This window comes from Brachybacterium subflavum, assembly GCF_009299795.1.
GTDB lineage: Bacteria > Actinomycetota > Actinomycetes > Actinomycetales > Dermabacteraceae > Brachybacterium > Brachybacterium subflavum.
Window position 1 is genome coordinate 113116 of record NZ_VIGP01000007.1, and the last position, 55595, is coordinate 168710.

General features: G+C 72.6%; 53 protein-coding genes and 3 tRNA genes (2 of these 56 only partly in view). 16 read left to right on the forward strand and 40 right to left on the reverse strand.

The features are described 5' to 3' along the window. The 11 genes from FHG10_RS16245 to FHG10_RS16295 all read right to left on the reverse strand — a co-directional run. On the reverse strand, positions 1–1387 hold the 5' portion of the coding sequence (locus FHG10_RS16245) for a DUF6541 family protein (protein WP_152354405.1). Its footprint begins 614 nt before the window's first position; 1387 of the gene's 2001 nt are visible here — the first part of the coding sequence; its start codon is at positions 1385–1387; its stop codon lies off the left edge, out of view. Continuing rightward, complete coding sequence (locus FHG10_RS16250) at positions 1384–2964, reverse strand: glycosyltransferase (RefSeq protein ID WP_152354406.1); 1581 nt, start codon at positions 2962–2964, stop codon at positions 1384–1386. The genes FHG10_RS16245 and FHG10_RS16250 overlap by 4 nt, the downstream gene beginning before the upstream one ends. A 14-nt stretch (positions 2965–2978) precedes the next feature. Next, a complete protein-coding gene (locus FHG10_RS16255) occupies positions 2979–3998 on the reverse strand; it encodes a Gfo/Idh/MocA family protein (RefSeq protein WP_152354407.1) in 1020 nt (339 codons plus the stop codon). Continuing rightward, on the reverse strand, positions 3995–5110 hold the full coding sequence (locus FHG10_RS16260) for a DegT/DnrJ/EryC1/StrS family aminotransferase (RefSeq protein ID WP_152354408.1): 1116 nt from the start codon (positions 5108–5110) through the stop codon (positions 3995–3997). Before FHG10_RS16260 ends, FHG10_RS16255 begins: the two co-directional genes overlap by 4 nt. Next, complete coding sequence (locus FHG10_RS16265) at positions 5107–5829, reverse strand: acyltransferase (protein WP_152354409.1); 723 nt, start codon at positions 5827–5829, stop codon at positions 5107–5109. Before FHG10_RS16265 ends, FHG10_RS16260 begins: the two co-directional genes overlap by 4 nt. Before the next feature lie 27 nt (positions 5830–5856). Beyond that, entirely contained in the window at positions 5857–6378 is a 522-nt protein-coding gene (purE, locus tag FHG10_RS16270) for a 5-(carboxyamino)imidazole ribonucleotide mutase (protein ID WP_152354410.1), read from the reverse strand. Then, positions 6375–7484: a 5-(carboxyamino)imidazole ribonucleotide synthase gene (locus FHG10_RS16275; RefSeq protein WP_264674033.1), complete on the reverse strand. Its 1110-nt coding sequence runs from the start codon at positions 7482–7484 to the stop codon at positions 6375–6377. The genes purE and FHG10_RS16275 overlap by 4 nt, the downstream gene beginning before the upstream one ends. A 102-nt stretch (positions 7485–7586) precedes the next feature. Next, positions 7587–9011: an ATP-binding protein gene (locus FHG10_RS16280; protein WP_152354411.1), complete on the reverse strand. Its 1425-nt coding sequence runs from the start codon at positions 9009–9011 to the stop codon at positions 7587–7589. 3 nt (positions 9012–9014) lie between these two features. Next, entirely contained in the window at positions 9015–9719 is a 705-nt protein-coding gene (locus tag FHG10_RS16285) for a response regulator transcription factor (RefSeq protein WP_214651225.1), read from the reverse strand. 64 nt (positions 9720–9783) lie between these two features. Then, positions 9784–11016, reverse strand: a complete 1233-nt coding sequence (locus tag FHG10_RS16290; protein ID WP_227488329.1) for an adenylate/guanylate cyclase domain-containing protein — start codon at positions 11014–11016, stop codon at positions 9784–9786. Continuing rightward, positions 11013–11969 (reverse strand): biotin--[acetyl-CoA-carboxylase] ligase, encoded by a 957-nt coding sequence (locus FHG10_RS16295; protein WP_193636361.1) that lies wholly within the window; start codon positions 11967–11969, stop codon positions 11013–11015. Before FHG10_RS16295 ends, FHG10_RS16290 begins: the two co-directional genes overlap by 4 nt. A gap of 144 nt (positions 11970–12113) precedes the next feature. Between FHG10_RS16295 and FHG10_RS16300 the strand changes: the two genes are divergently transcribed. The 5 genes from FHG10_RS16300 (at position 12114) to FHG10_RS16320 (ending at position 18289) form a co-directional block, all read left to right on the forward strand. Next, positions 12114–13703, forward strand: coding sequence for an acyl-CoA carboxylase subunit beta (locus tag FHG10_RS16300; RefSeq protein ID WP_152354414.1), 1590 nt, complete (start codon positions 12114–12116; stop codon positions 13701–13703). Next, positions 13700–14005, forward strand: coding sequence for a hypothetical protein (locus FHG10_RS16305; protein ID WP_227488330.1), 306 nt, complete (start codon positions 13700–13702; stop codon positions 14003–14005). The genes FHG10_RS16300 and FHG10_RS16305 overlap by 4 nt, the downstream gene beginning before the upstream one ends. 48 nt (positions 14006–14053) lie before the next feature. Then, positions 14054–15742: a DUF885 domain-containing protein gene (locus FHG10_RS16310; protein WP_152354415.1), complete on the forward strand. Its 1689-nt coding sequence runs from the start codon at positions 14054–14056 to the stop codon at positions 15740–15742. After that, entirely contained in the window at positions 15739–16386 is a 648-nt protein-coding gene (locus FHG10_RS16315; RefSeq protein WP_152354416.1) for a Maf family protein, read from the forward strand. Before FHG10_RS16310 ends, FHG10_RS16315 begins: the two co-directional genes overlap by 4 nt. A gap of 124 nt (positions 16387–16510) precedes the next feature. Continuing rightward, a complete protein-coding gene (locus FHG10_RS16320) occupies positions 16511–18289 on the forward strand; it encodes an acetyl/propionyl/methylcrotonyl-CoA carboxylase subunit alpha (RefSeq protein ID WP_152354417.1) in 1779 nt (592 codons plus the stop codon). A 31-nt stretch (positions 18290–18320) separates the two neighbouring features. Here the strand turns inward: FHG10_RS16320 and FHG10_RS16325 are convergent, their stop codons facing one another. Further along, positions 18321–19808 (reverse strand): NAD(P)H-quinone dehydrogenase, encoded by a 1488-nt coding sequence (locus FHG10_RS16325; protein WP_152354418.1) that lies wholly within the window; start codon positions 19806–19808, stop codon positions 18321–18323. A 40-nt stretch (positions 19809–19848) separates the two neighbouring features. Between FHG10_RS16325 and FHG10_RS16330 the strand changes: the two genes are divergently transcribed. From FHG10_RS16330 to FHG10_RS16345, 4 genes are read left to right on the forward strand one after another with little or no spacing between them, the layout of a single operon-like run. Continuing rightward, the gene (locus FHG10_RS16330) at positions 19849–20673 is read left to right on the forward strand and encodes a purine-nucleoside phosphorylase (RefSeq protein ID WP_152354419.1); all 825 of its coding nucleotides are present in this window, start codon (positions 19849–19851) and stop codon (positions 20671–20673) included. Then, positions 20673–22406 carry a phospho-sugar mutase gene (locus FHG10_RS16335; protein ID WP_152354420.1) on the forward strand — a complete coding sequence of 578 codons (1734 nt, stop codon included), beginning with the start codon at positions 20673–20675 and terminating at the stop codon, positions 22404–22406. The genes FHG10_RS16330 and FHG10_RS16335 overlap by 1 nt, the downstream gene beginning before the upstream one ends. Further along, positions 22403–22975 carry a P-loop NTPase family protein gene (locus tag FHG10_RS16340; RefSeq protein WP_227488331.1) on the forward strand — a complete coding sequence of 191 codons (573 nt, stop codon included), beginning with the start codon at positions 22403–22405 and terminating at the stop codon, positions 22973–22975. Before FHG10_RS16335 ends, FHG10_RS16340 begins: the two co-directional genes overlap by 4 nt. Next, entirely contained in the window at positions 22975–23904 is a 930-nt protein-coding gene (locus FHG10_RS16345) for an alpha/beta fold hydrolase (protein WP_152354421.1), read from the forward strand. The genes FHG10_RS16340 and FHG10_RS16345 overlap by 1 nt, the downstream gene beginning before the upstream one ends. Positions 23905–23976: 72 nt before the next feature. On the opposite strand, the gene FHG10_RS16350 is transcribed toward FHG10_RS16345, so the two are convergent. Continuing rightward, entirely contained in the window at positions 23977–24657 is a 681-nt protein-coding gene (locus FHG10_RS16350; protein WP_152354422.1) for a dihydrofolate reductase family protein, read from the reverse strand. A 133-nt stretch (positions 24658–24790) separates the two neighbouring features. On the opposite strand from FHG10_RS16350, the gene FHG10_RS16355 reads away from it, so the two are divergent. Then, the gene (locus tag FHG10_RS16355) at positions 24791–25531 is read left to right on the forward strand and encodes a VOC family protein (protein WP_152354423.1); all 741 of its coding nucleotides are present in this window, start codon (positions 24791–24793) and stop codon (positions 25529–25531) included. Between the two features lie 25 nt (positions 25532–25556). Here the strand turns inward: FHG10_RS16355 and FHG10_RS16360 are convergent, their stop codons facing one another. Then, complete coding sequence (locus tag FHG10_RS16360; protein WP_152354424.1) at positions 25557–26321, reverse strand: SDR family NAD(P)-dependent oxidoreductase; 765 nt, start codon at positions 26319–26321, stop codon at positions 25557–25559. 23 nt (positions 26322–26344) lie between these two features. Beyond that, positions 26345–27013 (reverse strand): deoxyribose-phosphate aldolase, encoded by a 669-nt coding sequence (gene deoC, locus FHG10_RS16365; protein ID WP_152354425.1) that lies wholly within the window; start codon positions 27011–27013, stop codon positions 26345–26347. 72 nt (positions 27014–27085) lie between these two features. Between deoC and FHG10_RS16370 the strand changes: the two genes are divergently transcribed. Further along, positions 27086–28249, forward strand: a complete 1164-nt coding sequence (locus FHG10_RS16370; protein WP_152354426.1) for an NUDIX domain-containing protein — start codon at positions 27086–27088, stop codon at positions 28247–28249. A gap of 93 nt (positions 28250–28342) precedes the next feature. Here the strand turns inward: FHG10_RS16370 and FHG10_RS16375 are convergent, their stop codons facing one another. From FHG10_RS16375 to FHG10_RS16410, 8 genes are all read right to left on the reverse strand, one after another. Then, on the reverse strand, positions 28343–29629 hold the full coding sequence (locus tag FHG10_RS16375; protein ID WP_152354427.1) for a thymidine phosphorylase: 1287 nt from the start codon (positions 29627–29629) through the stop codon (positions 28343–28345). A 115-nt stretch (positions 29630–29744) separates the two neighbouring features. Further along, positions 29745–30209: a cytidine deaminase gene (locus tag FHG10_RS16380; RefSeq protein WP_152354428.1), complete on the reverse strand. Its 465-nt coding sequence runs from the start codon at positions 30207–30209 to the stop codon at positions 29745–29747. Positions 30210–30213: 4 nt separating this feature from the next. Then, complete coding sequence (locus FHG10_RS16385) at positions 30214–31557, reverse strand: ABC transporter permease (protein WP_152354429.1); 1344 nt, start codon at positions 31555–31557, stop codon at positions 30214–30216. Next, the gene (locus FHG10_RS18395; RefSeq protein WP_152354430.1) at positions 31554–33158 is read right to left on the reverse strand and encodes an ABC transporter permease; all 1605 of its coding nucleotides are present in this window, start codon (positions 33156–33158) and stop codon (positions 31554–31556) included. Before FHG10_RS18395 ends, FHG10_RS16385 begins: the two co-directional genes overlap by 4 nt. Further along, the gene (locus FHG10_RS16395) at positions 33155–34726 is read right to left on the reverse strand and encodes an ABC transporter ATP-binding protein (protein ID WP_152354431.1); all 1572 of its coding nucleotides are present in this window, start codon (positions 34724–34726) and stop codon (positions 33155–33157) included. The genes FHG10_RS18395 and FHG10_RS16395 overlap by 4 nt, the downstream gene beginning before the upstream one ends. Before the next feature lie 208 nt (positions 34727–34934). Beyond that, positions 34935–36050, reverse strand: a complete 1116-nt coding sequence (locus FHG10_RS16400) for a BMP family lipoprotein (protein WP_152354432.1) — start codon at positions 36048–36050, stop codon at positions 34935–34937. 353 nt (positions 36051–36403) lie between these two features. After that, on the reverse strand, positions 36404–37642 hold the full coding sequence (locus FHG10_RS16405) for an amidohydrolase (protein WP_227488332.1): 1239 nt from the start codon (positions 37640–37642) through the stop codon (positions 36404–36406). 43 nt (positions 37643–37685) lie between these two features. Continuing rightward, positions 37686–38939: a mannose-1-phosphate guanylyltransferase gene (locus tag FHG10_RS16410; protein ID WP_227488333.1), complete on the reverse strand. Its 1254-nt coding sequence runs from the start codon at positions 38937–38939 to the stop codon at positions 37686–37688. Between the two features lie 252 nt (positions 38940–39191). Between FHG10_RS16410 and sdhC the strand changes: the two genes are divergently transcribed. Genes sdhC through FHG10_RS16430 form a run of 4 tightly spaced genes read left to right on the forward strand, consistent with a single transcriptional unit; the run spans position 39192 to position 42584 of the window. After that, a complete protein-coding gene (gene sdhC / locus FHG10_RS16415; protein WP_152354434.1) occupies positions 39192–39572 on the forward strand; it encodes a succinate dehydrogenase, cytochrome b556 subunit in 381 nt (126 codons plus the stop codon). Between the two features lie 4 nt (positions 39573–39576). Further along, on the forward strand, positions 39577–40026 hold the full coding sequence (locus FHG10_RS16420; RefSeq protein WP_152354435.1) for a succinate dehydrogenase hydrophobic membrane anchor subunit: 450 nt from the start codon (positions 39577–39579) through the stop codon (positions 40024–40026). 18 nt (positions 40027–40044) lie between these two features. After that, complete coding sequence (gene sdhA / locus FHG10_RS16425) at positions 40045–41817, forward strand: succinate dehydrogenase flavoprotein subunit (protein WP_152354436.1); 1773 nt, start codon at positions 40045–40047, stop codon at positions 41815–41817. After that, a complete protein-coding gene (locus FHG10_RS16430) occupies positions 41817–42584 on the forward strand; it encodes a succinate dehydrogenase iron-sulfur subunit (RefSeq protein ID WP_152354437.1) in 768 nt (255 codons plus the stop codon). Before sdhA ends, FHG10_RS16430 begins: the two co-directional genes overlap by 1 nt. 222 nt (positions 42585–42806) lie before the next feature. On the opposite strand, the gene FHG10_RS16435 is transcribed toward FHG10_RS16430, so the two are convergent. From FHG10_RS16435 to FHG10_RS16490, 12 genes are all read right to left on the reverse strand, one after another. Next, a complete protein-coding gene (locus FHG10_RS16435; RefSeq protein WP_152354438.1) occupies positions 42807–43673 on the reverse strand; it encodes an exodeoxyribonuclease III in 867 nt (288 codons plus the stop codon). 125 nt (positions 43674–43798) lie between these two features. Next, on the reverse strand, positions 43799–45340 hold the full coding sequence (locus tag FHG10_RS16440) for a WXG100 family type VII secretion target (protein ID WP_152354439.1): 1542 nt from the start codon (positions 45338–45340) through the stop codon (positions 43799–43801). Further along, on the reverse strand, positions 45337–46137 hold the full coding sequence (locus tag FHG10_RS16445; RefSeq protein ID WP_152354440.1) for a hypothetical protein: 801 nt from the start codon (positions 46135–46137) through the stop codon (positions 45337–45339). Before FHG10_RS16445 ends, FHG10_RS16440 begins: the two co-directional genes overlap by 4 nt. A gap of 137 nt (positions 46138–46274) precedes the next feature. Beyond that, complete coding sequence (locus FHG10_RS16450; RefSeq protein ID WP_152354441.1) at positions 46275–47174, reverse strand: bifunctional methylenetetrahydrofolate dehydrogenase/methenyltetrahydrofolate cyclohydrolase; 900 nt, start codon at positions 47172–47174, stop codon at positions 46275–46277. Between the two features lie 109 nt (positions 47175–47283). Further along, positions 47284–48552 (reverse strand): serine hydroxymethyltransferase, encoded by a 1269-nt coding sequence (gene glyA, locus FHG10_RS16455; protein ID WP_152354442.1) that lies wholly within the window; start codon positions 48550–48552, stop codon positions 47284–47286. A 170-nt stretch (positions 48553–48722) separates the two neighbouring features. Further along, a complete protein-coding gene (locus FHG10_RS16460) occupies positions 48723–49850 on the reverse strand; it encodes a UDP-N-acetylmuramate dehydrogenase (protein ID WP_152354443.1) in 1128 nt (375 codons plus the stop codon). Further along, a complete protein-coding gene (locus FHG10_RS16465; RefSeq protein WP_319803218.1) occupies positions 49847–50413 on the reverse strand; it encodes a MaoC/PaaZ C-terminal domain-containing protein in 567 nt (188 codons plus the stop codon). Before FHG10_RS16465 ends, FHG10_RS16460 begins: the two co-directional genes overlap by 4 nt. A gap of 17 nt (positions 50414–50430) precedes the next feature. Then, on the reverse strand, positions 50431–50880 hold the full coding sequence (locus FHG10_RS16470) for an FAS1-like dehydratase domain-containing protein (RefSeq protein WP_152354445.1): 450 nt from the start codon (positions 50878–50880) through the stop codon (positions 50431–50433). A gap of 167 nt (positions 50881–51047) precedes the next feature. Then, positions 51048–51218 carry a 50S ribosomal protein L33 gene (rpmG, locus tag FHG10_RS16475; RefSeq protein WP_017823818.1) on the reverse strand — a complete coding sequence of 57 codons (171 nt, stop codon included), beginning with the start codon at positions 51216–51218 and terminating at the stop codon, positions 51048–51050. An 87-nt stretch (positions 51219–51305) separates the two neighbouring features. Beyond that, a tRNA-Met gene (locus FHG10_RS16480) sits at positions 51306–51382 on the reverse strand. A gap of 53 nt (positions 51383–51435) precedes the next feature. Then, positions 51436–51508 (reverse strand) — tRNA-Thr (locus FHG10_RS16485). A 90-nt stretch (positions 51509–51598) separates the two neighbouring features. Beyond that, a tRNA-Tyr gene (locus FHG10_RS16490) sits at positions 51599–51680 on the reverse strand. Positions 51681–51852: 172 nt separating this feature from the next. Between FHG10_RS16490 and FHG10_RS16495 the strand changes: the two genes are divergently transcribed. Further along, complete coding sequence (locus tag FHG10_RS16495) at positions 51853–52341, forward strand: YajQ family cyclic di-GMP-binding protein (protein WP_152354446.1); 489 nt, start codon at positions 51853–51855, stop codon at positions 52339–52341. Between the two features lie 187 nt (positions 52342–52528). On the opposite strand, the gene FHG10_RS16500 is transcribed toward FHG10_RS16495, so the two are convergent. From FHG10_RS16500 to FHG10_RS16520, 5 genes are all read right to left on the reverse strand, one after another. Then, complete coding sequence (locus FHG10_RS16500) at positions 52529–52801, reverse strand: WXG100 family type VII secretion target (protein ID WP_152354447.1); 273 nt, start codon at positions 52799–52801, stop codon at positions 52529–52531. A 105-nt stretch (positions 52802–52906) separates the two neighbouring features. After that, on the reverse strand, positions 52907–53173 hold the full coding sequence (locus tag FHG10_RS16505; RefSeq protein ID WP_152354448.1) for a WXG100 family type VII secretion target: 267 nt from the start codon (positions 53171–53173) through the stop codon (positions 52907–52909). Positions 53174–53455: 282 nt separating this feature from the next. Continuing rightward, positions 53456–53935, reverse strand: coding sequence for a hypothetical protein (locus FHG10_RS16510; RefSeq protein ID WP_152354449.1), 480 nt, complete (start codon positions 53933–53935; stop codon positions 53456–53458). A gap of 211 nt (positions 53936–54146) precedes the next feature. Continuing rightward, positions 54147–54413 (reverse strand): WXG100 family type VII secretion target, encoded by a 267-nt coding sequence (locus FHG10_RS16515; RefSeq protein WP_227488334.1) that lies wholly within the window; start codon positions 54411–54413, stop codon positions 54147–54149. 191 nt (positions 54414–54604) lie between these two features. After that, on the reverse strand, positions 54605–55595 hold the 3' end of the coding sequence (locus tag FHG10_RS16520) for an FtsK/SpoIIIE domain-containing protein (protein ID WP_152354450.1). The gene runs 3476 nt beyond the window's last position; 991 of the gene's 4467 nt are visible here — the last part of the coding sequence; the start codon falls outside the window, past its right edge; the stop codon is at positions 54605–54607.

Sequence of the window (55595 nt, forward strand, 5' to 3'; positions counted from 1 at the left end):
GCGGGGCGATGCGCTCGCGCGCTCCGTACCAGGGATTGACCCACGTGCGCGCCCAGATGGAGTCGAGGTTCGTGAGGATGCTCAGGCCGAGCGCGAGGGCCAGCAGCACGATGACCGTGGCGCCCAGACGTCGGCGTTCGCGCACCGCCTGCATCGCGCCGAGCAGCGCCAGGGCCCACACGGCGAGGATCGGCCATTGGAGGCTGCCGAGCGCGGAGACGCGGGGCCGGTCGGTGACCAGGGAGGCGAGGAATGCCGTCCACGGCCACGGGCGGGCGGTGGTGAGGTCCATCGAGGCGAGCAGCAGGTGCGAGGTGATCCCGTAGGCCAGGAGCACGATCGCGATCGCCGCGAGCTCGAGGATCCCGCGGCGACGGGTGCGGGCGCGCGCCGCGTCGAGGACGCCCTGGGCGAGGATCCCCGCGAGGAGGGCGACGGCGAGCGAGAAGAGCGTCGAGGGATGGGCCGCGACCGCCCCGACGAGGAGCAGGGCGCAGGGCCAGAGCTCGGCGGCGCGGCGCTCACCGCTGCGCACGGCGCGGTGGATCGCCCAGAGGGCGCCGAGTGCGGGCGGCAGGCACAGCGACCCCAGGGCCGAGGGCCACAGTCCCATCACCAGAATCGTCACCGGCAGGGACAGGAACATCGGGGCGCACAGCGCGGCCAGCAGCGGCAGCGCCCGGACCTCGCGCAGCGTGCCCCTGCCGCCCTGGAGCAGCGCGACCATGGCGCCGAGGGCCCCCGGGATCGCGGCGACCATCGCGAGGGCCATGGCGTTGGCTGCGGTGATCGCGTCGCCGGGGAGCAGGGCGGCCAGCACGTCCCAGCCGGCGGGATAGAACGTGGTCTCGTGGTAGATGCCCTGCAGGGCGGTGAACAGGAAGGCGTCGCGGTCCGCGCGCACGAAGGCGATCGCGGCGATGTGGAAGGACGCGTCGTAGCTGCCGTTGAGGGTGTCGATGCCGCCCATGTGGCGGGCGGCGGAGCCGGCCATCAGCAGGCCCAGGGCGAGGGAGACCGCTCCCGGGGCGAGGGCGAGGACCAGCGTCCGCGGGCGCCGGCGCCGGCGCCGGCACGACGGTTCGGCGCCTCCCTCGTCGGCCCCTCGGTCACGCCCCCGCGCCCGCGCCCGCCCGATGATCAGCAGGCGCGCACCGAGCACGAGGACGAGCACCACGAGCAGCTGCACGCCGGCGGTGCCCGGCGTCCACGGGAGGCCGAGCAGGTGGTCGAGGGCGCCGAGGACCACCGCGAGCAGCACGGTGATCGCGGGGGCGGCTCCCCAGCGCCACCCGATGCGGGCCCCGCCCGCGATGAGCAGCAGCGCGCCGGGGGCGCACAGCAGCGCCCACGCCCCCACCACGGGGACGAGCCAGCCCCAGGTCATCGGGGCGTCGATCCGGTCGGCTCCTCGCCGGCCGGCGGCTCCTGCGGGGAGAGCGCCTGGGCATACCGGCGGGTCACGGTCGCGGCGGTCCGGCGCTCGACGACCCACGCCCGCGCCTCGGCGGAGACGTCGGCGAGAGCGCCCTCGCGCTCGATGCGCAGCACGCGATCCACGGCCTCCTCGAGGTCCTCGACCACCCAGCGGTCGGGATAGATCACCCCGGCGCCGCCGAAGGGGCGGGCGTCGGGCCAGTTCCTGATGAGCGGGACGCAGCCGGCGGCGATGCCCTCCATGACGGCCTCGTGGACGCCCTCGTGCAGCGAGGAGGAGATGATCCAGCCGGCCATCGCGAGCAGATCGGGCACGTCCGAGCGGGCGCCCAGCACCTGCACGGCGCCCGTGGGGAACTGCGCGATCCGTCGGCGCACGCTCGCCTGGAACGCGGTGTCCTGCGCGGGGTCCTCGGGCAGCCCGGGACCGATCAGCTGCAGGCGATGGCGCGGGTCCTCGGCGCGCACGCGCTCCAGCAGGTCCAGGGTGAACAGCACGTCCTTGACAGGACGCAGCCATCCCACCTGGGCGAGCAGATGCGGGTCCCGGTCCCCGCGCGGCTCCGGGCCCAGTCCGTAGGCGAGGAAGTTGTCGACGCCGATGATCTCGCCTGCGCGCTCGAGGTTCGGCGTGAGGTGCTGGATGAGGGTGCGCACGTGCGGGGAGACGAACAGCACCCGGTCGACGACGTCGAAGACCGTCAGCAGCGGGAAGGGCGTGTAGGCCTCGAAGCGGTGGATGCGCGCGGCGGTGAGGCGCGGCATGTCCGCGAGCAGGGAGACCCAGGTGAGCACGTGGTGGCCCCATTCCACGAGCACCACGTCGGCCCAGTCGAACGGCTCGGCCAGGGCCGCGGGCGTGGGCAGGCGCCGGCCCGTGCGGGCGAGCTCCATGCGTGCGCGCAGCACGCGCTCACGGGTGGGCCGCTCGGCGGGCGGGAGGTCGTCGACCTCGAAGCGCCGCACCTCGAAGCCGTCCTCCTCGAGGGCGTCGATGACGGGGTTCACGAAGGTCCAGTTGCGCTGGGCGATCACGAGCAGGCGCACGGGGGCGGTCTCCTCCGCACCGTGCGCTCCCCGCGAGGCCGCGAGGTCCCGGGGGTCGGGGCGGGAGGGCCCCTCGTCGTGCGCGGGCGGGGAGAGCAGGAGGCGACCCACCGCGCTGGGCCGCACGGGTGCGAGGAACCGCTGCGGATCGGTGATCAGCGGCGAGTCCGCGAGGCCGTAGTGGAGGGAGGCGTGGTAGGCCACGCGCAGGGCCTTGTCGAACCACTCGACGGCGCCGTCGTCGTCGCCGCGCGCGAGCAGCGCGTCGGCCCTCCGCAGCTGGGCGAGCATCTCCTCGCGCCAGGCGTCGGGGACCTCACCGCGGTCCATGCGCCGGGTCAGGCGCAGGTAGCGCGCCCGCGCGCCGACGCCGCCGGGGAGCACCGAGGCGGCCCGGATGCCCGCGCCCAGGGCGCGGCGCCGCAGCCTCGCGAGGCCGGACTGCAGCGTCGTCGGGGACGCCGTGCGCTGAGCGCTCATGCCCTCCCCCGCTCTCACGGGGCGACGTCGTCGGGGCGGACGATCCGGCCCTCGCGGGCCGAGCGCAGCACGGCCTCGACGGCGCGCACGGTCTGCAGGCCCTCGCGCATGGTGACGATGTTCGAGGGGTCGCCGGCGACGGCGTCGCGGAAGGCCTCGTGCTCGGTGCGCAGCGGCTCGGTGCGGCGCAGGGAGTAGCGGACCATATCGCCCTCGCTGACCCCGCGGAAGGAGGCCATGGAGTCCCAGAGGTTCGTGGCGCTCTCGCCGTTGGCGTGGAAGGTGAGGTCGGCGTTGACGGTGTCCGCGACCAGGGCCCCGTTCTCGCCGGTCACCACGGTCACGCGCTCCTTGAAGGGGGAGAGCCAGTTGACCAGGTGGCTGGTGATGGTGCCGCTGGCGAGCTGACCGGAGACCGAGACCATGTCCTCGTCCTCGCGGCCGGAGCGGCGCGTGGAGAACGCTGCGACCTGCGCGAAATCGCTGCCGGCGACCCAGGCGGTGAGGTCGAGGTCGTGCGTGGCGAGGTCCTTCACGACGCCCACGTCGGAGATGCGGGCGGGGAAGCCGCCCTGGCGGCGGGTGGAGATCTGGAAGATCTCCCCGAGCTGGCCGTCGGCCAGGCGCCGGCGCATCTCCTGCAGGGCCGGGTTGAAGCGCTCGATGTAGCCGACGGCTCCGACGAGGCCCGCCTGCTCGTAGGCGGCGGCGATCTCCTCGGCCTCGGCGACGTCGAAGGCCAGCGGCTTCTCGACGAGGCAGTGCACGCCCGCCTCGGCGAAGGTGAGGGCCACGTCGCGGTGGAACTGGGTGGGCACGGCGATGACGGCGTAGTCGATGCCCGCGTCGACCAGGGCGCGCGCGTCGGGCAGCACGTCGTAGCCGGGGGCCGCGCCGTGCGGGTCGCCCTGCGGATCGGCGACGGCGACGAGCTCGACGCCCTCGAGGGCGCGCAGGTTGCGGGCGTGGTGGCGTCCCATCATGCCCAGGCCGATGAGCCCGGCGCGCAGGGGCCGACGATTCTCCGTGCTCATGCGGCACCCCCGGCGGCGACGGCGGCGACCGCGGCGACGATGCGCTCGAGGTCGTTCTCGGTGAGGCTCGGGTGGACGGGCAGGGACAGCACCTCGCGGGCGGCCCGCTCGGTGACCGGGAGGTCGAGGTCGAGGCCGAAGGAGGGCAGGCGGTGCACGGGCGTCGGGTAGTAGACGCCGCAGCCCACCCGGTGCTCCTCGCGCAGGGCGGTCGCGAAGGCGTCGCGCTCGGCGGCGCTCGCGCCCTCGAGGCGGATCGTGTACTGGTGGTAGACGTGCTCGGCACCCTCGCGCACGACGGGCGCGACGACCCCGGCGACGCCCGCGAGACCCTCGTCGAGGGCGGCGGCGTTCGCCCGGCGCTGCGCGGTCCACCCGGCGAGCCTGGTGAGTTGGACACGGCCGATGGCCGCGTGAAGGTCGGTCATGCGGTTGTTGAAGCCGGCGACCTCGTTGGCGTACTGGACCTCCATGCCCTGGTTGCGCAGCAGGCGCACGGCACGGGCGAGCTCCTCGTCCTCGCAGGCGACCATGCCGCCCTCGCCGCTGGTCATGTTCTTCGTGGGGTACAGGGAGAACATGCCGAAGCGGCCGAAGGTGCCGACCTGTCCGCCCTTCCAGGTGGCGCCGTGCGCCTGGGCCGCGTCCTCGGCGACCCAGAGGCCGTGGCGGCCGGCGATCTCGACGATCGTGTCGATCTCGGCGGGGTGGCCGTAGAGGTGCACGGGCTGGATGCCCACGGTGCGCTCGGTGATCGCGCCCTCGATCGCGGAGGGGTCGATGCAGAAGGTGTCCAGGTCGATGTCGACGAAGACGGGGGTCGCGCCGGTCACGGCGACGGAGTTCGCGGTCGCGGCGAAGGTGAAGGAGGGCACGATGACCTCGTCGCCCGGGCCGAGGCCCAGGGCGAGCATGCCCAGATGCTGCCCGGAGGTGCCGGAGTTCACGGCGACCGTGGGGCGGGAAGCGGCGAGCTCGGCGGCGAACTCCTCCTCGAAGGCCGCCACCTCGGGCCCCTGCGCGACCATGCCGCTCTTCAGCACCCGGTCCACGGCCTCGCGCTCCTCGTCCCCGATGAGGGGGCGGGCGGCGGGGATCATCTGCTCGCTCATGCGTGCTCTCCGTCCGTCGTCTCGTCCTGCTTCTCGGCCCCGGCGTCGGCGGCGAGGGTGAGCCCGCCCGTCGTCTCGTCGGCCACGTACCACTCGCCCGTCGTCGGGCACACCCAGGCGTCGGTCCCGTCGGAGGCCGGCTCGAGCTTCTCCCCCGAGCGGCCCACCCAGGCGATGCGGCGGGCGGGGGCCCCAGCGACCAGGGCGTGGGGCACGACGTCGCGGGTGACGGTCGATCCCGCGGCCACCATCGACCAGGCGCCGATCGTGACGGGGGCGACGCAGACGGCACGGGCGCCGATCGAGGCGCCCGCCTCGCAGGTGACGCCCACCGGCTCCCAGTCCGCAGCGGACTTCGGGGAGAGGTCGGGGTTGACCGCGCGCGGCCGATGATCGTTGGTGAAGACCGCCGCGGGGCCCACGAAGACCCCTTCGGCGAGCGCAGCGGGCTCGTAGACGAGCGCGTAGTTCTGCACCTTGCAGCCGTCGCCCATGCGCACGCCGGTGCCGATGTAGGCGCCGCGGCCCACGATGCAGTCGCGTCCCAGCCGGGCGTCCTCGCGCACCTGGGCGAGGTGCCAGATCGCGCTGCCCTCGCCGATGCGGGCGGTCTCGGCGACGTCGGCGGAATCGACGACGCGCACGCCCTCGCGCGAGGCGGCCGGACGGTCGGCGGGTCCGTCGGGCGACCCGCTGGACGACTCGGAGGTCTCGTTCATACCCCCGAAGATATCGGAGGGCGCCTGTCAGGACAGGGACGAGCGCAGCGACTCGCCCTTGGCGTGCGCAAGGTCGCGCAGCTCGCCCTGGAACTCGCGCATGCGCTCGCGCACGCGCTCTCCCTCGGCGTCGTCGGCCGCCCCGAGGATGCGGGCGGCGAGCAGCCCGGCGTTGCGGGCGCCGCCGATCGACATGGTCGCGACGGGCACGCCGGCGGGCATCTGCACGATCGAGAGCAGGGAGTCCATGCCGTCCAGGTGCGCGAGCGGCACGGGCACGCCGATCACGGGCAGCGGGGTGAGGGCGGCGAGCATGCCGGGCAGGTGGGCGGCGCCGCCGGCGCCCGCGATGATCACGCGCAGGCCGCGGTCCGCCGCGGTGCGCCCGAACTCGACCATGTCCTCGGGCATGCGGTGCGCGGAGACCACGTCCACGTGCGCCTCCAGACCGAACTCGGCGAGGGCGTCGCGGGCGGGGCCGAGCGTGGGCCAGTCGGAGTCCGAGCCCATCACGATCGCGACACGGGGGGCGGGCTGGGGGATGGTCATGCGTTCTGCTCCTCGTGCACGGCGTCGATGATCAGTCGCTCGGCGCGGTGGGCGCGCTCGAGCAGGTCCGCGGGATCGCTCCCGGCGAGGGTCACGTGGCCCACCTTGCGGCCGGGCCGCACGGTCTTGCCGTAGAGGTGGACCTTGAGGTCGGGGTCCCGCTCCATCGCCTCGCGGGCGCCCGCGGCGAGGTCCTCGCGGGCCCCGCCCAGCAGGTTCACCATCACCGCGTGCGGGGCGCGGGGCGTGCTCGCGCCGAGCGGGAGATCGGCGACGGCCCGCAGGTGCTGCTCGAACTGGCCGGTGACGGCGCCGTCCATGGACCAGTGGCCCGTGTTGTGGGGGCGCATGGCGAGCTCGTTGACGAGCACCTCGCCGCTCTCGGTCTCGAACAGCTCGACGGCGAGCATGCCGGTGACGCCCAGGTCCTCGGCGATCCGCAGGGCGAGGTGCTGGATGCGCTCCTGGTCCGCGGGATCGAGGTCCGGGGCGGGGGCGAGCACCTCGAAGCACACGCCGTCCTTCTGCGTCGAGCGCACCACCGGGTAGGCGAGCATCTCGCCGCCCGGCCGGCGGGCAACCTGCGCGGAGAGCTCGCGGGTGAAGGGCACGAGCTCCTCGACGAGCAGCTCCTCGTGGTCCTCGAACCAGTCGGCGACGTCGCTGCCGGCGGAGACGACGCGCACGCCGTGGCCGTCGTAGCCGCCGCGCGGGGTCTTCACCACGGCGCGGGCGGCGGTGCCGAGCTCGGCGAGGGCGGCGTCGACGTCGGCCGCGGAGGCGGCGCGCCACCAGCGCGGGCAGGGGTGCCCGAGCGCGCCGAGGCGCTCGCGCATGCGCAGCTTGTCCTGGGCATGGACGAGGGCGGCCGGCCCGGGCCGCACGGCGGCGAGCCCGTCGCGCTCGATGCCCTCGAGGATGCGGGGCGGCACGTGCTCGTGGTCGAAGGTGAGGACGTCGACCTCGGCGGCGAGCGCGCGCACGGCGTCCTCGTCGTCGTGACGGCCGATCCGCACGCGGGCCGCGCCGTGCGCGGCGGATTCCGCGGGGTCGGTGGCGAGCACGGTGAGCGGCAGCCCCAGCTCGATCGCGGGGCCCAGCATCATCCGCGCGAGCTGCCCGCCGCCGATGACGCCGATGCGCGGCGCCGCGGGGGCGCTGGTGGGGACGGGGTCGTTCTCAGGGATGTCGGGGAGCACGCCCCCATCCTAGGAGCGGCTGCGGTCCTCGGGCGCCGCCGTCCGGGCCGACGCACGGGCGCGGTGGCCGTGTCCGTGCCCGCCGCTCCCCCGTCGGCGGCGCGGCAGCACCGCGCCCTGCGGGAGGGATCCCAGCTCGTCGGTCGACTCGGCGCCGAGCACCGTGTCCTCCTCGCCCGCGGTGTCCTCGTCGGGAGCGGAGATGAGGAAGACGCCGAAGGTCGCAGGCTGCTCGCTGAGCAGCTCGAGGCGTCCGCCGTCGTCCTCCACGAGGGTGCGGGCGAGGGCGAGGCCGACGCCCGTGCCGGAGGTGCGCCCCGAGACCGAGCGCTCGAAGACGCGCTTGCCGAGCGCCGGGTCGATGCCGGGCCCCTCGTCGGAGATCTCGACGACGGTGGACTTCTCGTTGCGTCGCACCTTGACCAGGGTGCGCCCCCCGCCGTGGGTGAGGGAGTTCTCCACGAGGGTCGCGACGACCTGCGTGAGCGGTCCCGTGGACCCCCAGACTGCGGCGGCGCGCGGCACCTGGATGCGCAGCTCCCGGCCCGCGGCGCGGTACGCCGGGGACCACTCCTCGCTCTGCTGGGTGAGCACGGTGCGCAGCTCGACCACGCCGGGGGTGCGGCGCTGGGAGGAGCGGGGCGCGTTGATGAGGTCGTGGACGACCTCGGTGAGGCGGTCGATCTGCTCGAGGGAGATCCGGGCCTCGTCGCGCACCCACTCCTCGGAGCTCGTGGCGAGGATCTCGTCCAGGCGCATGGAGAGCGCGGTGAGCGGTGTGCGCAGCTGGTGCGAGGCGTCGGAGGCGAGTCGGCTCTCCGCCTCGAGGCGCTCGGTGAGCTGGGCGCCGGAGTTCGCGAGCTCCTCGGCGACGGTGTCGATCTCGGTGATGCCGCTGGGCCGCCAGGGTCCGCGGGCGCGGCCCGAGCCCATCTCCTCGGCCCGCCGGGTGAGGCGGGCGAGCGGGGCGGAGATCCGCTGGGCCTGCCAGAGGGCGACGGACACGCCGATGGAGATCGCGGCCAGCCCCGCCACGATGATGAGCACGGCGGCGCTCGCGGTGTGGGCGCGCACGTCGGCCTTGGTGATGGTGACGGTGACGTTCACGCCCGAGGTGCCGGGCGTCGAGATCACCTTCGTGCTGTTGCCCGGATCCGGGCCGGCCTCGATCGTGCGGCCCTCATAGGTCACCGTGATGTGCACGGCCAGATCGGGCTGGGAATCGGCGATCTGCTGGAGCATCGCCCTGTCGATGGGCCGGTCGTCGCTGATGCGCTTCTCGGCGTTGGTGCGGACCTCGTTGGCGATGGAGGTGGCGCGCGCGGTGAGGTTCTGGTCGGTCAGCTGAAGCCACGAGTACGCCAGCGGGATGCCCAGCAGCAGGACCGTGAGGATGACCGTGATGACCGTCGCCTGCAGCACTCGCGTGCGCACGCGTCAGCTCCCGTCGCCGGTCTCGAAACGGAAGCCGACGCCGCGGACGGTGGTGATCCTGCGGGGATTGGTCGCGTCATCGCCCAGCTTCCGACGGAGCCAGGAGATGTGCATGTCGAGGGTCTTGGTCGAGCCCCACCACTCGGCGCCCCAGACCTCGCGCATGAGGTCGTCGCGGGTGACCACGCTGCCGGCCTCGCGCACGAGCACCGTGAGCAGGTCGTACTCCTTGGCGGAGAGGCTGAGCTCCTCGCCATCGACGTAGGCGCGGCGGGCGGAGACGTCCAGGGACACGCCGTTGACGTCGAAGGCGCTCGTGGACTCCTCGACGGTCTGGGCGCGTCGCAGCAGGGCGCGGATGCGCGCCTGCAGCTCGCCCAGCCGGAAGGGCTTGGTGACGTAGTCGTCCGCGCCGGCGTCGAGGCCGACGACGGCGTCGACCTCGTCGGCGCGGGCGGTGAGGATGAGGATCGGGGATTCCAGGCCGCCCTTGCGCAGGCGCCGAGCGACCTCGAGGCCGTCGAGGTCCGGGAGCCCCAGATCCAGGATGACCAGGTCGATCGGGTCCCCGGCGGCGGCGATGCCGAGGGCATCCATACCGCGCGAGGCGCGCGAGACCGTGTAGCCCTCGCGGTCGAGCGCGCGGGACAGCGGTTCGGCGATCGCGGAATCGTCTTCGACGAGCAGCAGTCGTGTCACAGGAGGCATCCTACGTCCCGACCTGTGCGCCTGCTCCGAGGCGCGAGCGCGGACCCGCTCCCGGGCTCCCTCATCACAGGCCCATGTCCAGCGGCTCGGAGGTGCCGCGGGTGAGCGCGACGGCCTCGACCGTGCCGATGCCGTGGAGTTCGGTGGGACGGATCTCGGAGGCCCGGAACCCGCCGGGCAGCGCGCGCTCGACGGCCTCGGCCGTGGCGAGGTCGACGAGCACCCCGCCCGGGTCGGCGACGCTCTCCAGGCGCGCCGAGAGGTTGACCGTCGGCCCGAAGACGTCGCCGTAGCGGGAGAACATCGATCCCCAGCACATGCCCACGCGGGCCGAGGGCAGATCGGGATCGTCGCGGATCGCCTCGGCGATCGACACCGCGATCTGGGCGCCGTCCTCGGGCGCGTCGGCCAGGAACATGATCTCGTCGCCCACGGTCTTGACCACGCGGCCGCCGCCCACGGAGATGATGTCGCGGCAGGTGACCTCGAACTGGGTGACGACATCCGCCAGCTCCGCCCCGCCGAGGGAGCGCGAGAGGCGCGTGAACTGCACGAGGTCGGCGAAGCCCACCGCGCGGTTCAGGGGGAACACCTCGTCGTGGGTGCCGTTCTCGCTGGCCTGCAGCACCTCGGAGCCCGCCCGCGCGGAGTACGCGGCGAGCTGACGGCGGAAGGTGAACAGCACCTGGGTCTCGAGGGTCTCGATGAGCTGCGGGACGGTCTCGAGCATCTGCTCGCGCGCCTCGCCGTCGTCCTTCCCGTCGCGGGTCTTGGCCTCCTCGACGAGTGCCTCGGTGATCCACATGGCCAGGCGGCCCATGTGGTAGCCGAGCCCGCGGGAGATCGAGGTGAACGCCCGCTCGGAGATCGCGCCGTCGTCGACCATGGCGACCAGGTCTCCGATCGCGAAGGCGTCCTCGTCGGTGAAGACCACGGTGTCCTCGTCGACGGGGCCGAAGCCGAGGGAGCGCCAGTAGGTGGAGATCAGGCGCTCGGGGATGCCCTGCTGCTCGGCGAGGTCCCGGCGCGAGTGCTCGCGCGGGCCCTGCAGGAGCACGCGCTCGAGGGCGCCCACGCTGCGGCGCACCGACTGGAACCGTCGGTTGAGGGTTGCCATCTCCTCCGGGGAGATCTCGGCCTCGCGCAGGTTCTCGGAGCCCTCGAGGTCGTCGAGCGCGGCGAGGGCGTCGTGCGGGACGCGCTCACCGGGCGCGGCGTCCTCGGGCTCCGCGTCGAGGTCGGCGTCGCGGGCGTCGGGCTCGAGGTCCGAGGCGAGGTCCGGGTTCTCGTCGGTCACGGATGGGTCTCCTGGATGTCGTCGGGGGAAGCTGGGGCGGAGGGCACGACGGTCGCTCCGGGCGGCGCCGACGGCGGGTCGCCGTCGAGGGTGCGCAGATGCCGCACGTCGCCGGCGGAGACGACCCGCTCCGCGCCCTCGGGCAGGCCCAGCACGAGCCGGCCGTCGGCGTCCAGGCGCAGTGCCCGGGCCGTCGCACCGCCGCCCGGCACGTGCGCGCCGGGTGCGTGCGGACCGGGGACCGACGTCGCGGAGAGGTCGTCGAAACACACCTCGCGCCCAAGTGTGAGGCACGCCATACCATAGCGTTCCCGCTGGCCGCTCGCCATCGCGTCCCCGTCGTGGGCGTCCAGCAGGGTGAGCTCGCGCTCGACGCCGTCGGCGATCGCCGAGGCGAGGGCGCGCGCCGCGGCGTCCCGCGCGGACGCGACGGCCCCCGGGTCCGTGGGGGCGATCCCGTGCTCGCCCCAGAGCCAGGCAGGGGGCAGCGCCGACGTGTCGGCGAGTTCGACGGGACCGGCGAGGTTGACCCCGATGCCCACCAGCACGTGATCGGGTCCCTCCCCCTCGAGGAGGATGCCGCCGAGCTTGCGCGCGTCGGAGGTGAGCAGGTCGTTGGGCCACTTGAGTCCGATGCCGTCGCCCGCGCCGGTCGCCCTGCGCAGGGCCTCGAGCGCGCCGAGGCCCGTCACCAGCGGGTACCAGGAGCGTGCTGCGGGACCGATCCTGCTCGCACGGACCAGCGTGAGCGCCAGCCCTCCGCCCGGGGGCGTGCTCCACGACCGCCCGAGGCGCCCGCGTCCGCTGCGCTGGTCGCGCGTGAGGACCGCCAACGGGGGCTCGGCCCCGGAGCGGAGCAGATCACGGGCGGCGTCCTGAGTGGACGACGTGTGTGCGAGGACATGCAGAGGGGGTGCGCGCCCTCCCCGCGTCGTCGGCTCGCTGCTGGCCATGCCCGTTCCCGTCCTCCCGCTCGTCCTGGATCGCGCGCGCCCCCAGGGTGCCGCGACCTGCCCGCACCGCCCCTGATGCGGGGGCGGAGCGCCTGGGTAGCGTAGTATCCCCGTGTTTCCCCGACGGTCCGCACAGGAGGTTCCGTGACCGACGCCCCCCGGCCTCTGAACACGGCCGAACGACTCGCCGACCTGCAGAAACGCGAGGACCGAGTCGTCCACGCAGCTGACGAGGTCGCGGTCGAGAAGCAGCATGCGCGCGGCAAGAAGACCGCCCGCGAGCGCATCACCGACCTCCTGGACGACGGCTCGTTCGTCGAGACCGATCGTTTCGTGACGCATCAGTCGCATGCCTTCGGACTCGAGAGGCGCCGTCCCGACGGCGACGGCATCGTCACCGGCTACGGCACGATCGACGGCCGCCAGGTGTGCGTCTACTCCCAGGACTTCACGGTCTTCGGCGGCTCGCTCGGCGAGGCCCACGGCCGCAAGATCCAGAAGGTGCAGGATCTCGCGCTGTCCACGGGCGTGCCGATCATCGGCATCCTCGACGGCGGCGGCGCGCGCATCCAGGAGGGCGTCGCCTCGCTCGCGATGTTCGCGGGCATCATGCGCCGCAACACGCGCGCCTCGGGCGTGATCCCGCAGATCTCGCTGGTGATGGGCCCGGCCGCGGGCGGCGCCGTCTACTCCCCGGCGCTCACCGACATCATCGTGATGGTCGAGAAGACCTCGCACATGTTCATCACCGGGCCCGACGTGATCCGCACCGTCACCGGCGAGGACGTCGGCTTCGAGGAGCTCGGCGGCGCCCGCACCCATTCGACGCGCTCGGGCGTGGCCCACTACATGGCGCCCGACGAGGACGACGCGATCGAGTACGTCAAGGACGTGCTGAGCTACCTGCCCTCGAACACGCTGAGCCCCGCCCCGTCGTTCCCCACTCCGTTCGACGAGCAGACCACCGCCGAGGACCGGACGCTGGACCAGCTGATCCCGGACTCCCCCAATCAGCCCTACGACATGCTGCGGGTGCTGCAGACCGTGCTGGACGAGGGGGAGTTCCTCGAGGTCCAGCCCAGCTTCGCGCAGAACATCATGGTGGGCTTCGGCCGCATCGAGGGCGGCAGCGTCGGCATCATCGCCAACCAGCCCTCGCACTTCGCGGGCACCCTGGACATCGACGCCTCCGAGAAGGCGGCGCGCTTCGTGCGCCTGTGCGACGCGAACAACATCCCCGTGCTGACCTTCGTGGACACCCCCGGCTTCCTTCCCGGCACCGACCAGGAGTTCAGCGGCATCATCCGCCGCGGCGCGAAGCTGCTGTACGCGTACGCGGAGGCGACCGTCCCGCTGGTCACCGTGATCACCCGCAAGGCCTACGGCGGCGCCTACATCGTCATGGGCTCGAAGGACCTCGGGGCCGACGTGAACCTCGCCTGGCCCACCGCGCAGATCGCCGTGATGGGCGCACAGGGCGCCGTGAACATCCTGCACCGCCAGAACCTCAAGAAGGTCGCGGAGGAGGGCGGCGACGTCGAGGCCGAGCGCGCGAAGCTGCAGACGGAGTACGAGGAGGAGTTCGCGACGCCGTATGCCGCCGCCGAGCGCGGCTGGATCGACAGCGTCATCGAGCCCTCTGCCACGCGCGTGCAGATCGCCCGCGCGCTGCGCATGCTGAGCACGAAGCGCCAGTCGCTGCCCACCAAGAAGCACGGGAACATCCCGCTGTGAGCGCGGGCAGCGCGCCCAAGGCCGCGGGAGAGCCGGATCTGCGCGGCGGCCAGGCCGTCGCCGTCGCCGGCGGGGACGTGCGGCTGGTCGCCGGGCGTCTGGCCGACGACGAGCTCGCCGCGATCGCGGTCGCGGTCTCGGCGATGAGCGTCGCGAGCCGCATCGAGGCGGGCGAGCGCGCACTGGCCGACGAGCACCGCGGGGCGGCGGGAGCCTGGTCCGACGCCTCGCACAGCTTCCCGCGCTCCCATGCCCTGCGCGGCTTCCCCTCCGAGTCGGCCTGGATGTTCTCGGACCGCTGACCCGCGCGTGCGGCCGAGACGCCGGGGCTCCTCGCCTAAGCTGGCGCCATGACCTCCGACGCTCCCTTGCAGTCCCCCTCGCAGCGCACGCGCACGGCTCTGGACGCCGTCGCCGACGAGCACGTCGAGCGCTCCATCGCCTCCGACCCGTTCCTCGCGACCTCCCTGGGAGTCCCCGGGCACGAGGCCGAGGTCACCGACTTCTCCCCCGCGGCGATCGCCGCGCGCACCGACCAGGCCCGTCGGACCCTTGAGCGCATCGAGCGCACCCCCGACGAGGACGCCGTGGACGCGGTCACCCGTGCCGCCATGCGCGAGCGCCTGGGCCTCGAGATCGAGCTCGCGGACCGCCGCCTCGACGTCGCGAGCGTCAACAATCTCGCCTCGACCCTGCAGATCCGCGACGTGTTCGACCAGATGTCGACCGGGACCGCAGAGGATTGGGAGCTGATCGCCGAGCGCCTCGCGAAGATCCCCGACGCGCTGGAGGGCTGGGCACAGTCCCTGCGCGAGGCCGCCGCCGCGGGGGTCGTCTCCGCCCGTCGGCAGCTGGACCTGGGCGCCGCCCAGGCGCGCGGCTTCGCCGAGGACTTCTTCCCCGCCTTCGCCCGCGAGGCCAAGGGCGGCGACGCCCAGCGCGAGCACGTGGCCGCCGCCGCGCAGGAGGCAGCCCGCGGATACCGCGGGATCGCCGATGTCCTCGAGTCGCTGCGCGAGCAGGCCCCGGAGGCGGACGCCGTCGGGCGCGACCACTACCAGCTGGCCTCCCGCGTGTTCCTCGGCGAGGTGGTCGACCTCGAAGAGACCTACGCGTGGGGCATCGACCAGCTCCACGAGATCATCGCGGAGCAGGAGCAGGTGGCGGGCCGCCTGAACGCCCACTACGGCAACGACGGCGGATCCTCGATCGAGGCCGCCCGCGCCTCCCTCGACGCGGATCCCGCGCGGATCCTCCACGGCACCGAGGCGCTGCGCGACTGGATGCAGGAGAAGTCCGACACCGCGCTGCGCGAGCTCACCGGCACCCGCTTCGACATCCCCGAGCAGCTCCAGCACCTGGAGTGCATGATCGCCCGCACGGGCTCGGGCGGCATCTACTACACCGGCCCCAGCGAGGACTTCACCCGGCCCGGCCGCATGTGGTGGGACGTGCCGCCGGAGAACACCGAGTTCCGCACCTGGACGGAGACCACGACCGTCTACCACGAGGGCGTTCCCGGCCACCACCTGCAGGTCGGCACCCAGACCCTCCAGGCGGCGACCCTGAACCGCTGGCGCGCCCTGATGTGCTGGGTCTCCGGGCACGGCGAGGGCTGGGCGCTGTACGCCGAGAAGCTCATGGACTCCCTGGGGTACCTCGAGGACGACGGCGACCGCCTCGGCATGCTCGACTCCCAGCGCATGCGCGCGGGACGCGTGGTCCTGGACATCGGCCTGCACCTGCAGCTGCCGATGCCCACGGGCCTGCCGGGGGCCGACGGCGGCGCCTGGACCTTCGATGCCGCCTGGGACTTCATGGCGCCGAACTGGGGCGCGAGCGAGGCCGAGCGTCGCTTCGAGCTGAACCGCTACACGGGCTGGCCGGGCCAGGCCCCGTCCTACGCGGTCGGCCGCCGCGCCTGGGAGCAGCTGCGCGCCCAGCACGTCCCCGCGGGCGGCGACCCGCGCGACTTCCACCGCCGCGCCCTCGAGCTCGGCAGCCTTCCCCTCTCCGTCCTCAAGGAGGCCCTGGCATGAGCGTCGTCGACGAGTCCCTTCCCCTGCTCCTGCTCGCCTCCGCCTCGCAGGGCCGACGCTCGACGCTCGAGCGGGCGGGCATCGAGTTCGACGCGATGGCGGCCGATCTCGACGAGGACGCCCTGCTCGCGGCCGCGGGCGATCTCGAGCCCGCCGAGGCGGTGCTGCTGCTCGCCCGGGAGAAGGCCCACGCGGTCGTCGAGGCGTCCGAGGGCGGGTACGTCGTCCTGGGCTGCGACTCGATGCTCGAGGTCGACGGCGAGGTCATCGGCAAGCCGCACACCCCGGAGCGGGCGACGGAGCGCTGGCGGGAGCTGCGCGGCCGCACCGCCGTGCTCCACAGCGGGCACTGGCTCGTGGACGACCGGGACGTCGAGGACGAGGGCACGGGCGCCACGATCGGGGCGACGGCGAGCGCCGAGGTCTCCTTCGCCGATCTCTCCGATGAGGAGATCGAGGCCTACGTCGCGACCGGCGAGCCGCTCGGCGTCGCGGGCGGCTTCACGATCGACGGGCTCGGCGGGCCCTTCATCACCTCCGTGACGGGCGATCCGCACGCCGTCGTCGGCCTGAGCCTCCCGCTGCTGCGCGATCTGCTCGCCCAGATCGGCATCGGCGTCCACGAGCTCTGGCGCGAGGGCTGAGACCGCGGCTGCAGAGTCGCGCGGTCGCAGAGTGAGGTGCGCGGCGCGCCGCGCGGGAGGATTCGACGCGCGCGTCCGCTGAACTAGACTCGACCCGATCATCTCCCCCGGAAGGACCCGCCCCATGGCATCTCGCAGCTCCCAGCACCGCCCGTTCGGATCGGTGCTCATCGCCAATCGCGGGGAGATCGCGGTGCGTGTGGCCAGGGCCTGCAGGGACGCGGGACTGCGCTCGATCGCCGTCTACGCGGACCCCGACCGCAACGCGCTGCACACCACGGTGGCCGACGAGGCATACGCGCTGGGCGGCGAGACCGCCGCGAACTCGTACCTGGTCGTGGACAAGCTCCTGGACATCGCCGAGCGCTCGGGCGCCGAGGCCGTCCACCCCGGCTACGGCTTCCTCTCGGAGAACGCCGAGTTCGCGCAGGCCGTGATCGATGCGGGTCTGGTGTGGATCGGCCCGCCCCCGTCTGCCATCGAGTCGCTCGGCGACAAGGTCTCCGCCCGGCATATCGCCGAGAGGGCCGGCGCACCGCTCGTCGCGGGCACCAAGGACCCGGTCGAGGGCAGCGACGAGGTCGTCGCGTTCGCCCGTGAGCACGGGCTGCCGATCGCGATCAAGGCCGCCTTCGGCGGAGGCGGCCGCGGCCTCAAGGTCGCCCGCGAGGAGTCCGAGGTCCGCGAGCTGTTCGACTCCGCGGTGCGCGAGGCGATCGCCGCCTTCGGCCGCGGCGAGTGCTTCGTCGAGAAGTACCTCGACGCGCCGCGGCACGTGGAGACGCAGTGCCTCGCCGATTCCCACGGCAACATCCAGGTCGTCTCGACCCGCGACTGCTCCCTGCAGCGCCGCCATCAGAAGCTCGTCGAGGAGGCGCCCGCGCCGTTCCTCAGCCGCGAGCAGAACGCCGAGCTCGTGGCCGCCTCGAAGTCGATCCTGGCCGAGGCGGGCTACGTGGGCGCCGGCACCTGCGAGTTCCTCGTGGGCACGGACGGCACCATCTCCTTCCTCGAGGTCAACACGCGCCTCCAGGTCGAGCACCCGGTCTCCGAGGAGGTCGCCGGCGTGGACCTGGTGCGCGAGCAGTTCCGCATCGCCTCCGGCGAGAAGATCTCCTCGACCGATCCGATCGCGCGCGGGCACTCCTTCGAGTTCCGCCTCAACGGCGAGGACGCGGGCCGCGGCTTCCTGCCCTCGCCCGGCGTCGTCAAGCTCTTCTCCCCGCCGTCGGGCCCCGGCGTGCGCGTGGACTCCGGCGTGCGCGAGGGCGACGAGGTCTCGGGGGCCTTCGACTCGATGCTCGGCAAGCTCATCATCACCGGCGCCACCCGTCAGGAGGCGCTCGAGCGCTCCCGCCGCGCGCTCGAGGAGTTCCGCATCGAGGGCATGCCCACGGTGCTCCCCTTCCATCGGAAGGTCGTGAGCGACCCGGCGTTCGCCCCGTCGGATGCGAAGACGCCGTTCTCCGTCCACACCCGCTGGATCGAGACCGAGTTCCACAACGACATCCCGCAGGCGCCGCTGCCCGCGCAGCCCGAGGAGCCCGAGGGCCGCGAGTCCGTGGTCGTCGAGGTCGACGGCAGGCGCGTCGAGGTCAGCCTGCCCGCCTCGCTGCGCGCCCCGCAGCAGCCCGTGCGCCAGCGCCGCCGCGTCGGCAAGCGCCAGGCGGAGGCCGGCTCCGCGGGCGGCGCCGCCGTCACCGCGCCGATGCAGGGCACGATCGTGAAGATCATGGTCGAGAACGGGCAGAGCGTCGCCGACGGCGACCTCGTGCTCGTCCTCGAGGCCATGAAGATGGAGCAGCCCATCACCGCGCACCGCTCCGGCAGGATCACGGGCCTGGACGCGGAGGTCGGCGCGACCGTCTCCGCGGGCGCCGTGCTCTGCAGCATCGAGGACTGAGAGCGCTCGCCCCTCGCGCCCGTGGAGCGGGCTACTCCCCCGCTGGCCGTCGCGCCGCCTCGGCGATCGAGCCCGTCAGCGAGGGGTAGACCGTGAAGGCGGAGGCGAGTTCGTCGGCCGTCATCCTCTGCGCCACGGCGAGGGTGATGGGGTGGATGAGCTCGCTCGCCCGCGGGGCCACGACCACCCCGCCCATCACGGTCCCCGAACCGGGGCGCACGACGAGCTTCACGAAGCCGGCCGTGAGCCCCTGCATCTTCGCGCGCGGATTCGTCGCGAGCGGGAGCACGTGCACCTCGCCGTCGGCCCCGTCGACGAGCTCGCGGGCGCCGAGTCCGACCATGGCGATCTCGGGGCTCGTGAACACGGCCGAGGACACCTGCTGATGGATGAGCGGTCCCACCGCCTCGCCGAGCGCGTGGTGCATGGCGATGCGCCCCTGCATGGCGGCGACGGAGGCGAGCGGGTGGACGCCCGTGCAGTCCCCCGCCGCGTAGACCCCGCGCACGGAGGTGCGGGAGACCCGGTCGGTGTCGACGTGGCCGCTGGGCCGCAGGCGCACGCCCGCCTCCTCGAGCCCCAGCCCGGCGGTCGCGGGGACCGCGCCGAGGGCCATCAGCACATGGCTGCCGCGGATCTCGCGGCCGTCCTCGAGGGTGACGACGACTCCTTCCCCGCTTCCTTCCCCGCCGTCGTCGTCGGCCCGTTCGCGCCGCGCGGAGGCGGCGCGGGAGCGGGAGCACAGCGTGACGCCGCGGCGGGTGAAGGCCTCCTCGAGCACGGCGGCGGCGTCCTCGTCGCCTCCCGGGAGCACCTGGTCGCGCGAGGAGACCAGCGTGACCTCGCTGCCGAGCGCGCGGTAGGCGCTCGCGAACTCGGCGCCCGTGACCCCGGAGCCGACGACGATCAGGTGCGAGGGCAGCTCGTCGAGGTCGTAGAGCTGGGTCCAGGAGAGGATCCGCTCGCCGTCCGGCCGCCCCTCGGGCAGCTCGCGGGGACGCGCGCCGACGGACACCAGGACCACGTCGGCCGGGAGCACCTCGACGACTTCGCCGTCCGCTGACAGCACCGCCGCGTGCTCGGCGTCCTCGAGGCGTCCGCGCCCCTCGTGCACGACGACGCCGGCGGCTGCGAGCGAGGCCGCGATGTCCTCCGACTGGGCGCGGGCGAGGGCGCGCAGCCGCTCGTTCACGCGGGCGAGATCCACCGTGAGGGATCCGGCGACGGGCTCCCCGGCGTCCTCGGCGTCGCGGATGCCGAGCCCGGCCGAGGCGCCGACGAGGTCGAGGACGTCGGCCGTGGCGACGAGGCTCTTGGAGGGGACCACGTCGGTGAGCACCGCCGCGCCGCCGATGCCGCGCTCCTCGATGAGGGTGACCCGGGCGCCGGTGCGCGCGGCCGTCAGGGCCGCCTCGTACCCGCCGGGGCCTCCGCCGATGATCACGACCCGCGGCGCGGCGTCGCCGTCGGCGCCGGTGCGGTCGGGGTCCGGGGGCAGTGCAGTGCTCGGATCGGCCATCTGCTCATTGTGGCCCACGAGCCGCCGTAGGCTGGGGCGCATGAGCGAACTCGACGTCGATCCCCAGGCCGCGGCCCGCGAGGCGGCCGCCCGCATCGCCGATCTCAGCGGCGTTCCCCGTCACGACATCGCCCTGGTGCTGGGCTCCGGCTGGGGCGGCGCGGCCGACCTGCTGGGAGAGACCGTCTGGGAGGCACCGGCGACCCAGGTCCCCGGTTTCCGTGCTCCCGCCCTCGCGGGTCACGTGGGGACGCTGCGCTCGATCGCGATCGAGGGCACCGACGCCCACGCGCTCGTGATCGGCGCCCGCACCCACTACTACGAGGGCGCGGGGGTCGAGGCCGTGGTCCACGGCGTGCGCACCGCCGCGGCGACCGGCGCCGGCACCATGGTGCTGACCAACGGGTGCGGCGGGATCGACGAGTCCTGGGCGCCCGGCACCCCGGTGCTGATCTCCGACCAGATCAACTTCACGGGCGCGAGCCCGCTGCGCGGCGCGACGTTCGTGGACGTCACCGACCTGTACACCCCGCGCCTGCGGGACGTGGCCCACGAGGTCGACCCCTCGCTCGCCGAGGGCGTCTACATGCAGTTCCGCGGCCCCAGCTACGAGACCCCGGCCGAGGTCCGCATGGCCCGCACCATGGGCGCGACCCTCGTGGGCATGTCCACGGCGCTCGAGGCCATCGCCGCCCGCGAGGCCGGCATGGACATCCTGGGTATCTCGCTGGTGACGAACCTGGCGGCGGGCATCAGCCCCACCCCTCTGAGTCACGAGGAGGTCGTCGAGGCGGGCCGCGAGGCCGGTCCGCGCATCGCCGACCTGCTCGCGCGCGTGGTCCGCAGGATCGCCGAGGCGGCGTGATGATCGACGCGCAGCTGCGCTCACGCGCACAGGAGTGGATGGACGACGATCCCGATCCGACGACGCGGGCCGCGCTGCGGGGCCTGCTCGACCAGGCGGCGGGCGCGGGCGAGGAGGCCGATGCCGCGGCCGAGGAGCTCGCCGACGCCTTCGACGGCACCCTCGCCTTCGGCACCGCCGGACTGCGCGGGCGCATGGGCCCGGGCTCGAACCGCATGAACCTCTCCGTGGTCTCCCGAGCGGCCCGCGGCCTGGCCGACCACCTGGTCGGCGAGCTCGGCGGCGCCGGCACGGACGCGGCGCCGCTCGTGGTGATCGGCCATGACGCCCGGCACCACTCCGAGGCCTTCGCGCGGGAGTCCGCGGCGATCATGACAGCCGCCGGCTGCCGGGTGATCCTCTCGGACGGGCACTGCCCGACCCCGCTGGTGGCCTTCGCGACCCGGCACCTGGACGCCGACGCCGGGGTCGTCGTCACCGCCTCCCACAATCCTCCGGCCGACAACGGCTACAAGGTGTATCTGGGCGGACGCGCGAGCGACGACGACGGGCGCGGCGTGCAGATCGTCCCGCCCTCGGATGCGCAGATCGCCGCGCGCATCGCGGCCGTCGGCCCCGTGAGGGAGGTCCCGCGAGCTGCGGGCGGCTGGGAGGTCATGGATCCCGCCGTGCCCGAGGCCTACCTCGAGGCGATCTCCACGATCCTGCAGCCGGAGACGCCGCGCGAGGTGCGGATCGTGCACACCTCCATGCACGGCGTGGGCGGGGCGACCGCGATCGCGGCCCTGCACCGGAACGGTTTCACGGATGTGCACTCGGTCGCCAAGCAGGCCGACCCGGACCCGGACTTCCCGACCGTCGCGTTCCCGAATCCCGAGGAGAAGGGCGCGATCGACCTCGCACTCGAGCTGGCGCGGACCGTCGAGGCCGACGTGGTGATCGCGAACGACCCCGATGCCGACCGCTGCGCCGCCGCCGTCGTGGATCCGCACCTGGGCGGCTGGCGGATGCTCACGGGCGACGAGCTGGGCGTGCTGCTGGGGGCGCGCCTCATGCGCGTGCACGGCACGCGCGGCGTGTTCGCGAACTCCGTGGTCTCCTCGCGCTGGCTCTCGCAGATCGCCGAGGCCGAGGGCCGCGGGTCGGCGACCACGCTGACCGGCTTCAAGTGGATCGCGCGCACCCCGGGCATCGTCTTCGGCTACGAGGAGGCGATCGGCTACTGCGTCCTGCCGGACGTGGTGCGCGACAAGGACGGCCTGTCGACGGCGCTGCTGGTCGCGGAGGCTGCGGCCGACGCGCGCTCGCGCGGACGCAGCCTCGTGGAGGACCTCGACGACCTCGCGCGGACCACGGGACTCTTCGCGACCTCGCAGCTCTCGATCCGCGTCACCGAGCTCTCCGAGCGGGACGTGATGATGGCGCGTCTGCGCGAGCAGCCGCCCCGCTCGCTCGCGGACAGCGACGTCACCGAGGTGCAGGACCTCGCCGAGGGCTCCGTGGCGACGACGGGCCTGCCCCCGACCGACGGCGTGCTGCTCGCCACGGCCGACGACTCCCGCGTGATCGTGCGCCCCTCCGGCACCGAGCCCAAGCTCAAGTGCTACATCGAGGTGCACGAGGCGGTGGACCCGGAGGCCGACGTGGCAGCGCTCGGCGCCGTGCGGACGTCCGCCGCCGCGCACCTGGAGCAGATCACCCAGGAGATGCGGACGGCGCTGACCGGGGCGTGAGCGGCGCCATGGAGCGGATCGCCGTCGTCGGCTCGGGCGGGAGCGGCAAGACCTACGTGTCTCGCGCGCTCGGGAGGATGCTCGACATCCCGGTCACGCATCTCGACGCCGTGTACTACGACCAGGACTGGCATCCGCTGCCCGCCGAGCAGTTCGCGGCGCGCCAGCGCGACATGGTCAGCGGGGACCGGTGGGTGATCGACGGGAATCATTACGCGACGCTTCCGATCCGTCGTGCCGTATGCGACACCGTGGTGATGATGGACGTTCCCACCACGAGCGCACTCCTCGGAGTCCTCTGGCGGCAGCTGCGTCATGGCGCCGGCCACCACGCGAACGGGGTGCACAACCGGCTGAACCTCGGCGTGCTCCGGTACGTCGTGACCTACCGGCGGCGCATGCGTCCCCGGATGATCGCCGAGATGGCCCACGTCGCCGAGGGCGTCGACGTCGTGCGGCTCACGAGCCGTCGGCGGGCACGGCGCTGGCTGCGTGAGCTCTCGGAGCGTCGATCCATGCGCTCGGCACACGACGCGCGCCCCACGGCGTGCAGAGGAGATGACCAGTGATGACCGATGGTCCGCGCGAGAGCGGCCTGCTCCCCGTCGCCGACGGCCAGAGCATCTACTGGGAGGAATGGGGCGCCCCGGACGGTGTCCCCGCCGTGTATCTCCACGGCGGTCCTGGCGGCGGGCTCGGCAGGAGCGGGTACCGCCACCGGTTCGACCTCGAGCGCACCCGGGTGATCGGCCTCGAGCAGCGCGGCTGCGGACGTTCGCTTCCGCACGCCTCGGATCCGTCGGTGTCCCTCGGGGAGAACACGACGCAGCACCTCATCGACGACATCGAGGTCCTGCGTGAGGCGCGCGGGGTGGAGAGCTGGATCGTCAACGGGGTGTCCTGGGGATCCACTCTCGCTCTCGCCTACGCGCAGGCCCATCCCGAGCGGGTGCTCGGCCTCGTCCTGTTCGCGGTGACGACGACCCGCCGCCGCGAGATCGACTGGATCACCGAGAGCGTGGGGGCGATCTTCCCGGAGGCGTGGGACCGCTTCGCCTCCTTCGCCGAGGGCGCGGGCATCGGATATGCGCGCGGCGAGGGCCGGATCGTCGAGGCCTACGCTCGCCTGGTGAACTCCGCGGACACGGCCGTGCGCGACGCGGCCTCGCGCGAGTGGGCGCTGTGGGAGGACACCCACGTCTCCATCGGCACCGGCGGCACCGACACCCCGGAGCGCACGGGTTCTCCCCCTGCCGTCCGCCGCGACCCGCGCTGGGAGGACGACGCGTTCCGTCTCGCCTTCGTGCGCCTGACCACCCACTATTGGTCGCACGACGGATTCCTGGATCCGCCGCTGCTGCAGAACATGGCCGTGCTGGAGGGGATCCCCGCGGTGCTGATCCATGGTCGCCGGGACGTCTCGGGGCCCGCCGTGACGGCCTGGGAGCTGCACCGCCGCTGGCCGGGATCGACGCTCGTCATCGACGAGCAGGACTGACACGGGGGCACGTCCATGGTCGAGGCCTGGAGCGCCGCGAACGCGGCGCTGCTGGATCGCGTCGGCCCCTGATCAGCTCTCGCGCCGCCGGTACCAGATCTGATGGGCGCGACCGCTGGGCAGCGTGACCGACTCGATGAAGAAGTCGTCGGAGGAGGGCAGGCCCCCTTCGAGCAGGCGCGTTCCCGATCCGATGGTGACCGGCACGATCGTGAGGTGCATCGTGTCCACGAGGTCGGCCGCGAGGAACTCCCGCACCGTGCTCGGTCCGCCGCCGATCCGCACGTCCGTGCCCGGGGCGAGCTCATGCGCCCTCTGCAGGGCCTCGTGCGGCGAGGCGTCCAGGAAGTGGAAGACGGTGCCGTTCTCGAACGCGATCGGTTCGCGCTCGTGGTGGGTGAGCACGATGACGGGCGTGCGGAACGGCGGCTCCTCGCCCCACCAGCCGCGCCAGCCGTCATCGGGCCACGGCCCCGTCTGCGGCCCGAACTTGCGCCGGCCCATGATCTCGACGCCGATGCCCTGGCCCCACAGGCTCGTCATCGCGGCGTCGAAGCTGAGGTCCTCGACCTTGTCGACGCCGTGGATGGCGCGGCCGTCGAACCCTCGGGTGAGCGCGATCGCCTCTCCGAACGGTTCCTCGAAGGTCACGTAGGAGCCTGCGGCGTACCCGTCGAGGGAGACGAACATGCCCTGCACGCGGGTCCGCGAGCCATCGGCGGAGGACGTGGGGTCGGTGCGATCAGCGCTCATGGAGCGAGTATGCGCGCCGCGCGGGCCGCGCGCGTGTCCGTTCGTGCGCGCCCCTGACCTCGCGCTCCCGCGGGACCTCCCGGCTGCTCGGAAATCGCTGGTCCGCCGCTGAGCGCGGGCATACCCTCGCGCCATGACCGGACTGGCACTGGACGGCATCGATGTCGACGCGCACTCACCCGAGACGCTCGCGGTCTTCTGGGCCGCGCTCCTCGACCGCGAGGCGGCGCCCGGGACGGGACGCGACTGGTGCGTGCTCCCGCCCGACCGTGACGGCCTCCGCCTGCGCTTCGTGCCGACGAGAGTCCCGAAGGCCTCGCAGAACCGCATCCACCTCGATCTCACCACCGCGAGCGCCCCGGAGATGGAGGCGACGATCGCGCGCGTGCTCCGCGCAGGGGGCCGACGGGCCGACATCGGCCAGGGCTCCGAGGACCCGCACGAGGTCCTCGCGGATCCCGAGGGCAACGAGATGTGCATCATCGAGCCGGGCAACGGATTCCTCCGCGGCACCGGATTGATCGGCGCCGTCAACTGCGACGGCACCCACGCGCTGGGCGAGTTCTGGAGTGCGGCCCTGGACTGGCCGCTCGTCTGGGACGAGGGCGAGGAGACGGCGATCCAGTCGCCGCGCGGCGGCGCCAAGATCACCTGGTCGGGCACGCCTCTGATGCCGCGGCACGGGAGGGACCGGATCCGCCTCGCCCTCCGCGTCGGGAACGCCGCGGAGCTGAGCACCGCGTGCGCGCGGCTGGAGCGCCTCGGCGCGCGCATCGCGTCCGGGGACGATCCTCTCCTGCCCGGGGCGACTTCGACGACGATGACGGATCCGGAGGGCAACGAGTTCACCGTGCGCATCGCCCTGCCGCGATGAGCGCGCCGGCACGACCAGCGCGGTCTCAGCGCCCGCGGGCGGCTGCCTTCGCGAGCAGTCCCGCAGGGAGGAAGCGGGTGAGGCCGACGATCGCCCGGTAGTGACGGCTCGGCACCGAGACCGCCCTGCCGCGGGCGACGTCGTGCAGGGACTCCTCGACGACCCGCGGCGCATGGAGCCACATCCACCCGGGGATCCCCTCCTTGCCCCGGGCCAGGCCCATCCGGGCGTGGAACTCCGTGTGGGTGAAGCCGGGGCAGACCGCCGTGACCGTGACGCCGCGCGGCCGGTATCGGGCGTTCGCCCAGCGCGAGAAGCTCACGATCCAGGACTTCGCGGCCGAATACGTCGAGCGCGGGGTGAAGGCGGCGACCGAGGCGATGTTCAGGATCGATCCCCGACCGCGCTCGAGCATGCCGGGGAGGACCGCATGCATCAGCCGCATGGGCACCTCGTCGTGCAGGCGCAGGTGGCGCACCTCGTCCTCGATGTCGTTGCTCTCGAAGGCGAGGGGCAGGCCGAATCCGGCGCTGTTGACGAGGGCGTCGACGGGACGCGACGGGTCCGCGAGCCGGGCGACGACGGCCTGCACGTCCGCAACCTGCGCGAGGTCCGCGGGAAGCGCCTCGATGCCGTCGGCGCCGAGGCCTTCGAGCTCGGCCGCCAGCTCCTCGAGCGAAGCGGCCCGGCGCGCGACGAGGACCAGGTGGACGTGGCGACGCGCGAGAGCGCGCGCGTACTCCGCGCCGAGTCCCGCGCTCGCCCCGGTGATCAGCGCCGTCCGCGTCATCGGTGCTCCTTCCGGCGCCGTGCTCAGTACCCGGAACCGCCCGCGGCGCCCTCGAGGACGCCGCGCGAGCCGGAGAGGCCGAGTCGGGAGGCGCCGGCGGCGACCATCGCCTCGGCCGCCTCCCGCGTGCGCACGCCGCCCGATGCCTTCACACCGAGCCGGTCGCCGACGGTCTTCCGCATGAGCGCGATCGCGTGCTCGGTGGCTCCTCCGGCGGGGTGGAAGCCGGTGGAGGTCTTCACGAAGTCGGCGCCCGCGCGCGCGGCCGCCTCGCACACGCCCACGATCTGCTCGTCGCCGAGGACGGCGGACTCGACGATCACCTTGAGCACGGTCGGGGCGGGGACCGCCTCGCGCACGGCGCGGATGTCGGCCTCGACGCCGTCGAAGTCGCCGGAGACCGCGAGGCCGACGTTGATGACCATGTCGACCTCGTCCGCCCCGCGCGCGACGGAGTCCGCGGCCTCGGCCGCCTTGATCGCGCTCTGGTGCTGGCCGGAGGGGAACCCGCACACGGTCGCGACCTTCACGGTGGTCTCGACCGGGAGCATGGAGGGCGAGACGCAGATCGAGTAGGTGCCGAGCTCCTCGGCCTCGCGGGCGAGGGCGTCGACGTCGGCCCGCGTGGCCTCGGGCTTGAGCAGGGTGTGGTCGATCATCGGGGCGAGCTGGTCGTTCGGGAGGTTCGTCATGGGGGCGATTCTCCCACGTCCGGATCGCCTCGCGCCCGCCGCCCGGGGCCCGATCCCCTAGACTCGGACCCCATGACAGACCCCTCCGCAGCCTCCGCCCCACCCCGTCGGATCGTCCTGGTGGCGGGCCCCTCGGGCAGCGGCAAGGGTGTGATGACGCAGCGCAGCGGACTGCCGCTCGTGCCGCTGGACGAGTTCTACCGCGACGGCGACGACGAGGCCCTCCCGCAGCGTTTCGGGATCGTCGACTGGGACGATCCGGCGTCGTGGAACGTGGGGGCCGCCCTCGAGGCGCTCACCGCCCTCGCCCATGACGGCCGGGCGGACATTCCCGAGTACTCGATCTCCCGCTCGCAGCGCACCGGCACGCGCACGCTCGAGGTGGACGACGAGCGGATCATCGTCGCCGAGGGCATCTTCGCGGCCGAGCTCATCGACCCGCTGAGGGCGGCGGGTCTGCTCGCCGATGCGCTCGTGGTCGACCGCCCCGCCCCGCTCGTGTTCTCGCTGCGCCTGGCCCGCGATCTCTCCCAGTCCCGCAAGCCCCCGCTCACGCTCGTCCGGCGCGGCTGGGGACTCGCCCGCGACCAGCGCGGCGATGTGGCCCGCTGGAGGGCGGCAGGGATGCGCTGTGTGGGTCTGCGCGAGGGCACCGCCCACCTGCGAGCGCTCGCGGACACGGCCCGCGCCGAGGCACGGCAGCAGCGGCCCGGCGGGGCGATCGGCGACTCGGCAGCGCCTGCGGGCACCCGACCGCCCGCCGCCGGGTCTGCGGACGACCCGGTGGTCTCGGACGGCTCCGCCCTCTCCCCCGCCGTGCTCACCATCGCGGCTGTGTGCTTCCTTCGCGAGGGCCCGTCGGGCCTCGAGCTGTTCGCGGTGCGCAAGCGCGGAACGAATGCGTTCATGCAGGTCGGCGGCAAGCTCGAACCCCAGGAGGATGCCCGGCAGGCGGCCGTGCGCGAAGTGATCGAGGAGCTCGACGTCGTCCTCGAGGAGGACGGTCTCGACCTCCTCGGCGAGTTCGAGGCGCCTGCCGCGAACGAGGCCGAGACCATCGTGCGCGCGAGCGTGTTCCTCGCGCCCTCCGACTCCCTGCCCCGCGACGTCGAGGTCTTCGCGGAGCTCGAGGAGGGGCGCTGGTTCCCCCTCGACGCGGACGAGGCGCCGGGGGTGCAGCTCGCGCCGCTGATGACCGATCACATCGTCCCGCGCCTGCGCTCGCTGCTCGGCTGACCACTCCTGTGCGGGTATGCGGACCTTTCACGTCAACGAAAGGTCCGCATACCCGCACGCACAGCAGCGGAGCGCCCTCGGCGCGGTGTGCCCTCAGGCGATGCGGTCCAGCACGATCCGGCGCCCGGACTCGGCGGCGGAAGCCTCGATCGTCCAGGCGCCGTCGATCGCCTCGAGCGCGCGGCCGAAGCGGTCCGGAGTGTCGGTGTGCAGGGTCGCGAGGACGTCGCCCGCGGCGACCCTCTCCCCCACCACCTTGTGCAGCTCGACGCCCGCGCCCGCCTGCACGGCCTCGCCGGGGCGGGAGCGCCCCGCGCCGAGCCGCCAGCCGGCGACGCCCACCTGCAGGGCGTCCAGGCCCGTGACCACGCCGTCGCCCGATGCCAGGATCTCCTCGGTGTGGCAGGCGGCGGGCAGCGGCGCGTCGGGATCCCCGCCCTGGGCGGCGATCATCCGCTTCCAGGTGTCCATCGCGCGGCCGTCGGCGAGTGCGGCCTCGACGTCGACGTCATCCTTCCCGGCGGCGGCGAGCATCTCGCGGGCCAGCGCCACCGTGAGCTCGACGATGTCCGCGGGACCGCCGCCCGCGAGCACGTCGAGGCTCTCGCGGACCTCGAGGGCGTTGCCGACCATCCGGCCCAGCGGTGCGGACATGTCGGTGAGCAGGGCGACGGTGCGCACGCCGGCGTCGGTGCCGAGGTCGACCATGGTGCGAGCGAGCTCGCGGGCGTCGGCCTGATCGCGCATGAAGGCGCCCGCGCCGGTCTTCACGTCTAGGACCAGGGCGGCGGTGCCCTCGGCGATCTTCTTGCTCATGATCGAGCTCGCGATCAGCGGGATCGCCTCGACGGTGCCGGTGACATCGCGCAGCGCATACAGCTTCTTGTCGGCCGGGGCGAGGCCGGAGCCGGCCGCGCAGACCACGGCGCCCACGTCCTCGAGCTGCGCCATCATCTCCTCGTTGCCGAGGTCGGCCTTCCAGCCCGGGATGGACTCGAGCTTGTCGAGGGTGCCGCCGGTGTGGCCGAGCCCGCGTCCGGAGAGCTGCGGGACGGCGACCCCGAAGCTCGCCACCAGCGGTGCGAGCGGCAGCGTGATCTTGTCGCCCACGCCGCCCGTGGAGTGCTTGTCGGTGGTCGCCTTGGTCAGCGCGCCGAAGTCCATGCGCTCCCCGGAGGCGATCATCGCGGCGGTCCAGCGGGCGATCTCCTCGCGGTCCATGCCGCGCAGGAAGATGGCCATGGCCAGCGCCGCCATCTGCTCCTCGGCGACGACGCCGCGGGTGTAGGCGTCGATCACCCAGTCGATCTGCTCGTCGCTCAGGCGGGCGCCGTCGCGCTTGGCGTGGATGACGTCAACCGCGTCGAATGCTTCGGTCATGGCTCGGGCTCCTCGGGTCGGGACGGACGGTTCTGGCCGGGATGGACCGCGCGGGATGGACGGTGCGTCCGACGGCGCGGGGCCGACGGCGCGCAGCCGCCCGGCCCCTCGATCATCACGCGAGATCGGCCGGGCCGAAAGCCTGCGGCAGCAGGCCCTCGAGGTCCAGGACCCCGTGCGGTGACAGCATCCGGAAGTCGGCGCCCGCGTGCTCGGAGAGCAGCTGACGGCAGCGGCCGCAGGGCATGACGACCTCGCGGTCCGCGCGCTCGACATGCTCGTCGCCGCCCACGCACACGAAGCGGCGCAGCCTCCCGCCGCCGCCGGCCACGAGCTCGCTGACCATCCCGCACTCGGCGCACAGCGTGACGCCGTAGCCAGCGTTCTCGACGTTGCAGCCGGTGACCAGGCGCCCGTCCTCGGTCAGCCCAGCGGCACCCACCCGGTAGCGGGAATAGGGGGCGTAGGCGCGCTCGGCGATCGTGCGGGCGGCTTCGGTGAGCTCGGCGAAGGCGCGCTCGTCCGCGTCGGCTCCCGTCGTGCGTCCTGCGTCCGCCGTCGCTGGGTCCTGGCTGCTCATGCGCTCACTGTTTCACGTAGGGGACGCCGTCGGCGGCGGGCACGCGCACGCGCCCCACGACTCCGGCGACCGCGAACAGGGTGACGATGTAGGGGAGCATGAGCAGGAACTGGCTCGGGATCCCGGCGCCCGTGCCCGAGGGCAGCGAGGACAGGTTCAGCTGCAGCGCGTCCGCGAAGGCGAAGAGCAGCGCCGCGAGCAGCGCGCCCACCGGGTGGTAGCGGCCCAGGATCATCGCGGCGAGCGCGATGTACCCCTTGCCTGCGCTCATCTCCTCGCCGAAGGCGACCCCGGTGCCGATGGTGAGCGTCGCGCCGCCCAGCCCGGCGACGGCCGAGCCCAGCAGCACGTTGGACCAGCGGGTGCGGGCGACGTCGATGCCCACGGTGTCCGCGGCCCGCGGGTGCTCGCCGACGGCCCGCACGCGCAGGCCCCAGCGGGTGCGGAACAGGGCCACGGTGAGCACGGCGACGATGATCCACATGAGGTAGACCAGCACGGTCTGCTCGAACAGCACGCGGCCGATGATCGGGATGTCCGCGAGCAGCGGGATGCGGATCGTGGGCAGGCGCAGCGGCTGGTTGAACATGCCGGGGTTCTGCTTCATGACGGTGCCGAAGAAGAAGCTGGTCAGCCCGATCGCGAAGACGTTGAGGACGACTCCCACGATGATCTGCTGGACCTGGTAGCCGATCGCGAACAGGGCGAGCAGCGCACCGATCACGAGCGCCATGATCGGGGCGGCGACCAGGCCCGCCCAGGCGCTGCCGGTGACCGATCCGATGAGCACAGCCCCGAAGGCGCCGAACAGCAGCTGGCCCTCGATCGCGATGTTGATGACGCCCGCCCGCTCTGACAGCACGCCCGAGAGTGCGCCGAAGGCGAGCGGCACGGCGAGCAGCATCATCGTCTGCAGCAGGGCGCCCAGGTCCACCGTGGCGCCCTTGAACGCCCAGGTGAGGAACGACAGGACCCAGAGCACGCCGAAGCCGACGAGCACGGTGACCCGGCCCCTGCCGCGAGGGGCGGTCCCGGAGGCGGCGCGCGCCCAGAGGTAGGCGGCGACGGCGAGCGCGAGCACGGCCAGCACGATCGCGGCGACCTTCGTGGGCACGGGCACGTCCCCGGGGATGATGCCGCCGGGGTTGAGGTCGCCGGGCGCGGCGATGCGGTACGCGGTGTCGACTCCGGAGGGGGCGAGCACTCCGAAGCCGAGCAGGGCGATCAGCCCGAGCACGGTGAGGACGGTGGGAAGCAGCCACCAGCGGCGGGGCCGCTCGGTCGTCGCTCCGGCGGTGCCGGGGCGCTCGGGAGCGGGTGCGGGGCTGGTCTGGTCGAGGGCGGTCATCGCTCCTGGCCTCCCGTCGTGGTGTCGGTGTCGGGGGCATCGGGTCCCGGGGTGGGATCCTTCGCAGCGCCGGGCGGCGGATCCTGGCTCTGCGCCGGGTCCTCGCCGGGGCCGGAGCCCGCGGCCCCGTCCCTGTCGGCCGCCGCGGAGTCCGCGGCACCGTCGGCCCTGTCGGCCCTGTCGGCCCTGTCGGCCCCGACGGCCCCAGCGGCACGGTCCGGGCCGGGCCCACCCTTGCCCGCGGCCTTCGCGCGGCGCACCCGGCGGGCCCTGCCGGGCTGGTCGATGCGGCGCAGGCCCAGCAGGAAGCGCACGAGCGGCGGGGCCGCGATGAACAGCACCACGAGGGCCTGGATCACCTGGACGAGGTCGATGGGGACGCCCTGCGACGTCTCCATGAAGCGGCCGCCCGTGGAGAGCGCGGCGAACAGGATGCCGGCGAGCAGGATGCCGATCGGGCCGGAGCGGCCCAGCAGGGCCACGGTGATCGCGTCGAAGCCGATGGATCCGGCGATCGACCCGGTGAGGCGGTGCTCGGTGCCGAGCACGTGCACGGCGCCGGCGAGGCCCACGAGGGCTCCGGCGACGAACATGACGCCGATGGCGCTGCGGCCCACGTCGATGCCGGCGACCTCGGCGGCGCGCGGGTTGGAGCCGACGGCGCGGAAGCGGAAGCCGATGGTCGAGCGGCTCATCAGCCACCACAGGAACACGATCGAGGCGATCGCGATGAGCAGCCCGAGGTGCAGGCGGTACCCCTCGCCCGCGAGCAGCGGGAGGCGTGCGCTGGAGAGCACGGACGGCGAGGTGGGCTGCGCCTTGTTCGAGCCGGTGAAGGTCGAGGTGGTCAGGGCGAACGCGAGCCCGTAGGTCGCGATCCAGTTGAGCATGATCGTGGAGATGACCTCGCTCGACCCGAAGCGGGCCTTGAGGTACCCGGCGATGCCGCCGTAGACGCCGCCCGCGACGATGCCCACTACGAGGCAGACGATCAGGTGGATCACCGGCGGCATCGGCACGGCGAAGCCCACGTACCCGGCGGCGGACGCGCCCACGATCAGCTGGCCGGTGCCGCCGATGTTGAACAGGCCCGAGCGGAAGGAGACGGCCATGCCGACCGAGGCGATGATCAGCGGGGTCGCGACGGTGAGGGTCTCCAGCAGCGGCTTGAAGCCGCGCGCGAGGGCGGGCAGGAGGACGTACGTGCCCGAGCCGCCGCGCGCGCGGAGGTCGTCGGCGACCTTGCCGAAGGCCCGGTAGTCGAAGATCGACCCGCGGAACATCGCCGCGTACGCCTCGGAGATCGCGCTCCAGCCGGCGCTGAAGGTGTCGGCGGGCCGCGCGAAGAAGTAGCCGAGGGCCGTGCGGACCTGCGCGTCGGACACGAGGATCAGCACCGAGCCGATGATGAAGGCGAAGACGAAGGCGCCCACGACCACGAGCACGTTGCCGCGCGCCAGGCGCTGGGCGAGGCCCGCGACGGACGTCGGGCCCGCGGAGCCCCCCGGTCCTCCGGTCTCGCTCGTGGTGCCGGGGTCGCCGGGCTGGATCGCGGTGCCGGGGGCGACCGGGCGGACCTCGCCGTCGATGCTCGCGCTCATGCGATCTCTCCTTCGTCCACGAGCTGGGAGTCGGTGGTGCGGGCGCCGGCGGCGACGGCCTCGCGCGCCGCCTCGACGGTGTAGCCGGCCATCATCAGGCCCAGCACGTCGCGGTCCTCGTCGGCCGGGACGACGCCCAGGATCCCGCCGCGGTACATCACGGCGATGCGGTCGGCGAGCTGGATGACCTCGTCGAGCTCGGTGGAGACGATGATGACGGGGGTGCCCTTGTCGCGCTCGGCGATGATCCGCCGGTGCAGGAACTCGATGGAGCCGACGTCGACGCCGCGGGTGGGCTGGGAGGCGATGAACAGCGAGAGGTCGCGCCCGAGGGCACGGGCCATCACGACCTTCTGCTGGTTGCCGCCCGAGAGAGTCGCGACCGGGTCGTCGATCGAGCCCGTGCGCACGTCGTACTCGGCGACGTCGCGCACCGCCCTCTCGCGGATCGCCCGGGGATGCAGCACGGGGCCCGTGCCGTAGGGGGCGCGGTGATGCTGGTCGAGCACGAGGTTCTCGGAGACGGAGAAGTCGGCGACGAGCGCGTCGTGGGTGCGGTCCTCGGGGACGAAGCCGACGCCCGCGTCGAGGATCTCGCGGGTCGAGCGCCCCACGAGCTCCTTCCCGCCCAGGCGCACGGAGCCGCGCAGCTCCTTCTGCAGGCCCAGCAGCGCCTCGGTGAGCTCGGTCTGCCCGTTGCCCTGGACGCCGGCGATGCCGAGCACCTCGCCGGAGGCGACGTCGAGGTCGACGTCGTCCAGGAGAGTGACGCCCGAGGGGTCGGTGACGCCGAGGCCGCGGACGGACAGGGCGGTCTCCCCGGGCTCCGCCGCCTCCTTCTCGAGGCTGAGCTCGACGGCGCGGCCCACCATCAGGGAGGCGAGCTCGGTCTGGTCGGTCGCGGGGTCGGCGGTGCCCACGACCTTCCCGCGGCGGATCACCGTGATCGTGTCGGAGACGGCCTTGACCTCGCGCAGCTTGTGGGTGATGAAGACGATCGAGGTGCCCTCGTCGCGCAGCTGGCGCATGATGTCCATGAGCTCGTCGGTCTCGTGCGGGGTGAGCACGGCGGTGGGCTCGTCGAGCACGAGGACCTCGGCGCGGCGCGAGAGCGCCTTGATGATCTCGACGCGCTGCTGGGCGCCGACGGGAAGGTCCTCGACGACAGCGTCGGGGTCCAGGTCGAAGCCGAAGCGGGAGGAGATCTCGCGGACGGTGCGGCGCGCGCTCGCGAGGTCGAGCAGGCCGCCCGAGGTCGGCTCGTGGCCGAGCACGACGTTCTCGGCGACGGTGAAGGGCGGCACGAGCATGAAGTGCTGGTGGACCATGCCGATCCCGGCGCGCATCGCATCGCCGGGACCGCCGAAGCGCACGGGCTGTTCGTCCAGCAGGATCTCGCCACCGTCGGGCCGGTAGAGCCCGTACAGCACGTTCATGAGCGTGGACTTCCCGGCGCCGTTCTCCCCCAGCAGGCTGTGGATCCGGCCGGGCTCGACCACGAGGTCGATCGCATCGTTGGCCACGAAGGTGCCGAAGACCTTCGTGATCCCTCTGAGCTCGAGCTTCACGCCGGCTCTCCTCCTCGGGACGCAGGGTGTGCGGTGGGGCCGACGGGGTCTGCCGGCGGGATGGGCCGACGGTCGGGGCCGGCGGGGATGCGTCGGCGATCAGTGCCGACGGCGGGCCGACGGCCCCGGGGCGCCGGGGCGGACCGAGAGGTCGCGCCACCGGGATCCGGGGCCGTCGGGTTCGGCGGGCAGCGGCCCGCCGGCGGGATCAGCCGAGGTTCTGGGGCGAGGCGTCGGACTCGACGCTGATCTTGCCGTCGATGATGTCCTGCTTGAGCCCGTCGACCTCCTTCTTGAGGTCGGCGGGGACCTTCGAGTCGAGGTCGTGGTACGGCGCGAGGTCCACGCCGCCGTTCTCGAGGGTGCCGACGTACGGCTCGTTCTCGAACGTCCCGCCGGCCGCGGACTTCGTGACGTCCTCGACGGAGTTCGCGATGCCCTTCTGGACCGAGGTGAGGATGAGCTTCTTGGCGTCCCCGTCGGTCACGGACTCGTAGCCGTCGGAGTCGACCCAGATGACGTAGCGGTCCTTGCCCTCCTTGGCGGAGGCCAGGGTCCCGGAGCCGACGGGACCGGCGACGGGCATGACGATGTCGGCGCCCTGGGAGTAGAAGCTGTCCGAGAGGGCCTTGCCCTTGGACTGGTCCTCGAAGTTGCCGGTGAAGGAGCCCTTCTGGGTCTTCTTGTCCCAGCCCAGCAGCTTGACGTCCTTCTTGTGCACCTCGTTGTACTTCGCGACGCCGTCGGCGAAGCCGTCCATGAAGATGGTGACGGTCGGGATCTGCATGCCGCCGTAGGTGGCGACGGTGCCGGTCTCCGAGGTGCCCGCGGCGACGTAGCCGGCGAGGTAGGCGGCCTGGGCGGTGTCGAAGGAGAGCGGCTTGACGTTGTCGACCTCGATGGCCTTGCCGTCCTCGTCCTGCGCGGTCGAGTCGATGATCGCGAACTCGACGTCGGAGTTCGCCTTCGCGGCGGTGCCGGTCGCGGGGGCGAGCAGGAAGCCGACGGTGAAGACGAGGTTGCAGTCGCCGGTGACGAGGTTGTCGATGTTGGTCGAGAACTGCGAGGGATCGGTGGACTCCGCGGTCTGCGTCTGGATCTTTAGATCGGACTCGGCGGTCTTCAGACCGTTGAAGCCGGACTCGTTGAACGACTTGTCCTCGAAGCCGCCGGAGTCGGAGACCATGCAGGCCTTGAAGTCGGAGGAGGCGGCCGAGCCGCCGCCGTCGCTTCCCGAGGATGCCTCCTCGGGAGCGCTGCCGCAGGCGGCGAGGGCGAGGGCGCTGACGCCGAGAAGGGCGAGGGAGCGGGACAGGTTCTTCAACGGGTCCTCCGGGGATTCGGGCGGAAGGGATGTCGCCGGTGCTGCGACGCGGTGGTGCACTGCTGCAGTGCGCTGCGACGAGGGATCAGAAGCGGGGTGGCCCGAGCGCGGGCGATCGCTCGCGGGCCGCCGGGAGACGGACGGGGGAAGCTCCCGTGCCCCGATCGTCCACGTCCGGGACGCACGGCGTTCACAGTAGCCGTCGCCTGCATCACACGATGCCCGATCCGTCCCCCGTGCCCGAACCGTTATCAGACCGTGCCCGTGCGCGCACCCCTCGTCCGCGGGGTGAGGCGCACAGGGATCCCGGCGGGGTCGCCGCGGGGGTCGCCGCGGGGGTCGAGGCAGGGGCCTCAGGCGAGCGGCGCGTCCCGCAGCAGGCAGACGTGGGCGAGCACGTCCGCGCCGATCGTGATCGCCCGCTCGTCGACCGTGAAGTCACCCATGTGCAGGTCGTAGGTGCGGCCGCCCGGGGTGCGCGTGCCCAGGCGCGCGAGGGCGCCCGGCACCTTCTCGAGGTACCAGGCGAAGTCCTCCCCGCCGAGGGACTGGCGGGCGGTGTCGAGCTGGTCGCGGCCGCGCACGCGCACCACGGCCTCCTCGAGGAAGCGCACGCTGAGCGGGTCGTTGGAGACCGGCGGCACGCCGCGATCGTGCTGGACGGTCACGGTCACGCCCCACATGCGGGCGATCTCGCCCAGGAGCTCCTCGAGCAGCTCCTCGGCGCGGTCCCAGGCGTCGTGGTCGAGGCAGCGCAGGGTGCCCTCGAGGACGCCCGACGAGGGGATCGCGTTGAATGCGGAGCCCGCGTGGATCGATCCCCACGTGAGGTTCACGCCGCTGCGCGGATCCATCCGCCGGCTGAAGGCCGCGGGCACCTGCGTGACGATCTGTCCGAGCGCGTAGATGAGGTCCTGGGTGAGGTGCGGACGGGAGGTGTGGCCGCCGGCGCCGCGCACCTCGATGCGCACGGGATCGGTGGCCGAGGTGATCGGGCCGGGCTTGAGGCCGACGTGTCCGACATCGACGCCCGGGTCGCAGTGCAGCGCGAAGATCGAGTCGATGCCGTCGACGACACCCTCGCCGATGAGCTCGAGCGCGCCGCAGGGATGGCGCTCCTCGGAGGGCTGGTAGACCAGCCGCACGGTGCGGCGCAGGGCGCCGGCGTCGGCGACCCGCACGAGGGCCATGGCGGCGCCGAGCACGGCGCTCATGTGGACGTCGTGGCCGCAGGCGTGGGAGACGCCCTCGACCTCCGAGCGATAGTGCACGCTCGTGAGCTCGGGGATGCCCAGGGCGTCCATGTCCGCGCGCAGCGCGATCGGGGGGAGGTCGGGATCGGAGCCCGGGATGTCGCAGATCAGTCCGGTGCGGGGCATGCGCACCGGGGCGAGTGAGAGGTCGCTGAGATGGGCGGCGATGACGTCCGTCGTCGCGTGCTCCTCGTGGCTCAGCTCGGGATGGCGGTGCAGATGCCGCCGCACCTCCCGCAGCTCGTCGCCGCGCTCGACGAGGGTCCGACGGATCAGTCCGTCCTCCCCCAGCATCGTGCGCACCTGCTCCTCGACACCGCTGTCCACGACCTCGTCCACCCTTCCCCTCGTCCACTGCGCGGCCGCCGCGCGTCCCTCCGCCTCAGCGCAGGTCCGCGAGGCCCTCGTCCTCGAGCCCGGCGACGAGCTCGGCGAGGTCGCGGGCACCGGAGTCGGCGGCGATCAGGAGCACGTCATCGGTCTCGACGACGCTCAGACCGTCCACGCCGACCAGTGCGATCGGGCGCTGCGACGAACCGTACACCGTGGCCCGGGCGCCCCGATCGATCGTCCGGGCGCCGCCGACGACGACCACGTCGCGCGCGTCCTCGTCCCCCGCCCGGCGCAGCTGCCGGGCGAGCGCCGCGAAGTCGCCGACGTCGTCCCAGTCGAGGTCAGCGGGGACGACGGCGACCCTCCCCTGCGCGGCCAGCGGCTCGGCCAGGGCATGGTCGATCGCGATGCTCGTGAGGGTCGGCCACACCTCCTCGAGCACCCGCTCGGCGACCAGGTCGTCCGATGCCTCGCCCATGCCTTCCCGGACCCGCGCGGCGGCGACCCGGCGCACTCCTGCGGCGAGCGGGGGGATCTGCGCGGCGAGGGCGTCGAGCAGCTCGCGGGCGCCCGCGACGAAGATGCCGGCGTTCCAGAGGTGGCGCCCGCCGGCGAGGTAGCGGGCCGCGCGCTCGGCGTCGGGCTTCTCGACGAAGCTCGCGACGCGCTGCGCGCCCGTGCCCGCGAGGGACGGCAGGGCCACGTCGCCCCCGGCACGCTCGACCTCGGCCCCCTCGACCGGGTGCTCGTCGGCCCGCTCGATGTAGCCGAACCCCGTGGCGGGGCGGGTGGGCTCGATGCCGATGGTCACGAGGTACCCGCGTGCGGCGGCGGCACGCGCCGCAGCGATCGCGCGGGTCAGTGCGGCCTCGTCCCCCACCAGGTGGTCCGCCGGGAAGGAGCCGATCACGGCGTCGGGGTCCTCGGCCTCGGCGAGGGCGGCGGCGAGAGCGATCGCCGGCATCGAGCTGCGCGGGGAGGGCTCGCGAACGATGCGCGGCCCCTCGTCGGCCCCGACCCCGACGGACCCCGCCGCGCCGGGCGCGGTCGATCCGAGCTGCGCGGCGACGGCGTCCGCGTGGCGTGCGCCGGTGACCACGATCGCGGGGCGGTCGGCCGAGGGCTCGACGCGGGAGAGCGTGGCCTGCAGCAGGGACCGCCCCTGGCCCAGGGGGTCCAGCAGGAACTTCGGGCGGTCGGCGCGTGAGAGTGGCCACAGGCGCGTTCCCGACCCGCCGGCGGGGACCACGGGGACGAAGGGGCGCGCGGTGCCCGCCGACGGCCCCGGGTCATGTCCTGACACCTGGTCAGGAACCTCCCGGAGTGCTGTCAGCGGGTCGTCGGGGGATGCGGCGCTCGGCATGGCGCCCAGGGTATCCGGGGTGTCGGCCGTCCCCGTCGCGACCTGCGGCGGTGCTACTGTGGCAGAGCCCCACGCCGGGCACGATGAGGACGTCGTCGTGGTCACGGGCGCTGGCCCGTGGGCACCGAGGCCCCACCTGGACTGCGCAGGTCGGAGCCGCCCGGCACACACCAGTACAAGTCGGAGGAATCCGTGGCATCAGCAGAGGCCGGGACGCTCTATCGCGGCGGCGAGGGCATGTGGTCCTGGGTCGCGCATCGCATCTCGGGAATGCTCATCTTCCTGTTCCTGATCGTGCACGTCATGGACACCGCCCTCGTGCGCGTGTCCCCCGAGGCCTACAACGAGGTGATCGGGCACTACAAGACGATCGTGTTCGGGCTCGGAGAGATCGGCCTGGTGGCCGCGATCTGCTTCCACGCCCTCAACGGCATCCGGGTGATCCTCGTGGACTTCTGGTCCCAGGGAGCCCGCCGTCAGCGCGCACTGTTCTGGGGCGTCGTCGTGGTGTGGGTGCTGCTCATGATCGGCTTCGTGCCCCGCCAGCTGGGCCACATGTTCGGATGGTGGTGACCTGATGACCGCGACCAAGATCCCCGAGCCCCGCACGCGCTACGCGCGCACCGGTCGGCGCGGCGTGAACGCGGAGATGCTCTCGTGGCTGTTCATGCGCTTCTCCGGCGCGATCCTCGTGATCCTCGTATTCGGCCACCTGTTCGTGAACCTGTGGCTGGGCGAGGGCGTGCAGCGCATCGACTTCGCCTTCGTCTCCGGCAAGTGGGCCAATCCGTTCTGGCAGACCTGGGACCTGCTCATGCTGTGGCTGGGCATGTTCCACGGCGGCAACGGCGTGCGCACGATCATCAACGACTACGCGCGCTCCTCGACGCTGCGCCTGGTCCTGAAGGTCCTGCTGTACGTCGCCGTGGTCGTGACCGTCGTGCTCGGCACCCTGGTGATCTTCACCTTCTCGCCGTGCCCCGCGGGCGCCGACCCCTCGCTCCTGCCCTCCATCTGCTCCGAGTGATCCTGGAGACCCCCTGACATGCAGATCCACACGTACGACGTGGTCATCGTCGGCGCCGGCGGCGCGGGAATGCGCGCGGCCCTCGAGTCGGGCCCCCGCGCACGCACCGCGGTGATCACCAAGCTCTACCCCACCCGCTCCCACACCGGCGCCGCCCAGGGCGGCATGTGCGCCGCCCTCGCGAACGTCGAGGAGGACAACTGGGAGTGGCACACCTACGACACCGTCAAGGGCGGCGACTACCTGGTCGACCAGGACGCCGCCGAGGTGATGGCCAAGGAGGCCATCGACGCGGTGCTCGACCTCGAGAAGATGGGCCTGCCGTTCAACCGCACGCCCGAGGGCCGCATCGACCAGCGCCGCTTCGGCGGGCACACCCGCGAGCACGGCGAGGCGCCCGTGCGCCGCTCCTGCTACGCGGCGGACCGCACCGGCCACATGATCCTGCAGACCCTCTACCAGAACTGCGTCAAGCAGCACGTGGAGTTCTTCAACGAGTACTACGCGCTGGACGTGCTGCTCACGGGCGATCCCCGCGAGGACGAGGGCGTGCGCGCCGCCGGCATCGTGGCCTACGAGCTCGCGACCGGCGAGATCCACATCTTCCGCGCCAAGTCGGTCGTGTTCGCCACCGGCGGCTTCGGCAAGATGTTCAAGACCACCTCGAACGCCCACACCCTCACCGGCGACGGCCCGGCGATGGCGCTGAACCGCGGCATCCCGCTCGAGGACATGGAGTTCTTCCAGTTCCATCCGACGGGCCTCGCGGGCCTGGGCATCCTGCTCTCCGAGGCGGCCCGCGGCGAGGGCGGCATCCTGCGCAACTCCAACATGGAGCGGTTCATGGAGACCTACGCGCCGACGCTGAAGGACCTCGCCCCCCGCGACGTCGTCGCCCGTGCGATGGCCAACGAGGTCCGCGAGGGCCGCGGCTGCGGTCCGAACAAGGACTACGTGCTGCTGGACCTCACGCACCTCGAGCCCGCGCACATCGACGCGAAGCTCCCGGACATCACCGAGTTCGCGCGCACCTACCTGGGCGTCGAGCCCTACACCGAGCCGGTGCCCGTCTTCCCGACGGCCCACTACGGCATGGGCGGCATCCCGACGAACATCATGGGCGAGGTGCTGCGCAACGAGCACGACGTGATCCCCGGGATGTACGCGGCCGGCGAGGTCGCCTGCGTCTCCGTGCACGGCGGCAACCGACTGGGCACGAACTCGCTGCTGGACATCAACGTCTTCGGCAAGCGCGCGGGCGTCGCCGCCGCCGAGCACGCCCAGCAGGTCGAGCTCGCCGAGCTGCCCGAGGGCGTCGAGACCCCCGTCGTCGAGCTGCTGCAGCGCCTGCGCGACCGTCCCGCCACCGAGGACCGCGTGGCCGACATCCGCAAGGACCTGCAGGAGACCATGGACGCCAACGTCCAGGTGTTCCGCACCGACGAGACCTGCCGCAAGGCCCTGGCGGACATCACCGAGCTCAAGAAGCGCTACGAGACCGTGGCCGTGCAGGACAAGGGCCTGCGCTACAACCTCGATCTCCTCGAGGCCGTCGAGCTGGGCTTCCTGCTCGAGCTCGCGGAGGTCGTCGCCCTCGGCGCCCTCGAGCGCAAGGAATCCCGCGGGGGCCACTTCCGCGAGGACTTCCCCACGCGCGACGACGTCAACTTCCTCACGCACACCATGGCCTACAAGACGCTCGAGGGCGAGGGCCTGGAGGGCACGGACATCGTGCTCGGCACCAAGGAAGTCATCATCACCCGCTACGAGCCGAAGGAGCGCACGTTCTGATGACTGCTGTCGCAGAGAGGACCGACGCCGAGCCGCAGGCCCAGGAGATCCCCTCCTTCGAGGTCACGCTCAAGATCAACCGCTTCAACCCCGACGCCGAGGGCAAGCCCAAGCCCTACTGGCAGGAGTTCACCGTCACCATGCACGGCACCGACCGTGTCCTCGACGCGCTCCACGAGGTGAAGTGGCACCTGGACGGGTCGCTGACCTTCCGCCGCTCGTGCGCGCACGGCGTGTGCGGCTCCGATGCCATGCGCATCAACGGCCGCAACCGCCTGGCCTGCAAGACCCTGCTGAAGGACCTGGACATCTCCAAGCCCATCACGGTCGAGCCGATCAAGGGCCTCCCGGTCGAGAAGGACCTCATCGTCGACATGGAGCCCTTCTTCGACGCCTACCGCGAGGTCATGCCGTTCCTCGTGGCCGAGGGCCAGGAGCCCAGCCGCGAGCGCCTCCAGAGCGCCGAGCAGCGCGAGGTCTTCGACGACACCACCAAGTGCATCCTGTGCGCCGCGTGCACCTCGTCGTGCCCGATCTTCTGGACCGACGGCCAGTACTTCGGTCCGGCCGCGATCGTGAACGCGCACCGCTTCATCTTCGACTCGCGCGACGACGCGGGCGAGCAGCGTCTGGAGATCCTGAACTCCAAGGAGGGCGTGTGGCGCTGCCGCACCACCTTCAACTGCACCGAGGCGTGCCCCCGCGGCATCCAGATCACCAAGGCGATCGCCGAGGTCAAGCAGGCCGTCATCCGCGGCCGCGTCTGAACCATCGGCCGTCGGCCCTCTGGCCGCCGCGGACTCCGCAGCACCACGGGACCGCGCACGCGCGCACCCCGCACGCCGCAGCCCGCAGGCCGCAGCCCGGACCTGAGAAAGGGAGCGTTCCGTGCCATGGACCGGCGTCCATGGCACGGAACGCTCCCTTTTCCGCGTCCTGCCCGCTCGGCGGCCTCCCCGCCTCGGCGGGGAGGTGCCGGGGCCGGGCCATCAGCTGTAGCTGACCACCAGCGGGGCGTGGTCGGACCAGCGGGTGTCGTAGCTCGGGGCGCGGTCCACCTGGGCGCTCGTCGCGCGAGCTGCGAGATCCGGATCGGCGAGCTGGTAGTCGATCCTCCAGCCCGAGTCGTTGTCGAAGGCCTTCCCGCGCTGCGACCACCAGGTGTAGGGGCCGGGGCCCTCGCCGACGACGCGCCGCTGCACGTCGACCCACTCGGCGCCCTCACCGGTGCCGCCGCCCTCGGCCCGCACCGTCGGACCGTCCGTCCCGACCAGACGATCCAGGTAGGCGCGCTCCTCGGGCAGGAAGCCGGCCGACTTCAGGTTGCCCTTCCAGTTCTTGATGTCCCACTCGGTGTGGGCGATGTTCAGGTCACCGGTGAGGACGACGTGCCGGCCGTCGGAGCGCAGGTCCGCCAGGCGCTCCACCATCACGTCGAGGAAGGCGTACTTGTCGGTCATGGTCTGCGGCTTGTCGGTGTTGCCCGAGTGCATGTAGCAGGAGACCACGGTGAGGGTGCGGCCGTCGCCGAGCGGGTCGGCGAGGTCTGCCTCGAGCCAGCGCCCGGTATGGGTGGGCTCGGTGAGGCCGGGCAGCCCGGCGCGCACCCCGTCGAGGTCGATGGAGTCGAGCTCGGTGCGCGCGGCGATCGCGACGCCCGCGCGGCCCTTGAGCTCGGAGGGCAGGCCGACGATGCGCCAGCCCTCCCCCACGAGGTCCGCGAGCAGCTCCTCGGGAGCGCGCACCTCCTGCAGGGTGACGACGTCTGCGGGGGTCTCGGCGAGCCAGTCGCCCATGCCCTTGCGGGCGGCGGCGCGCAGTCCGTTCACGTTGACGGTGGCGAGTGTGAAAGTCATGCCCGCCAGTATTCCAGCCGGGTCCGACGGACCGGGACGGCCGCGCCGCATCATCCATCCGCCGCCACGGTCTCAGAGCGCCTTTCGGCTGGACCGACGCAGTGGGTGCGGCACGTCGGGCACTCTCAGCGGCCCGCGTCCACGACCGTGGTGCGACGCACGTCGTTGCGGGGATCGAGGTAGCGCTGCACGTCTGGGCTGTTCTCGAACCGGGCCAGCGCGCCGTCGGGATGGTTCTTGGTCTCCGCGTACGCGTCGGCCGTGTACTGGTTCTGGTTGTGGTCGCTGAAGACGGCGTCGAAGCCGCTGGGCCCCCCGCCGGCCGCTCCGCTCGAGGGCGGGACGATCCAGTCGCGGGATCCGGGGAGGACGACCTCCTGGTGGTTGCTCCCGGGCCCGCTGCCGTCGGCGCGCAGTCCCTCCACGTCGAGCGTCGGCACGGGGTCTCCGCTCACGCCGATACCGTCCGGCACGGGCACCCCGACCGGTCCCGTGCTCACACCGGTGCTCAGCCCTCCGCCGTGGGCGATGTTCAGGCTCTGGGTTCCGGGCGGCAGGTCGAAGGACTCGACCGGCGACCCCTCCGAGACCAGAGTGGTGACGTTGTATCCGCCCGGCCCGTTGAAGCTCGGATCGGAGGCGAGCGCCGCATTGATGATGCCGCCCTGGGAGTGGCCGACCATCATCACGTCGGCGCCTGGTTCCAGGCCGGCGGCGATCATGGCGTCACGGACGTTCTGCATCGCCGCCGTGTCCTGCCCAGCCATCGCACGGACATTGGCCGACCAGTCGCGGGAGTTGCCCTGGCCTCCCCATCCCAGCGACGGATCTCCGATATCGGCCTCGGTGCCGGGGACCGTCACGATGTAGCGCTCGTGGCCATCGGGATCCACGACCGTCTTGACCTGGACCTTCCCGGTCTCCTCGCCCTCCGAGCTGTAGTTGCCGGAGACATCGTCCAGCAGTGCGGCCACGGAGTGGGGCGCCCCACCGCCGTCCTGGACGTGCACGTCGTCGCCGCTGACCCGAGCTGCACCGCGATCGGAGAAGAACTGGTGGTCCTCCCCCGTGGCGGCGTTCCACCCCACCCCTACGGCGGATGCCACCGGGAGCGCGAGCGACGAGGCGAGCTCCGACAGCGGTGGCATCCGCCCGCCGTCCACGACGTCCTTCAGCTCCTCGGCCAGGTGCGCGCTGTCGCCGATCAGCTGGCTCACCGCGGGCGCCGTCGCGGAGATCCGGTCGAGGACCGGCGAGACCATGTCGCCGACCCCGTCTGTGAGCCCGTGCCCGATCCCCGACCCGATATCCATCGCGCTCCCGGCGAGCCCCTCCAGCCCGTCCAGCAGGCCGCCGCCCTCGGCATCGTCCGATCCTCCGTCGCTCCCCTCGTCCCCGCCCGCCTGCGAAGCGCGCTCCTGTTCCTCGACCTGGTCGCGCAGGTCCCGCCCACAGGCATGCAGACGCTGCACGGCACGAGTGCCGGGAGTGGCGACGAGAGTGCGGAAGTCCTCTCGGAAGGCCTCCGCGTCGGACCCGACCCAGTCGACGCTGTCGACGGATGCGGCGAGCGCGCTCAGCAGCTGCTCGAGTCGTTCGCCAGCCTGCGCATCCCGCCCCGCGAGCGCCTCTACAGCGCCCGTGTCCATGCCCTGGAATCCGCTCATCGCCGACTCCCGTCCCCCGCCGCCGTGCCCGCTCCGAGTTCGGCCCGCTCGCGCTCGAGGGCGCCGAGCGTGTGGAACGCGGCCGCGGTGCGCGTGGTCAGCTCGTAGGCGATGTCGCCGGGGACGACGCGCCGAAGTGCCATCTCATGGGCCCCAGTGCTCACGCGCAGCGCGTGGAGGGCGCGCTCTCCGAGCACCCAGAGCCCGTTCCAGCCGGTCACGAGCTCAGTGCGGGAGGCATCGCGGACGTGGAGGGCGGCCGTCAGCCGGACGCGCTCGTGGCAGAGCGCGTCGACCAGATCGTCGTCGCCGCCGACTCCGCGCACGTCCGGTTCGTCCGGGTGGAGCGGCGCCGCCCGGGCGAGAATCTCCAGCTGCTCGGGTGTGAACACGTGCCAAGGCCGGGTCGGGTCGGCGATCCGCGGGGCGGCTCGCAGCTCGGGGGCATCGGGCATGCCCGCGAGCATCCCCGCGAGCATGTGGTCCCCGGTGCGCACACGCAGGCGCAGCACCGGATCCGGTCGATCGCCGTGCTCCTCGTGGAGGCAGCTCATCGCCACGCCCGGGGCCAGGGCGATCCGGGAGTGGAGGGTGCGGGCCCCGTCGACCGCGGTCGTCCGCAGCATCACGCGCGCGGTGCGGACGAGCTCGAGCAGCTCCTCGGCGGAAGCATCCAGCAGCGCCTGCACCTCGGTGCCGGCATCGATGCTCGCATCGCCGCGCAGCGTCCGCGGCCATGCAGGGGTCTCTGGCCCGACACTGCGAGCGGGAGTCTCGAGGACAGCTCCCTCGGCCATGGTGCCTCCCTCCCGCCCGTCGCGGCGACGGGCCTCGCTCCCACACTAGGAACGAGGAGCGGGCGGGTCGATGGGGACTTCTCCCCATCGACCCGCCCGCTCGCACGTGCTTCGCGTCGCCGCCGCGATGTGGCCTCTCAGGCGCCCGGCGCGATCCCCGCAGCGCGCTCGGCGGCCTCGACCACGTTGGTCATCAGCAGGGCTACGGTCATCGGCCCGACCCCGCCGGGGTTCGGCGAGAGGTGGCCGGCGACCTCGGCGACGTCGGGGGCCACGTCGCCGTACACCTTGTACTTCCCGGTCTCGGGGATCTTCTCCCCGCGGGTGACGCCCACGTCGAGGACGGCGGCTCCGGGCTTCACGTCCTCGGCGCGCACGAGGTGCTTGACGCCCGCGGCGGCGACGATCACGTCGGCCCGGCGCAGGTGGGAGCACAGGTCCGCGGTGCCGGTGTGCGTCAGGGTGACGGTCGCGTTGATCGCGCGCCGGGTGAGGATGAGGCCGATGGACCGGCCGATGGTGACGCCGCGGCCGACGACGACCACGTCCTTGCCCTTCAGGTCCACGTCGTGGCGCAGCAGGAGCTCGATCGCGGCCCGCGGGGTGCACGGCAGCGGCGACGTGATGGGAGCGTTGACGTTGAGCACGAGTCGCCCCAGGTTCGTGGGGTGCAGGCCGTCGGCGTCCTTGTCCGGGTCGATGCGCTCGAGGATCGCGTCGGTGTCCAGGTGGTCCGGCAGCGGCAGCTGCACGATGAAGCCGTGGCACTCGGGATCGGCGTTCAGGCGGTCCACGACCTCCTCGACCTCGGCCTGGGTGGCGCTCGCGGGCAGCTCGACCTGGATCGAGTTCATGCCGATGGCCTCGGAGCGGCGGTGCTTCATCCCGACGTACAGCTTGGACCCCGGGTCGTCGCCCACCAGCACGGTCGCGATCCCGGGGGTGATGCCGCGCTCCTTGAGCGCTGCCACCCGCTCGGCGAGCTCCTGGGTGATCTCCTTGGCCGTCGCGCGGCCGTCGAGCGTCTGTGCGGTCATGGGGTCTCCTTGCTGCATGCCACGGGCGGCATGCGGATGCTGCGTGCGGGAGGGAGGAGGAGGAGAGGGCCGCCAGCGGCGTCGCGCCGCGGGCGGCCCTCCTCGGGACTCAGTACTGCTGCAGCCCCGCGTACAGGGGCTTCTTCTCGGTGAGCGCGCGGGTGCGGGCGCGCAGCGCCTCGATGTCGGGCGAGTCCTGCAGGGCCAGCGCGATGACGTCGGCGATCTCGGTGAACTCGTCCTTGCCGAAGCCGCGGGTGGCGAGCGCCGGGGTGCCGATGCGCAGGCCGGAGGTCACGCGCGGCGGCCGCGGATCGTTCGGCACCGCATTGCGGTTCACGGTGATTCCGACCTCGTGGAGGCGGTCCTCCGCCTGCTGGCCGTCGAGCTGCGAGTCGACGAGGTCCACGAGCACGAGGTGCACGTCGGTCCCGCCGGAGAGCACCTTGACGCCCGCGGCGGAGGCGTCGGCCGCCTGCAGGCGGTCGGCGAGGATCTGCGCGCCCTCGAGAGTGCGGCGCTGGCGGTCCACGAAGTCCTCGCCGGCGGCGATCTTCAGCGCGACGGCCTTCGCGGCGATCACGTGCATGAGCGGGCCGCCCTGCTGGCCGGGGAACACCGCGGAGTCGATCTTCTTCGCCCAGTCCTGGGTCGAGAGGATCATGCCGGAGCGGGGGCCGCCGATGGTCTTGTGGATCGTCGTCGAGGTGACGTCGGCGAAGGGCACGGGACTCGGGTGCAGGTCGGCGGCGACCAGGCCCGCGAAGTGCGCCATGTCCACCCACAGCGACGCGCCGACCTCGTCGGCGATCGACCGGAAGGCCTCGAAGTCCAGGTGCCGGGGGTAGGCCGACCAGCCGGCGCAGATCACCTTGGGGTGGGTCTCCAGGGCGAGCTCGCGCACCTTGTCCATGTCGATGCGGCCCGTGGCCGGGTCCAGCTCGTAGGCGGCGATGTCGTAGAGGCGGCCGGAGAAGTTGATCTTCATGCCGTGGGTGAGGTGGCCGCCGTGGGCGAGGGAGAGGCCCATCAGCGTGTCGCCCGCGCGGGCGAGGGCGTGCATGACCGCGGCGTTCGCGGTGGCGCCGGAGTGCGGCTGGACATTCGCGTGATCGGCGCCGAACAGGGCCTTGGCGCGCTCGATCGCGATCTCCTCGGCGACGTCCACCTCCTCGCAGCCGCCGTAGTAGCGGCGACCGGGGTATCCCTCGGCGTACTTGTTGGTGAGCACCGAGCCCTGCGCCTGCAGCACGGCGCGGGGGACGAAGTTCTCCGAGGCGATCATCTCGAGCGTGCCGCGCTGGCGGTCGAGCTCCCGGTCCAGGACCCGCGCGATGTCGGGGTCGAGGTCGGCGATGGACTGGTCGAGGACGTTCACTGGGCCTCCTGGGCGGTGTCGCGCGCGGGGATCGGCGACGGGTCGTGGACGGGTGCCGGGGGTGCGGGGCCGGCCGCCGGGACGACGCGGGACCGCGCGTCCATCCTAGGCGCGCGGGGCCCTGCGGCGCGGTGGCCGTCCACTGCCGCCGCAGGGCTCCGCGACTGCGCTCAGATGTCCACGCCCCAGCGGACGGGCTCGGGCTCGAGGCGCACGCCGAAGGCCTGCTCCACGCCGTCGCGGACGGTGCGGGCGAGCTCCGCGATGTCCGCCGCCGCCGCTCCCCCGCGGTTGGTCAGCGCGAGCGAGTGCTTGGTCGACAGGCTCGCCCGGGGGCCGACGGAGAACCCGCGGTCGAACCCCGCATGGCTGATCAGCCATGCGGCGCTCGACTTCACGCGGTCATCGGCCGCAGGGAAGCGCGGGGCGTCCTGCGGCAGGGACTGCGCCTGCTCGGCGCTGAGGATCGGGTTGGTGAAGAAGCTGCCGGCGCTCCAGGTGTCGTGGTCGGCGGGATCCAGGACCATGCCCTTGGACCCGCGGATCGCGAGCACCGCCTCGCGGACCTGCGCCATGGGGACCCGGTCGCCGACCTCGACGCCCAGGTGCTGGGCGAGCTGGCCGTAGCGGATCGGCTCGGACATGTCGCCGACCCGGTGCTGGAAGCTCACGGAGAGCACCACGTAGCGGCCGGTCGGGGAGGCGACGGGCCCGCCGAAGGGAGTGCGCTTGAAGATGCTCGTGCGGTAGCCGAAGCCGCAGTCGGCGGCGTAGAAGGTGCGCACCCTGCGGTCCTCGCGGTCCCAGGTGCGCACGCGGGTGATGGTGTCGGCGACCTCCTGGCCGTAGGCGCCGACGTTCTGGATGGGCGTGGCGCCCACGCTGCCGGGGATCCCCGAGAGCGCCTCGACGCCGATCATGCCGCGGCCGACGGCGTACGCGACCGCCCGGTCCCAGGAGACCCCGGCGAAGTGCTCGACGATCGCTCCCCCGCAGCTGGGCTCCAGCGGCGTGAGCTCCGCGGGATCAGCGGGAGTCGCATCGGGCTCCCCGGAGGGGACGATCTCGCAGGTCGCGTCGAGCACGGGCGGCCGCTCGGGGTCTCGCAGCGCCACCACGGTGCCCTCGAAGGGCTCGTCGGAGGGCAGGAAGTTCGAGCCGCCGCCGAGCACGAGCAGGGTCTCCCCCGCATCGTCGGCCGCGCGGACCGCGTCGATGACCTCCTGGTCGCTGCGGGCCTCGACGAGATCGCGGATGCTCCCGCCCACGCGCAGCGTGGTGAGCTCGGAGAGGTTCACGCCGCCGGCTCCGAGCCCGCGCCGTCGGCGCCGTCCTCGGCGCGCGCCTCGTCGCTCGCGCCATCGGCCGCGCGCGGGGCGAGGGAGACGGTCGCCCGGGCGCGCCCGAGCACCTTCGCGCCGCCGGCCTCGGCCGTGACGTCGAGCTCCGCGGTGCCCGCCTCCTCGTCGACGCCGCGCACGGTGACCACGACGCTCAAGGTCGTGGGCTCGAGCGCGGGGACCTCGACGGGCTTGGTGAAGCGGGTGGCGCAGGCGCGCACGGCGGTGGGATCGCCGACGGCGTCCAGGACGGCGCTCATCGCCGTGCCCATGGTGAGCATGCCGTGGGCGATCACGCCCGGCAGGCCGACCTGCGTCGCGAAGGCCTCGTTGTAGTGGATGGGGTTGAAGTCGCCCGAGGCGCCCGCGTAGCGCACCAGGGTGTCGCGGGAGATCGGGTACTCGCGGCGCGCGAGCTCCTGCCCCTTGGCGAGGCCCTCGGGGCGCAGCGTCGAGCTCGATCCGGCTGCGGCGCCGCGAGGGGCCTCGGGCGCGGCAGGGGTGCTGGGGGTGCTGGTCATGGCGTTCCTTCCTGCGCTCATTCGCCGCGCACGACGATCACGGAGCGGACGGCGGCGACGGCCTCACCGGCTTCGTCGGCCACGTCCACGCGGGTGGTGATCATGGAGTGGCCGCCGGCGGCGCGCACGGACTCGACGGTGAGCGTCGGCACCAGGCGGTCGCCCGCGACGACGCTCCGGTGCAGCTCGAAGCCCTCCTCGCCGTGGACCACGCGCGAGAAGTCGATGCCGGCCTCGGGATCCTCGATGTAGGCGGCCTCGGCGGACTGCGCGAGGGAGACGAGGAAGGTCGGTGTCGCCACCACGCCCGCGTGGCCCGCGGCGCGGGCGGCGGCGTCATCGGTGTGCACCGGGTCGGCGGCGCCGGTCGCCCGCGCGAACTCGGCGATCTTCGCGCCCGAGACGACGTGGACGGGGCCGCTGGGATACGTGCGGCCGGCGAAGGACGGGTCCGGCGTGGATGTCATCGATGCACTCCTGGAGGGGCGGATGAGGTGGTCGGGGACTGCGGAACCATCCTGCCACTCCCGTCCCCGCTCCCCCGGTCATGACGGGCTCGGGCCCGGACATGACGAGAGCCACCCGGCAGCGCCGGATGGCTCTCGTGATGAAGCGTGCGTCGCACGCGGACCGTTCAGCGGGTCTCGCGGTGCGCGGTCTGCTTGCCGCAGGTGGGGCAGAACTTCGACAGCTCGAGACGGTCGGGGGTGTTCCGACGGTTCTTCTTGGTGATGTAGTTCCGCGCCTTGCACTCGGTGCAGGCCATGGTGATCTTGGGACGCACGTCCGAGCTCTTGCTCGCCATGGTTCGCCTCTTTCTCCAAGGCGCGTCTCCCGCGCCACGTGGTCCCCGCGATGGGGGCTGCGTTCGTGCACTCCGGCGGGGCCGGCGTGGTACCGAGGGCGGGGATCGAACCCGCGACCTCACGATTATGAGTCGTGCGCTCTGACCGTCTGAGCTACCCCGGCGCGATCGATGGAACGGCCCGATCTCGAGCGAGATCGGGCCGACCATCCATCAGAGCCCTGAAAGGGAATCGAACCCTTGACCTTCTCCTTACCATGGAGATGCTCTGCCGACTGAGCTATCAGGGCAAGCCCCGAGAACTTTACCGGCGGCCCGCTGGACGAGCAAACCGCAGGTGGACCTCGGTGCCTGGGATCACACGGCGGTGATCCTCGGCGTGGCAGGTGAGGGATTCGAACCCCCGAAGGCAATGCCAGCTGATTTACAGTCAGATCCCTTTGGCCGCTTGGGTAACCTGCCGAGTCCGGCCCTCTCGCGAGGGGCCTTGCGACCCCGTCCGCTCGTGGACCTGAACTAGCATACGGGGCGCACGGGAGCGGAGCCAACCCGAAGCCCCCTCACCACGCATGACGCTCCTCACAGCGCCCTGACCTGCACTTTCATCGACCCCATCCCTTCAGGAGGACAGCAGATGGCCGATTCGTCGTTCGACATCGTCAGCAAGCTCGATCGCCAGGAGGTGGACAACGCCGTCAACCAGGCCGCGAAGGAGGTCTCCCAGCGCTACGACTTCCGCGGAACCGACGCCTCGGTGTCGCTCAGCGGCGAGCAGATCGTCATGACCGCCAACGCCGACGAGCGCGTGCGCGCGGTCCTGGACGTCCTGCAGACCAAGCTGCTGCGGCGCGGCCTCTCCCTCAAGAGCATCGACGTGGGAGAGCCCGTCCAGTCGGGCAAGACCGTGCGCATGGTCGCCGCTCTCAAGGAGGGCATCAGCTCGGAGCAGGCCAAGAAGATCTCCAAGATCATCCGCGACGAGGGCCCCAAGGGCGTGAAGGCGCAGATCCAGGGCGACGAGCTGCGGGTCTCCTCGAAGAAGCGCGACGACCTGCAGGCAGTGATCGCGCTGCTGAAGGGCGAGGACCTCGACGTCGCGCTGCAGTTCGTCAACTACCGGTGACGGCTGCGGGCCGGACGAGGCCGGGGCGGCTCTTCCGGGCCCTGCGTCCGTCGTCCGTCCGCGCCCGTGGCACTGCCGACCCATGCACGAGGGTCCCCGGTCGGTGACCGGGGACCCTCGTGCATGGTCGGGTCGTGAGGAGCCGAGGCGCCCTCGTGGCCCGCGCGCTCACCTCTGCGTCGAAGGCTCAGGCGTTGGAGTTCGAGGTCTGGTCCTGCTCGTCCGCCTGATCGGAGAGGCTGTCGCCGTGGGTCTTGAACAGGTCCGCAATGCCCGCGACCTCGCTCGACTGGAAGCTGCGCCAGTCATCCTTGAAGGTGTCCGCGTCCGGACCCTTCCACTCGATGCCCTGGACGGTTCCGTCGAGATCGCTGAAGGCCTGCTTGATCTTCTCGCCGGCCTGGGTCACGTCCTTGGCGACGTCGCGTGCCTGCTCCGGATCCATTCCCTTGAAAGACATGTTTCTCCCCTGTTCTCGACCGCTGTCACGGCCCGTGCTCTGTGATGGGTTCTGCGATGGCTGGTGTGCTGCGAGCGCGCCGAGCGCTCATGCTGGTCGCCGGGATCAGCGCGACGACGCCGTCGTCTGCTCCTTGGCGTTCTTCTCGGCCGACTCCGCGAAGTCATCGGCCTTCTGCTTGAGCTGCTTCACCTTGTCGGCGAGGTCCTCGAACTCCGAGACGTAGTCGTCACGGTCCTCACCGGTCCAGTCGAGCTCGTCGACCTTCCCCTTGACCTCATCGAACGCGGCCTGCGCGTCCTCGCCGGCGTCGCGGATGCTCTGCGCCATCTGCTTGACGGCCTCAGGATCCATACCCTTCTTCTCAGCCATGTCCACTCCTCGTTTCGCTGTGATCTTCGGTCGCACCGCGGAGAGTCGATGAGGCGGTCGGTCCCGCTCCGTTCATCCCTGTTCTCCAGGTGATGGCTCCACCGTATGCAAGCCTTTTCGACTTGGCGATGGGGAGAAGTACCCATGCCCTGTGCACGCATCCGCAGCCCTCGACCTGGCAGCGTACTCCCAGGTCAACGGAGCTTTCTGCGGGTCCTCCACAAGGATCGGCCATCCACAGCTCCCCATGGACGCGTCCCGTCGGCGCGGATCGGGGCAGTGTCAGAGGACCGGCCGCACCGAGTCCTGGATCCTGCGCAGCACGGTGATCTGGTCGTCGGCGTCCTCGGCGCCGCAGCTCGCGACGACCTCGAGGATGTCCGCGGCATGCGCCGAGCGCGGCACCATCGTGTACCGCGCCGCCTGCACCACCGTGCGCTGGCCGGGCTGGGCGTAGCCGTACTCGCTCGCGAGCCAGGAGATCCCGTCGATCTCGAGCTCGCCCGTGTCGATCTCCTCGAGCTGAGGCAGTGCGGCCTTGCGCGCCTCGAGGCTCTCGCGCACGCTCTGCATGGGTGTCGCAGCCGGGCAGCGCTGGACGGTGAGCACGACGTTGGCGCGGAATCTGCCCTCGATGCGCGGCGCGGCGGCCGCCAGCTGCACGCCGGGGACCGAGAGGGTCTGCCAATCGTCCGGCACGTCGAGGCGGAAGCCGACCGCAGGAGGGAAGTCCTCGCTGGGATAGGCGATCTGCACCGTCATTGCTGCTCCGTCCGTCCGCGCCGGGAAGATCCCGGCGAATCTACCAGGGCCGGCCCGCCCGGGCGCAGGCACGTCGTGATGCAGATGCGGGTGCGCGCACCCGCGCCCGTCGGTGTGCGTGCACCCGCGCCGGTTCGGGAGCGCGGGCGGGCCCGGACCCCGCTGGGGATCCGGGCCCGCTCAGGCGTCCCGTCGACCGATGGTCCTGTGATCAGTGGGAGGAGACGGTCTGCTGCTCGCTCGCGTTGGACTCTGCCGTGGCGCCGAGCTGCTCCACGGCCGTCTGGATGCTCTTCAGAGCCGGCACCATCTCGGACTCCCAGGTGCCGCGGAAGTCGTCCGCGTCCGGACCCGTCCAGTCGACCTCCTCGAGACCCGTGGTGAGGTCGCTCTGCATGGTGGTGATGTCCTCGGCCGCGCTGCTCAGCTGCTTGGCCATCTTCAGCACCTGATCGACGTCCATACCCTTCTCGGCCATGGATCCTCCTCCTCTGGTTCGCGAGCCTCCCGGACCCTCCGGTCGCCACGGCGGGGCCTGGGCCCTGCCGGGCTCGACGGTGGCCCGCCGTGCTCCTGCCGCCACTGTAGGCAGTGCTCGCCGGATCCGACATGGGGACAAGTACCCATGTGGACGACGCCCGCCTGGGGAGGACGCGTGTCCTCGCGCCCTCACAGAGTGATCTGGGCGACCTGCAGCTTCGAGGCGCGGCCCGAGCCGACGAGGAACCCGCGCCCGGGTGGGAAGTCGGCCCGACGGAAACGGCCCAGCGGAGTGCCCAGCAGCGAATCGCCGTCCATGTCGGAGGGCTGCAGCAGGAGCCCGCGGCGTCCCGCCTTGAAGGGCTGGGCGAGCGTGTACGCCTGGTTCCAGGTCGAGTTCTCGTTCTCGCCGATCACGAACTGGCCCTCGCGCACGCACGAGCGCACCAGGGCGTCGAGCTCCTTCTCCGTGCCGCTGCCGGTGAAGTCCGCGATCCCGTCGAGGACCAGCGTGAGCCGCCCCTCCCCCAGGTTCCCCGACTCGAGCGTCTGGCGCAGCTGGCCCGCGAGCTCCTTGACCGTCTCGGCGTCCGAGGCCTCGACGTCCCACAGGTCCAGGCCCGTCAGCGGCGTGCGGCGGGCGGAGAACCGCACCAGGCGCATGCCCTGCGGGAGCGCCCTGAGACTCGTGGCGATGGTGCGCACCGCCGTGGTGCGACCGGAGCTGCCGGGACCGGTGACCATGAAGGCGCCGCGGGGCTCGATCGTGATCTCCGCGAGGTCCTCGTCGCCGATGCCGATGGCAGGACGGCCGCCGACCACGGGTCGCAGGCGCGACAGCTCGACCCGCTCCGGCAGCGACTCGACGGCGGGCGCAGGATCGACGCCCGCGCGCCGCATGGCCTTCGCGAGCTCTCCGACCTCGCGCGCCTGGATCGCCACGTTCGCGTCGCCGCCGTGCACGGCGATCTGGGCCTCGTGCCCGTCGAGGATCGCGCGTCCGGGCGGGGAGGAGCCGTCGAGCACGTCGCGGTCGACGCCGAAGTTCATGTAGTCGTCGACCGAGGCCATGCGGTGGATCAGTCGGCGCTGGATCGAGGACCCCAGGGACGTGGGCACGGCGTTGGGGCGATCACCGGTGACGATCACGTGGATGCCCACCTGGCGCCCGTCGGTCGCG

Bases quoted from the DNA above. Each gene is read 5' to 3' on its own strand.
- FHG10_RS16360 (WP_152354424.1), bottom strand. From the start codon at position 26,321: ATGACGCGGACGGCGCTGATCACCGGGGCGAGCGCGGGACTCGGCGCG.
- FHG10_RS16250 (WP_152354406.1), bottom strand. From the start codon at position 2,964: ATGAGCGCTCAGCGCACGGCGTCCCCGACGACGCTGCAGTCCGGCCTC.
- FHG10_RS16310 (WP_152354415.1), top strand. From the start codon at position 14,054: ATGACCTCCGACGCTCCCTTGCAGTCCCCCTCGCAGCGCACGCGCACG.
- FHG10_RS16260 (WP_152354408.1), bottom strand. From the start codon at position 5,110: ATGAGCGAGCAGATGATCCCCGCCGCCCGCCCCCTCATCGGGGACGAG.
- FHG10_RS16445 (WP_152354440.1), bottom strand. From the start codon at position 46,137: ATGGCCGAGGGAGCTGTCCTCGAGACTCCCGCTCGCAGTGTCGGGCCA.
- FHG10_RS16345 (WP_152354421.1), top strand. From the start codon at position 22,975: ATGACCGATGGTCCGCGCGAGAGCGGCCTGCTCCCCGTCGCCGACGGC.
- FHG10_RS16255 (WP_152354407.1), bottom strand. From the start codon at position 3,998: ATGAGCACGGAGAATCGTCGGCCCCTGCGCGCCGGGCTCATCGGCCTG.
- FHG10_RS16350 (WP_152354422.1), bottom strand. From the start codon at position 24,657: ATGAGCGCTGATCGCACCGACCCCACGTCCTCCGCCGATGGCTCGCGG.
- FHG10_RS16265 (WP_152354409.1), bottom strand. From the start codon at position 5,829: ATGAACGAGACCTCCGAGTCGTCCAGCGGGTCGCCCGACGGACCCGCC.
- sdhA (WP_152354436.1), top strand. From the start codon at position 40,045: ATGCAGATCCACACGTACGACGTGGTCATCGTCGGCGCCGGCGGCGCG.
- FHG10_RS16285 (WP_214651225.1), bottom strand. From the start codon at position 9,719: ATGCCTCCTGTGACACGACTGCTGCTCGTCGAAGACGATTCCGCGATC.
- rpmG (WP_017823818.1), bottom strand. From the start codon at position 51,218: ATGGCGAGCAAGAGCTCGGACGTGCGTCCCAAGATCACCATGGCCTGC.
- FHG10_RS16430 (WP_152354437.1), top strand. From the start codon at position 41,817: ATGACTGCTGTCGCAGAGAGGACCGACGCCGAGCCGCAGGCCCAGGAG.
- FHG10_RS16325 (WP_152354418.1), bottom strand. From the start codon at position 19,808: ATGGCCGATCCGAGCACTGCACTGCCCCCGGACCCCGACCGCACCGGC.
- FHG10_RS16375 (WP_152354427.1), bottom strand. From the start codon at position 29,629: ATGACCGAAGCATTCGACGCGGTTGACGTCATCCACGCCAAGCGCGAC.
- FHG10_RS16330 (WP_152354419.1), top strand. From the start codon at position 19,849: ATGAGCGAACTCGACGTCGATCCCCAGGCCGCGGCCCGCGAGGCGGCC.
- FHG10_RS16470 (WP_152354445.1), bottom strand. From the start codon at position 50,880: ATGACATCCACGCCGGACCCGTCCTTCGCCGGCCGCACGTATCCCAGC.
- deoC (WP_152354425.1), bottom strand. From the start codon at position 27,013: ATGACGAACCTCCCGAACGACCAGCTCGCCCCGATGATCGACCACACC.
- FHG10_RS16380 (WP_152354428.1), bottom strand. From the start codon at position 30,209: ATGAGCAGCCAGGACCCAGCGACGGCGGACGCAGGACGCACGACGGGA.
- FHG10_RS16370 (WP_152354426.1), top strand. From the start codon at position 27,086: ATGACAGACCCCTCCGCAGCCTCCGCCCCACCCCGTCGGATCGTCCTG.
- FHG10_RS16450 (WP_152354441.1), bottom strand. From the start codon at position 47,174: ATGACCGCACAGACGCTCGACGGCCGCGCGACGGCCAAGGAGATCACC.
- FHG10_RS16505 (WP_152354448.1), bottom strand. From the start codon at position 53,173: ATGGCTGAGAAGAAGGGTATGGATCCTGAGGCCGTCAAGCAGATGGCG.
- FHG10_RS16295 (WP_193636361.1), bottom strand. From the start codon at position 11,969: ATGGCCAGCAGCGAGCCGACGACGCGGGGAGGGCGCGCACCCCCTCTG.
- FHG10_RS16510 (WP_152354449.1), bottom strand. From the start codon at position 53,935: ATGACGGTGCAGATCGCCTATCCCAGCGAGGACTTCCCTCCTGCGGTC.
- FHG10_RS16385 (WP_152354429.1), bottom strand. From the start codon at position 31,557: ATGACCGCCCTCGACCAGACCAGCCCCGCACCCGCTCCCGAGCGCCCC.
- FHG10_RS16515 (WP_227488334.1), bottom strand. From the start codon at position 54,413: ATGGCCGAGAAGGGTATGGACGTCGATCAGGTGCTGAAGATGGCCAAG.
- FHG10_RS16275 (WP_264674033.1), bottom strand. From the start codon at position 7,484: ATGATGCTGGGCCCCGCGATCGAGCTGGGGCTGCCGCTCACCGTGCTC.
- FHG10_RS16465 (WP_319803218.1), bottom strand. From the start codon at position 50,413: ATGACCAGCACCCCCAGCACCCCTGCCGCGCCCGAGGCCCCTCGCGGC.
- FHG10_RS16440 (WP_152354439.1), bottom strand. From the start codon at position 45,340: ATGAGCGGATTCCAGGGCATGGACACGGGCGCTGTAGAGGCGCTCGCG.
- FHG10_RS16500 (WP_152354447.1), bottom strand. From the start codon at position 52,801: ATGTCTTTCAAGGGAATGGATCCGGAGCAGGCACGCGACGTCGCCAAG.
- FHG10_RS16315 (WP_152354416.1), top strand. From the start codon at position 15,739: ATGAGCGTCGTCGACGAGTCCCTTCCCCTGCTCCTGCTCGCCTCCGCC.
- FHG10_RS16355 (WP_152354423.1), top strand. From the start codon at position 24,791: ATGACCGGACTGGCACTGGACGGCATCGATGTCGACGCGCACTCACCC.
- FHG10_RS16335 (WP_152354420.1), top strand. From the start codon at position 20,673: ATGATCGACGCGCAGCTGCGCTCACGCGCACAGGAGTGGATGGACGAC.
- FHG10_RS16495 (WP_152354446.1), top strand. From the start codon at position 51,853: ATGGCCGATTCGTCGTTCGACATCGTCAGCAAGCTCGATCGCCAGGAG.
- FHG10_RS18395 (WP_152354430.1), bottom strand. From the start codon at position 33,158: ATGAGCGCGAGCATCGACGGCGAGGTCCGCCCGGTCGCCCCCGGCACC.
- purE (WP_152354410.1), bottom strand. From the start codon at position 6,378: ATGACCATCCCCCAGCCCGCCCCCCGTGTCGCGATCGTGATGGGCTCG.
- FHG10_RS16435 (WP_152354438.1), bottom strand. From the start codon at position 43,673: ATGACTTTCACACTCGCCACCGTCAACGTGAACGGACTGCGCGCCGCC.
- FHG10_RS16420 (WP_152354435.1), top strand. From the start codon at position 39,577: ATGACCGCGACCAAGATCCCCGAGCCCCGCACGCGCTACGCGCGCACC.
- FHG10_RS16320 (WP_152354417.1), top strand. From the start codon at position 16,511: ATGGCATCTCGCAGCTCCCAGCACCGCCCGTTCGGATCGGTGCTCATC.